Below are 57,671 nucleotides of genomic sequence, written 5' to 3'. Positions count from 1 at the left end.
CTTTTTACAATCTAAAGATTACATTGATACCGCTATCATTCCATTAGTTGGGATAGATGTAAGCCATATCAAACAAACCGTGTCTTTAGGTGAGTTTACAATGCTTGTGGCAGAGGATCTTGAAAGACAACTGAAAGGCAGAGTGTTTCTTTTTCCTCCACATACATATTTAGAAGTAAATCATCGTAAGCAAGAAGACATACTTGCAGTAAAACAATCATTGCAAGAACATTTTCAGCATGTTGTGTTTATCACATCTGATAACAAATGGAAAGAACAGCTAGAAGTGATCGAATCGGCATTTATATTGCAGTCTGTTCCGCTTGAGCATTTAAAGGTCAATTTAAAGCAAAAAGTCATTCAAGACAGTGTAGAACAAATTTTGAACTTTTTGTTACAAAAATGGAACCCTTCATAAAAACCCTTACATTTGCATTGTACATAGCTTTTTAGGCTGTTGACCTTGTGAATAGATTGATATATTATGAGGGTGTCCTAGTTTTATGAAATTTTTTCTAATTCAGTTATAAAGTAGCTGACGACCTGAGGGGGGGAGAAAAAAATGAGCGAGAAGAGACATGGAGTGTCCAGGCGTCAATTTTTGAATTACACGTTGACCGGCGTGGGGGGATTTATGGCCGCTGGAATGCTCATGCCTATGGTTCGCTTTGCGCTTGACCCTGTGCTAAAAGGAACAGAGGATCAGGATATGGTTCAAGTTGTCAGTGTAGATGAACTGACAAAAGAACCGAAGCGCTTTGACTTTAAAATTGATCAAGTAGATGCATGGTATGAGTCAAAGGAATCTAGGTCTGCATGGGTGTACAAAGAAGGGGATGAAATTGTCGCTTTATCGCCAATCTGTAAACATTTGGGATGTACAGTGAACTGGAACAGTGATCCGAAAAATCCAAACAAATTTTTCTGCCCATGCCATTATGGGCTGTACGACAAGGATGGTACAAACGTACCCGGAACTCCACCGCTTGCACCGCTTGATCATTATAAGCAGCAAGTGAAGGACGGATACCTCTATCTTGGAAAAGCTGTGCCGAAAGGGGAAGGGTAACGATGCTTAACAAGATTTACGATTGGGTAGATGAGCGGCTGGACATCACACCGATATGGAGAGACATTGCGGATCATGAAGTGCCTGAGCACGTCAATCCAGCACATCATTTCTCTGCTTTTGTGTATTGTTTTGGCGGTTTAACGTTTTTTGTGACGGTCATTCAAGTCCTTTCGGGCATGTTTTTAACGATGTATTATGTACCGGATATTAAAAACGCATGGGAATCTGTCTATTATTTGCAAAATGAAGTGGCATTCGGACAGATTGTAAGAGGGATGCACCACTGGGGTGCGAGTCTAGTCATTGTTATGATGTTTTTACATACGCTGAGGGTCTTTTTCCAAGGGGCGTATAAAAAGCCTAGAGAGCTAAACTGGATTGTCGGTGTGCTCATTTTCTTTGTGATGCTTGGACTTGGTTTTACAGGATATCTTTTACCGTGGGATATGAAGGCGCTATTTGCGACGAAGGTTGGTCTTCAAATTGCAGAGGCGACACCTTTTATTGGGAAAGAGATTAAAACGCTGCTTGCAGGTCATCCTGACATTGTAGGTGCACAAACGCTGACGAGATTTTTCGCTATCCATGTCTTTTTCTTGCCAGCGGCATTATTTGGGCTGATGGCTGCCCACTTTATTATGATTCGTAAGCAAGGAATTTCTGGACCGCTGTAAAATTTTGCGTTTGATGAATGTTCAATGAGGAGGGGATGACTTTGCATAGGGGAAAAGGGATGAAGTTTGTCGGAGATTCCAGAATACCGGCAGAAAGAAAACCTAACATACCTAAAGACTATTCCGAATATCCGGGAAAAACCGAAGCCTTTTGGCCGAACTTTCTTTTAAAGGAATGGCTTGTAGGTGCTGTTTTTTTAATTGGATTTCTTGTCCTAACTGTTGTTCATGCACCTCCGCTTGAGCGGATGGCTGATCCGACAGATACGGGCTATATTCCGCTGCCAGACTGGTATTTCCTATTTTTGTACCAGTTGTTAAAATATGAGTTTGCTGCAGGGAGCTATACGGTAGTTGGCGCAATGATTATGCCTGGAATTGCGTTTGGTGCTCTTTTACTCGCACCATTTCTTGATTCTGGTCCTGAACGCAGGCCATATCGAAGACCAATTGCAGTTGGGATGATGATTCTTGCAGTTGGTGCAGCAACCTATTTAACATGGGAGTCTGTTGCTACTCATGACTGGGAAGCAGCTGCGAAGCAAGGTGAAATCAAGAAAGAAGCAGAGATTGATACCTCAGCTGAAGAGTATAAAATCTATCAAGAGCAGACATGTATCTCCTGTCACGGAGATAATATGCAAGGCGGGGCAGCTGGACCGTCACTTGTTGACAATGGTTTAGCACCAGAGGAAATTGCGAAAATCGCTGTAGAAGGAAAAGGCAACATGCCTAAGGGCATTTTTAAAGGCAGCGATGAAGAACTTGAAAAGCTCTCGAAATATTTATCTGAGGTCAAATCTAAATAATTCAGTTGTTTAAATGCAAGTACAAGGATATACTCAAAAGGAGAAAAAAGCTGGCGCTGTCAGCTTTTTTCTGATTTTAACAGATCGTGAGTGAAGAGAAATATGAGATGGATTCAATATCTGCTAGCTACACGCTACATGCTTGTGCTGGTGCTCATCGTCAACTTTCTTGGTACTGTGTACGGCTACTACTGGTATATCCCGCAGCTCGTTGAGACGCCGGCTGTATTTTTACCTTTTGTACCGGACAGTCCGACGGCAAGCTTTTTCTTTTTATTTGTATTACTAGCCTTTCTAATGAAACGCCATGCTCCTTATTTTGAAGCACTGGCCCTTGTCACCTTGATCAAATATGGATTATGGGCTGTAGGGATGAATCTTTTCGTGCTCGTTTCTGTTGATGATTTTCCTTGGGAAGGATATATGCTAATTGGTTCGCACTTTGCGATGGCGGTACAGGCTGTGTTATTTGCGCCGTATTATCGTTTTCACATGCGTCATTTGGTTGTAGCAGGCATATGGATTTTACATAATGATGTGATTGATTATGTATTTGGAATGATGCCGCGTTATTCTATGCTTTCTGCCTATTCAAATGAGATCGGCTACGTGACGTTTTGGTTAAGTATTGCCGTTCTTCTTGTTTCGTATTATCTTGTCCTCTCGAAAAAATCGGTCAAGCTTGAACTCCCTTAACAATGTTGGTCTAACCTTGTCCTTTTCTTCATACGCTGTATGGAGAAAGGCTAGGAGGGACTTGCATGAAACGAAAGTCAATCGCGATGATTCTATTATTATTTCTCGTCTTGCATCCAGCTGCTGTAAAAGGTGAGGAAACAACAGCTGCTAAAGCGCTGCAAGAATTAACGGAACTATCAGATTCAATCTTTCAATTAACGAGACAAGCTAAATATGATGAGGCATTACAAGTTGCATTGTATGCTGAAAAGACATTTAAAGCTGAGAATTGGCGTGGAACTCTGACGAATACGCAGGTTCGGCAAATTACACTTGGCTATCAAGATATCATTAAAGGACTCCCGCAGGAAGACTTAAATGAGCGCGAAAAACTTCGGTATGCCTCTCAGTTTAGAATGCTTCTCGATGCGATACAATCAAATTCAGAACCTCTTTGGGGATCTCTCGAGAAGCCGATTATGGGGTCTTTTCCGACATTAAAGAAAGAAGTAAAAGATCCAGAATCGACGACGTTCTATGAAACTTGGAATGAGCTGGTTTCATTGTATGATATGATTTATCCGAGCTTAACCATTGATATCTCGCCTGAAAAGCTGCAAACGATTAAGCAGCACATGGAAGTAATTGAACAAGGTGAATTTTTAAAGGCATCGAGTGGGACAAAGCTTGAGCGTCTCACGAAACTCGAAGAAGATTTATCAAGTGTGTTTGCGAACGTTGATCAAGATGAAGCGGATCCATCGCTTTTATGGGTCATTTTAACAACAGGAAGTATGATTTTACTCACTTTAACGTATGTTGGGTTTAGGAAATACCGTGCTGAAAAAGAAAAAAAGCAAAAGAGACAAGCCGATTATCCAAAGTCATAAAAAAAGAAGCACCGTTATCGGGCTTCTTTTTTAGTGGGGATTGAGCGGCTTTTTATGTTCATCTAATGTGAAGCCTTCACCAAGTACGTCATGCACGTCACTCACTGATACAAAGGCATGAGGATCGACGGAAGTTACGACGCTCTTGAGGTGGACAAGCTCATTTTTTGGAACGACGCAGTAAAGGACGTTGCGTTCCTGTTTCGTATAGGAGCCGACACCCTTTAAAATGGTCACTCCGCGCTCCATTTCCTCTGTGATTTTCTTTTGAATGATGTCATCCTTTTCAGAAATAATCATCGCTCCTTTGGCAGCGTATGCGCCTTCTTGCATGAAATCGATGACTTTTGCAGCAACAAATACGGCAACAAGTGTATACATGGCTTCCTTGTAATTTAAATAGGTAAGAGAGATGGTAATGACGCATGCGTCGAAGATAAACATCGTTCTTCCCATTGCGACTTGATAATGTTTGTTGATCAGTCTTGCAATTATGTCCACGCCGCCTGTTGTCCCGCCGAATTTAAAGATGATTCCGAGGCCTGTTCCGATAAACACACCTGCAAAAAGTGCGGCTAAGGCTAAATCATGCTGAAGGGGCATATGTATTTGAAAGCGCTGGAAGATGGCTAGAAAGACAGAAAGACTGACGGTTCCGACAATTGTATATGTAAACATGGTTCTGCCAAGCATTTTCCAGCCGATAAAAAAGATCGGAATGTTTAACACAAGGTTTGAAATAGATGGGTCAATGTGAAATAGAAAATATAAAAGCAGTGTGATACCTGTAAATCCGCCTTCCGCCAAGTTGTTCTGCATATTAAAATGAACAAGGCCGAAAGAAAAAATCGCAGATCCTATTAAAATAAATACGATATTTTTAAGACGAATTTCTTTTAGCAAAAGATCACTCCTTTTTTTGCTTAGACAGCGATAATATTATATGGTATGGAAGAGAAACAAGCAAACTGAGTTTTAAACATTTGTCAAATATTTATGATTTCGCTAACATGTAAGAGATGGATAGGAGGATGAGCTTCATGACGAATGAAAAAACGCTGCGTCACGTGCAGCAAGAAGTCGATGATTACATAGGACAATTTAAAGAAGGCTATTTCAGCCCGCTTGCCATGATGGCCCGTCTGACAGAAGAATTAGGTGAGCTGGCAAGAGAGGTTAACCATTACTATGGAGAAAAGCCGAAAAAAACAACGGAAACAGAGAAAAGCATGGAAGAAGAAATTGGTGATGTGCTGTTTGTGTTAACATGCCTTGCCAATTCACTCAATATATCACTTGAAGAAGCCCATGATCGTGTGATGCATAAATTCAATACAAGAGACAAAGACCGCTGGACGAAAAAAGAAGGGAAGTAGAGAAGATGACGAATCAAACCATCAAAGTTGTAATCGCTGGAGCAAGAGGAAGAATGGGGATAGAGGCTGTCAAGCTGGCAGAAGAAACAAGCCACTTCGAACTAGTAGCAGCACTTGATCACACACATGAGGGGAAAAAGCTATCTGATGTGCTTCATACAACATCTGATGCGCCCATTTATACGGATATTGACGTGTGTCTTTCAGAAACAGCACCGGATGTATTAATTGATTTGACGACCCCAGAAATCGGGAAAGTACATACAAAAAAAGCCCTTGAACATGGCGTACGTCCAGTCGTAGGCACAACAGGTTTTTCAGAAGACGACCTAAAAGAACTTCAGCAATTAACAGAAGAAAAAGGGATAGGCTGTATTATTGCGCCTAACTTTGCTGTTGGTGCTGTTTTAATGATGAAGTTTGCCAAAATGGCAGCAAATTATTTTCCTGATGTTGAAATCATTGAGCTTCATCATGATAAAAAATTGGACGCTCCGAGTGGTACAGGACTAAAAACGGCTGAAATGATTGCTGAAGTAAGAGAAAGCAAAAAGCAGGGGCACCCTGAAGAAAAAGAACTAATCGAAGGTGCTCGAGGAGCAGATTATGATGGCATCCGCCTTCACAGCGTAAGGCTTCCAGGCATGATTGCACATCAAGAAGTGCTGTTTGGAATGGACGGGCAGACGCTCACGATCCGTCATGATTCTTATAACCGTGCATCCTTTATGTCAGGTGTGAAGCTTTCTGTTGAACAGGTGATGCATATTGATCAACTCGTTTATGGCTTAGAAAATATTATCGACTAATAAGGAGTGGACCCCTGATGAACATTGCTTTAATCGCTCACGATAAGAAAAAAAGTGACATGATTCAATTCGCCATTGCGTATCGAGATCTTTTGGCAGATCATACACTTTATGCAACAGGAACCACAGGTTTAAGAGTGAAAGAAGCGACTGGGCTTCCCGTTCATCGTTTCCAATCAGGACCACTTGGAGGGGATCAGCAGATTGGTGCTATGATTGCTGATAATGCAATGGATCTTGTGCTCTTTTTTAGAGACCCTCTCACTGCACAACCGCATGAACCGGATGTATCTGCACTCATCCGGCTTTGCGATGTGTATGCCATTCCATTAGCGACCAATATGGGGACTGCCGAAATTTTAGTCAGGAATTTAAATAAAGGTACGTTTGATTTTCGAGATGTAGCAAAAAACGGAGGAACACATGAAACCACTTGATATCCTTGCATTCGGTGCCCATAGCGATGATGTAGAGATCGGTATGGGTGGAACGATTGCAAAATACGTAAAAAAAGGGGCACGTGTTGGGATTTGTGACTTGACTCAGGCTGAATTATCTTCAAATGGAACGGTTGAAAGCCGAAAAGAAGAGGCCAGAGCAGCCGCTGCTATTTTAGGCGTCACGACTCGAATCCAGCTCACGCTGCCAGATAGAGGACTTTATCTCAATGACGAAGCGATGAAAGAAATTGCAGGTGTCATCCGAACATACAAACCAAGACTTATTTTTGCCCCGCACTACCAAGATCGACATCCTGATCATGGTCATGCGGGTTCACTTGTAGAAGAGGCCGCTTTTTCTGCAGGTATACATAAATTTGAAGATTCATACAAGCAGCCAGCGCATAAAATAAGCCAGATGTATTATTACATGATTAACGGCCACCATCGTCCAGATTTTGTGATCGATATCTCAGACGAGATGAACCAAAAAATTGATAGCTTACATGCGTATAAAAGCCAATTTGTCAAAACAGAGAGTTCAGTGGAGACACCGCTTGTAAATGGTTATATTGATTTTGTCAAAATGAGAGAGTCGATGTATGGAAGGGAAGTCAATAAACCTTTTGCAGAAGGGTTTCTGACAAAGAAGCCACTTTTGATGGATGATGACTTACTTGGGGGGTAATTATGAAAAAATTGAAGATCGGAATCACTTGTTATCCAAGTGTTGGCGGATCGGGCATTATTGCCACAGAGCTTGGAAAACGTTTAGCTGAAAAAGGGCACGATGTTCATTTCATTACCTCGAGTATTCCGTTTAGACTCAATAAAGTGTATCCGAATATTTATTTTCACGAGGTGGATGTCAATCAATATGCTGTGTTTCAATATCCGCCTTATGACCTTGCACTGGCAAGTAAACTTGCAGAAGTGGCAAAACGAGAGAAGCTTGATATTATTCATGCGCATTATGCGGTCCCTCACGCCGTCTGTGCGTTCTTAGCTAAGCAAATGACTGGACAGTCTGTCAAAGTCGTCACCACGCTTCACGGGACGGATATTACGGTTTTAGGCTATGACCCATCTTTAAAGGAAGTCATCCGGTTTGCGATCGAATCATCTGACCGCGTAACGGCTGTATCACATTCATTAGCTGCGCAGACATACGATCTGATTAAACCGAATAAAAAAATTGATACGATCCATAATTTCGTCGATGAGCGCGTATATTTGCGTGAAGATCACGAAGTGCTGAAGACGCATTATGGTCTTCTGCAGGATGAGAAGGTCGTCATCCATGTATCAAATTTCCGTAAAGTGAAGCGGGTGCATGACGTGATCCATGTGTTTAAACAGATTTCTGAACAGGTGAATGCAAAACTGCTACTGATTGGGGACGGCCCTGAAAAATCGGTTGTTTGCGAGCTTGTGAAAAAGCTTGGATTAACGGACCGCGTGTTATTTTTAGGAAAGCAAGAGAAGGTGGAGGAGCTCTATTCGATTAGTGATTTGAAGCTGCTGCTTTCTGAGAAAGAGAGTTTTGGTCTTGTACTACTTGAAGCAATGGCATGCGGAGTACCTTGTATAGGAACAGATGTTGGAGGAATTCCAGAGGTGATTGCACATGGAGAGACAGGATTCCTTGTTCCGCTTGGTGATGTAGATGGAGCAGCAAAACATGCCATCACTATTCTGAAAGACAATGCGCTCCATCAGCAAATATCGATGGCAGCCCAGTCTAGTGTGGAAGCCAATTTCTCTTCTGACAAAATTGTGAGAGAGTATGAAGAGCTTTACTTAGAATTGATCGAAGGTGATGTTGAAGATGAATGAACCATTCACACATGCGATCCCTATTTTACATACACTGCACGAACATGGGTATCAAGCTTATTTTGTCGGCGGTGCGGTGAGAGATGTCCTTTTAGGCAGGGAAGTTGGGGATATCGATATTGCGACAGATGCCACACCTGATGTGGTGGAGTCTTTATTTGATAAAACAGTAGATGTCGGCAAAGAGCATGGCACTGTTATTGTTTTACTTGACGGGGTCAGCTATGAGGTCACTACGTTTCGGACTGAATCAGAATATGAAGACTTTCGCCGCCCTAAAGAAGTGGCGTTTATTTCATCACTAAAAGAAGATCTTTTAAGAAGAGATTTAACGATCAATGCAGTAGCCATGGATATTCATGGTGACATCATTGACCATGTAGGCGGCAAGCGGGATATTAAGCGGAGACGAATTCAAACGGTTGGAGATCCTGCGTGCCGCTTTCAAGAAGACGCGCTTCGGATGATGAGAGCGGTGCGGTTTTTAAGCCAGCTCGGGTTTGAGCTTTCTAAAGAGACGGAAGAAGCAATGAAAAAAGATAAACATCTGCTTGCCAACATCTCTGTTGAACGCAAAAAAATCGAAATGGAAAAACTTTTAAAAGGCCGCTACTGTGAGCAAGCCATCAAGGTGCTCATCTCCACCAAATTGTATGAAGAATTGCCCGGCCTCAAAAAGGATCAGCTGAATGAAACGTTCCAAGCTTTCCCGTATTATTTATTGGATGGGTTAGATGAGGTGTGGGGAGCCTTTATCCATTTACTTGGTCTAGATGAGGCGGAGGCGGTGTCCTTTTTAAAAGAATGGAAGTTATCAACGAAACTTTTAAAAGAAGCCGTTGCTATTAGCAAATATGTTGATTGTGACTGGGATGCGGAAAAAATGTTTGAAGCTGGTGAACATGTCCTGCTTTCTAGTATGAAAATCACGCAGCTCAAACATGAGCGTCGCATTTTCTTTGATGAGCTGGAGGCGGCGAAACGTTCATATGATGCGCTGCCGATTAAACAGCTTCAAGACCTTGCAGTGTCAGGAAAAGATTTGATGGCCTTTCGGCAAAAGCCAGCTGGTAAATGGATTGCAGAAGAGCTTGCTTCTGTGAAAAAAGCCGTTTTGCAAAACCAGCTTGAAAACCGAAAAGAAGCCATAGAGGAGTGGCTCATAGCGTGCGATCAGCGATTAGAAAACGATTAATTGAACTATTTACAGCATCTGAGCAAGATTTTGTCTCAAGCCAGCAAATATGTGATGAGCTTGGCTGCTCCCGAACGGCAGTATGGAAGCATATAGAGGATTTGCGAAAAGAGGGATATGAGGTCGAAGCGGTCAGAAGAAAAGGATACCGGCTGCTTCGTAAACCGGACAAAATTAGTGAAGACGAAATTCTGTTTGGTTTGGAAACAAAGCTGTTTGGCAGGCATATTTATTTTCAAGAAGAAGTCGCCTCAACTCAGCTCATTGCCCATGACCTCGTCAATAAAGGAGCCCCGCACGGCTCGCTTGTTGTCAGTGATCATCAGACAAACGGAAAAGGACGCCTTCAAAGAACGTGGCACTCACCAAATGGGACAGGCATATGGATGAGTTTGATTCTCCGGCCAGAAATACCGCTGCACAAAGCGCCGCAAATGACGCTTTTAGCATCTGTCGCCATCGCTGAAGCCATAGCGCAGCAAACGTGTCTCAGTCCATCGATCAAATGGCCAAACGATATTTTGCTAAACGGAAAAAAGGTCGTTGGTATTTTGACTGAATTAAAAGCAGAAGCTGACCAAGTTCACGCAGTCATTATTGGCCCAGGCATTAACGTGAATCAGACGGCAAATGATTTTCCTGAAGAATTAAAGGATGTTGCGACGAGTTTGCAAATGGAGCTGGGTGAAAAGGTAGACAGAGCGGCACTGATTCAAACCATCATGTCCATCTTTGAAAAAAGGTATGATGAATATATGACATATGGTTTTGCTCCGATCAAACAATTATGGGAATCGTATGCGACGACCATTGGAAAGCGTATCATCGCACGCACCGTCAATGGACAATATGCTGGAACGGCGCTTGGGATTAATGATGAAGGGGTCCTCTTACTCGAAACGGAGGGCGGAATCCAAAACATCTACTCCGCTGACATTGAGATCAAGTCAACTTAAGTGGAACACCCGGCACATTTTTGATATACTTCGTGTGGGCAGTATCTGTAAAAGAACTGTACCTGTTAGGAAGAAAAATTCGATAAATTTCTGCCTTGATCCTAAGGGACTTGGACAGAGGGATGATTCGTCTGCACATGAGAGATAAAAGCGTGTGAGATCAGACAAGCCATCTCCTCTCCAGAATGAGGAGGAACAAATGAAGACAAAGTTAGATTTTTTCAAAATGAAAGAACAAAACGAACCTATTGTGATGCTGACAGCATACGACTATCCAGCTGCAAAGCAAGCTGAAAAAGCGGAAGTCGACATGATCTTAGTTGGTGACTCACTTGGGATGGTTGTCCTTGGACTTGATTCCACAGTGCAAGTGACGATGGATGATATGATTCATCACACAAAAGCAGTCAAAAGAGGCGCAAAAGACACATTTGTTGTGACGGATATGCCATTTATGTCTTATCATTATTCATTAGAAGAAACGATGAAAAATGCAGCACGCATTATGCAAGAAAGCGGTGCTGATGCCTTAAAGCTTGAAGGTGGAGACGGAGTATTTGAATCCATTCAAGCACTTACAAGAGGCGGTATTCCTGTTGTAAGCCATTTAGGGCTCACCCCTCAATCAGTCGGTGTCCTTGGCGGCTATAAAGTGCAAGGAAAAGACAAAGAGAGTGCACAGAAATTGATTGAAGATAGTCTGAAATGTGAAGAAGCAGGCGCCATCGCTCTTGTGTTAGAGTGTGTACCTGGTGAACTGACAAAACGGATTACTGACATGCTAAAGATTCCTGTGATCGGAATTGGGGCAGGGGCTGAAGCAGATGGACAAGTTCTTGTTTACCATGATGTGGTAGGGTACGGCGTGTCTAGAACACCTAAATTTGTGAAACAATACGCGCAAATCGATGCTGTATTAGAAGAAGCGCTCATACAATATACAAAAGAAGTAAAAGCACGCACATTCCCAGAGGATGCTCATACCTTTCATATGAAAGAAGAAGTCCTTGATGGTTTATATGGGGGGATTAAGGAATGAAGGTTGTCTCCCATATTCATGAATTAAAAGACATGATCAAGCAGCATCAAAAGAAGCAGCATTCCATTGGATTTGTCCCTACAATGGGTTTCCTTCATGAAGGACATCTTACGCTTGCAAAAGAAGCAAGAGATCAAAATGACATTGTGGTGATGAGCATCTTTGTTAATCCATTGCAATTTGGACCGAATGAAGACTTTGAATCCTATCCAAGAGATATGAAAAGAGACCAGCGTCTTGCCGAAGAAACGGGAGTAGATATATTATTTACACCTGATGTGAAGGAAATGTACAAAGATGAGCCATCGATTACGATGACTGTTCAAAAGCGTACAGACGTCTTATGCGGAAAGAAACGCCCAGGACACTTCGACGGCGTTGTCACGGTGCTGACAAAGCTGTTTCACCTTGTCGCACCAACCAATGTATACTTTGGTCTAAAGGATGCACAGCAAGTCGCTGTTATCGATGCGATGATCAAGGATTTCTTTTTTGATCTTCACCTTGTGTCTGTTCCTACTGTTCGAGAAGAAGACGGTTTAGCGAAAAGCTCAAGAAACGTGTATTTGTCTGAAACAGAAAGGCAAGAAGCACCTGCTTTATACCGGGCATTAAAAAAAGGACAGACAGCTGTAGAAAATGGTGAACATGATGTAAATCGTATTTATCAATTAGTGGAAGAGGAGATTCTTCAAACGAGTGGAGAAATCGATTATATTGACATTTACTCCTACCCAGAGCTTGAACCTCTTCAGCACTTAACGGGCCAAGTGATCATTGCCACTGCTGTGAAGTTCTCCCGGGCAAGACTGATAGATAATGTGATTTTCCATGTTCCTGAAAGCGGTGAAAAACATGTATAGAACTTTTATGACCTCGAAACTTCATAAAGCGACAGTGACTGAAGCAAACTTACACTATGTAGGCAGTATTACTATCGACGAAGATTTGCTTGATGCGGCAGGCATGATGGCAAATGAGAAAGTGCAAATTGTCAATAATCACAATGGTGCTAGACTTGAAACATATATCATCCCTGGAGAAAGAAAGAGCGGTGTCATTTGTTTAAATGGTGCGGCAGCAAGATTGGTTCAGCCAGGAGATGAAGTCATTATTATCGCTTATGGGATGTTGTCAGAGGAAGAAGCGAAATCGCACACACCTAAAGTTGTCGTGTTAAATAAACAAAATCAAATTGAACAAATGATTGGGCAAGAGCCTGCGAGAACGATTTTATAACGCACGCTCACATGGAAACAGAACAGTTTTATCATAAGGAAGCTGTTCTGTTTCAGCTATATTGCCCAGAGTGTGTTTCACTATGAGTGGAACGAGGAATTGAGGTGTCCATTTTATGACCGATCAAAGGTTTGTTGTCGTTGATATTGAAACCACCGGGAATTCACCAAAAAAAGGTGATAAAATCATTCAAATTGCTGCGGTGGTCATTGAAAATGGACAAATTGTCGAACGGTATTCAAAATATGTGAACCCAGGGAAAACGATTCCTGGATTTATTGAACAGCTGACAGGTATTAAGCAGCACATGGTTGATGACGCGGTGTTTTTTGAGGACATTGCCCAAGAGGTGTATGATCTCATACAGGGCGCTTATTTTGTTGCGCACAATGTTCATTTTGATTTGAACTTTTTAAACGATGAACTAAAAGCATGCGGGAAAAATGAGCTGGATGTGCTAGCGATTGATACGGTTGAAATTTCTAGAATTCTTTATCCTGAGCTTGAAGGTTATAAGTTAACTGAATTAAGCGAAGAGCTCATGCTTCCACATGACCACCCGCACAGGGCGGATAGTGATGCGGAAGTTACTGCCATGTTATTTTTAACCTTATTAGATCAATTAAGGAATACACCGCCAAATGTGTTAAAACAGCTTCGCAGGTTATCCTCTTATCTTCTAAGTGATATAGGACTTTTAATTAAGCAGCTTGAAACCAATCACACGAGTCAGGATGATTCGCTTGTAGAAGTAGGATCTTTTGCTGTGAAAGATGTGACCAATCCGATCACTGAATCGACATATGCAGTAGGCGCTGACGACGAGCAGCTGTTTGAGGAGATAAAAGAGAAACTCCCTCAAACATTAGAAGGCTATGAAGTAAGAGAAGGCCAGCTCACGATGATGAACAAAGTAAGAGATGCGTTCCATGAAAGAGCTTATGCGTTAATTGAAGCGGCGCCAGGAATCGGGAAAACACTCGCTTATCTTATACCAGCTGCTTTAGAAGCAAAGAAATCAGGAAAACCTGTCATTATCAGTACATATTCTATTTTACTACAGCAGCAAATGCTTCAGCGCGATGTTCCGCTACTCAAGCAATTGCTCCCATTTGAGCCAGCCGCCTGTGTGTTTAAAGGGCGGGCACATTATATTTGTTTAGATAAGTTTGAGCATGTGCTGCATGAGGAAGATGATAACTATGATGTTGTCTTAACAAAAGCGCAAATTTTAATGTGGCTCCTTGTCACTGAAACAGGTGATTTGTCTGAACTGAATTTACCGTCAGGAGCTGCAAATATAAAAGACCGTATCTCTTGTGTACACATGCCATTTACATCGAAAAAACGCCGTTTTAAAGAACATTGTTTTTATGAACGGGCTAAACGAAAGGCTCAAACCGCTGACTTAATTTTGACGAATCACCGTCTGCTTTTATCCCAAACGGAAGGAGCCTCTATCTTTCAGGATGCAGACGTCTATGTGATTGATGAGGCCCACCAATTTGAAAAAACAGCCAATGAAACGCTAGGTGACAGTGCGTCTTATATCCAGCTTCATGCGAAATTAACGCAGCTTGGCTCTTTGCATGGCGGGCTGCTTAAGAAATTGAAAAAGAGATTTCATGGGGCAGGTTTATCAACTGACACCTTTATTGAAATGGACGAGTATCTTCAGCAGCTGCAGATGGAAAGTGACGCATTTTTTAGTACCGTACATTCTTTTGTCAAAAGGACAAAACCAAAAGCGGACATCAATCGTCTCATTCATAGAGTCCGTCATCATTCAAAACATGCTCAGTGGGTCCGAATTAAAGAATCAGCGAGTAAGCTTTGTTCATTATTGATTGCTTGTGAGAAACTGTATGAGCAGCAAAAAAATGAGTTGCTTCACAAAAGTGATCAGTTCATAGAGCAGTTTGCATTTGAAGCAGAAGAATACGATCAAGTGATGTCATTTATGCAGACATTCTGCAGTACGCTGTACCGGTTTATCTTTGAACCAAACAATGATGAAACCGTTTGGATTGAGATTGATGCAAAGGGTGCCAAGAATGCTGTCTTTATGCACGCGCAACCGCTAGATACAGGGGAGTTGCTAGCTGATCGGTTCTTCATGAACAAAAAAAGCGTCGTCCTCACATCAGGGACGCTTACCATCAATCAACGCTTTGATTATTGCTTGGAACGATTTGGCCTGCAAGATTTTTACCCGCACCTTGTCCAAATTGATTCACCTTTTGAACTTGAAAAACAGCTTAAGGTCGTTGTACCGGCTGACATGCCGCCGATCACAAACCGTGATGAACGCGAATATGTGAAGCAAGCTGCAACATATATTAAGATCATGGAAAAGCAGGATCAAGCGAAAATATTGGTGTTATTTAATTCACATGAGATGTTAAAAGCAGTGTATGAAGAGCTGAAATCAGAAGGTATGCAATCGGCATTGTTTGCTCAAGGTTTGACAGGCGGGAGCCCTGTAAAATTGACAAAAATGTTCAAATTGGCGAAGCAAGCCATCTTGCTAGGAACAGGGAGTTTCTGGGAAGGTGTGGATTTTCCTGGCTCAGAGCTAACGACCGTCATTATGGCAAGGCTTCCTTTCCGACCGCCTGATTCACCGCTCATTGAAGCAAAATGCGAAGCGGCAAAAAAACAGGGGAAGAATCCGTTTAAAGCCGTCGCTCTCCCGGAAGCTGTGTTAACTTTTAAGCAAGGAGCCGGCCGCTTGCTGCGCTCGGAAAAAGACATCGGAACATTGCTGATTTTAGACCGCCGAGTGAAAACCGCTTCGTATGGAAAACTATTTTTAGAATCACTTCATCATGCGCCAGTTCACGAGATGTCCAAAGAGTCGCTTGAGGCGTATATAGAAAAGCTTAACAACGAAAAGCCGCTGTCATAAGCGGCCTTTCACTGGTGTGGGTTTGGAGTTAATTTATCGTAACGGCTTTTTATGTTCCGTTGTAAAAATAGTATCGGTTCTCACATTGAAAAGTATGACTAACAATATTTACGTACTGAGGAGGAATTAGAAGTGGAAAGTAAAATAGAGGTACTTTCAACTGTTCAAATTAAGCATTCAGAAGACCTATACAAAATCGTCGATTTGCTGAACAGAACGCTTAAAAGGGAAGATCTTATGTTTGGATTAGCATTAGATCAAGAAGATCAAAATCAAGCGATATTTACCATATATCGCACATAGGGGAAGCTTGACATGAAAAAAATAGTTTGGATTATTTCATCCGTTGCTGCGCTCGTTTTACTCATTGGCATCATTAGCTTTTCGTGGATTTATCAAATGGCCATGGGACAAAAAGAAGAAGGTCATGAGTCAGCGATTGAACGAGCAAAAAAGCAAGCATCATTAGCACAAGTAGAGCAAGTGGATACCTTTGTTGGGAAAGAAAAGCAATTTATTGTGGAAGGTAAAAACAAACAAAACGAAGCGATCTATGTGTGGGTACCTGCCAGCAAAAAAGAAAAAGTCATTGCTAAAAAAGCAAAAGAAGGCATTACTTCAAACCAAGCAGTACAAGCCGTTCAAAAGGAGAACACCATTTCTAAGCTAAAAAATGTTCAATTAGCACGAGAAGGTGACGTCCTCCTTTGGGAAGTAACGTACTTAAATGAGAACAACCAATATAGTTTCAGCTATGTTGATTTTACGACAGGACGAGTGGAAAAAAATTTAACACCATAGTTTCTTCTGTCTTGCGTTGACCATGCTGATTTAGAACGGTTATAATAAAATGTATGAAAAAAGAATCACACCTATCTAACAAGGTGAGTTTCTTTCTGGCTTTGGAGGGAAATATGTTGAAAACAACTATTAATCAAGTGTTTAAACACGTCGATGAAGAAGTAACAATCGGCGCATGGATTGCCAATAAACGTTCAAGCGGGAAAATTGCATTCTTGCAGCTTCGCGATGGGACAGGCTTTATTCAAGGAGTCGTTGTAAAAGCAGAGGTGGAAGAGGAAGTCTTTAAACTTGCGAAATCAGTGACACAAGAGACATCGGTCTATGTCACAGGACAAGTAACAAAAGACGAACGTTCACCACTTGGTTTTGAATTACAAGTGAAATCCATTGAAGTGATTCACGAAGCAACAGATTACCCAATTACACCAAAAGAACATGGAACAGAATTCTTAATGGATCACCGTCATTTATGGCTGCGTTCTAAAAAACAGCATGCCATTATGAAAATCCGTAATGAAATTATTCGTGCTACATATGAGTTTTTCCATCAAGAAGGTTTCGTGAAAGTGGATCCGCCAATCTTAACAGGAAGTGCTCCAGAAGGAACAACAGAGCTGTTTGCTACTAAATATTTTGATGAAGATGCATATCTTTCTCAAAGTGGACAGCTTTACATGGAAGCTGCTGCGATGGCACTCGGAAAAGTATTCTCATTTGGTCCAACATTTAGAGCAGAAAAATCGAAAACGAAACGTCATTTAATCGAGTTCTGGATGATCGAGCCTGAGATGGCATTTGTTGAATTCAATGAGAACCTTGAGTACCAAGAAAATTATGTGTCTCACGTTGTTCAAAGTGTACTTGAAAACTGTAAAGTAGAACTGCACACACTTGGCCGTGATACAGCAAAATTAGAAAACATCAAAGCACCATTCCCGCGCATCACATATGATGAAGCGATTAAATTCTTGCAGGACAAAGGATTTGATGACATTGAATGGGGAGATGACTTCGGTGCGCCGCACGAAACAGCGATCGCCGAAAGCTATGATAAACCAGTCTTTATCACTCATTACCCAACCTCATTAAAACCATTTTATATGCAACCTGCACCAGACCGTGATGATGTCGTCCTTTGTGCAGATTTAATTGCACCAGAAGGCTATGGAGAGATTATCGGCGGTTCTGAACGTGTTCATGATTTAGATCTGCTTGAAGCAAGACTAAAAGAACATGGGCTAGATCAAGAAACGTACAAATGGTACACAGAATTAAGACAGTATGGTTCTGTACCACATTCAGGTTTTGGTCTTGGACTTGAACGAACAGTTGCTTGGATTAGCGGAGCGCCGCATGTGCGTGAAACAATTCCATTCCCAAGATTATTAAACCGTTTATATCCTTAAGACGTGAAAGCCTCCAATATATGGAGGCTTTTTCAAACGTCTTAAGGACAGCACGTATGAGAAAACGTGATATACTGAAAGTGAAGAGGTGTATCCGATGAAAAGGCAGCAATTTATAGATATGCAGAAAATGGGTTCGACCAGTTTGCCTAATTTGCTGATTGCCCATTATGAGCAATTAGGACTGAATGAATCACAAATGATGGTCATGTTAAAGATTAAAATGAATGAAGAACAAGGCGTCTTTTTTCAGACATTTGAAGAGCTTTCACATGGTATGACCATTTCGGCCGAAGAATGTGCTTATATGGTGCAGTATTTGATTCAAAAAGGGTTTATTTCGATCCAGCCGTTTGAAGACAGGTCTGGTATTCAGCATGACCGGTACTCGGTAGAACCCTTATGGGGTGTGCTGTATGACTTTTTAGAAGCAAAACAGGCGAAAGACGTACAAAAGAATCATGTGCAGGCTGAAAAGTCTTTATATGCGCTATTTGAAGATGAGTTTGGTAGACCACTTTCTCCTCTTGAAGGGGAAACACTCTCGATCTGGATGGATCAAGACCATCATGATGCTGAGATGATTCGTCTTGCTCTAAGAGAAGCCGTTTTATCCGGAAAATTAAATTTTCGCTATATCGATCGAATTTTATTTGAGTGGAAAAAGAAAGGGCTGAAAACAGCGGAAGAAGCGAAAGAGCATAGCCAGCATTTCCGTTCGCAGCAAAAAGCCCCACCTTCAAAAGAAGAAACATCTTCATATAAACGACAAGTTCCTTTTTATAATTGGCTGGAACAATAACCAATAAAGGAGAAGGCATGTTATCAAAAAAACAAATCAATGAATGTTTAGATATTATAGGGGATATGTTTCCAGAGGCTGAGTGTGAGCTTGTTCATTCCAATCCATTTGAACTAGTGATTGCTGTCGCACTTTCAGCGCAATGTACAGATGTTCTAGTGAACAAAGTGACCAAACATCTATTTCAAAAATATAAAACACCAGAAGACTATTTAAGTGTGCCGCTTGAAGAGTTGCAGCAGGATATTCGTTCGATCGGTCTTTATCGTAATAAGGCAAATAACATTCAAAAATTAAGCCAAATGCTGATTGAAGATTATGGCGGTGAAGTGCCAAGAGATCGAGATGAGCTAATCAAGCTCCCAGGAGTTGGGCGGAAAACAGCAAATGTCGTTGTGTCTGTCGCTTTTGGAATTCCCGCCATTGCAGTAGATACACATGTCGAGCGCGTCAGCAAACGACTTGGGATTTGCCGCTGGAAGGATTCTGTTCTTGAGGTAGAGCAAACCTTAATGAAGAAGGTGCCAAAAGAGGATTGGTCCGTAACCCATCATCGTCTCATCTTTTTCGGTAGATATCACTGTAAGGCGCAGCGGCCACAGTGTGAATCTTGTCCACTTCTTGATATGTGTAGAGAAGGGCAGAAGAGGCTGAAAAAAGGGCTGGTGAAGCTGGCATGAGCGGGGCAGCTGTTTTCACCTCATATGTCGAAAAGCTAAAAGAGAAAAAGATAGAGGTAAGCGGCGAAAAGAAGGATATATTAAGAAACAATCCACTCGCATTTGATCTATCTTCAGAACCTTTACTAGATGAGCAACCGTGGCAGAAAACGGAAGAATTTGTTCCTTTGATGTTTGATCTGTGGAATGAATTAAAAGACAACATGCTTCCTCGCTTTCAAACGAGAAAATCTCGGTGTGAAGAGGATGATATGCTGCAAGGCATTGTCAGTATGATTGCAATGTTTTACTGGATCAAAGGAGAGAAGCTTCAAACCATTGATTGGGAGGAAATCAAACATCAGACGTTTCCAGTAGCCCCCATTAACTGGACAGAACGATTAGAGTTTATTTTGCTTAAACCTACCCAATATCATTGCTTTATTCAATTGGACGAGTTATACACAGAGCTCAAAAAGCAGTATGGAAAATACGAAGCACTCAGAAAGCTTAAACAAAATCGTTAAAAAAGCACTTGCCACATAGGGCAAGTGCTTTTTTGTTATTCGTCTTCTTTGCGAGAAGTAGAATTTGACTGAGTATTTGAGCTTTGAGAATTGGCTTTCTCGTCGTCTTTCTTTTTATCTTTATTGGCATCGCTCTGTGAGTTGCTGTTTCCATTTGTACTGTCTGAGCCATCACTTGAACCACCATTGCCGTTTTCGGTATTTCCGCCTTGATCTTTTTTATCATCAGGCTTCTGTTCATCAGTGCCACCTTGGTTTTGATTATCATCAGTTTGATCTGTCTGCTCATCATCAGGTTGCTGTGGCTCTTCTTCTTCTTTGTTCTCATCATCTGCTTTTTCTTCCTCTTCTTCGTCATCTTTAATGGTGAGGAAGGTAGAAGCCGCTTTACTTGTGACATCGTCTACAGTCGCTGTCACTTGGAATTTATAGGTGGATCCTGGCTTCACATCAGAGATGACGGCTTCTTTAGAAGAGCTGTTTTGAATGTCTTTATAGCCGCCATCATCGACCGCTTGCTTTACATTAAATGTTGCATCTGCATCGTCATCATAACCCCAAGTGAGTGTAATCGATTTTTTCTCTTCATCATACACCGCTTTTAAGTCAGATGGTTTGTCAGCTTCTTTCTTTTCATATGTGTCAGAAACTTTTGTTGGGACAGTTCCTTTGACGAAGTATTCCGTTGTCTTCTTATCACTTGGTGTGTTTGGTCCAGCTAACTTCGCTGGATCTGATCCTTTTTCAACCGTTGCTTCAACGACACTATCTGGTTTTTCAAATGAGCCGCTTCCATCATCAATTTGAGAAATTAATTTCTGGAAGACAACTTTGGCAACACGTTGTTCATAATCCGTAAGCCACATTTTGCCGTCCGCATCTTTTGAGTTGCCGATTCCAGTCCACACAGCTGCTGTGTATTGCGGCGTGTAACCGACAAACCATGAATCTTTCGCACCGCCAGAAGGGATGTTGTATTTATTAATATCATCTTGTGTAAAGTTGGTTGTACCTGTTTTACCAGCTACTTGAACATTCGGTACTTGTGCGAGTGTACCTGTTCCAGATTGTACAGCAGTTTTCAGCATATCTGTAATCATAAATGCAGTGTAATCACTCATGGCTGCTTTTGAGTCTGGCGTTAAGTCAAGCTTCGTTCCGTCATTAAATTCAACAGACGTTACAGCATGCGGTTCATTATAGTATCCGTTGTTACCGAATGCACTAAATGCACCAGCCATTTTAAGAGAAGAGACACCTTCGTCAAATCCGCCGATTGAGTAAGACTCAGGGATGTCAGAAGGTAAGTCCAAACCTAAGTTATTGGCGAATTGAACAGCATTATCTGTACCAGCTTCTTGGAAAGCTTTTAAAGCAGGGATGTTTCGTGATTGTGCCAAAGCACTTCTCATCGACATTTTCCCTAAGTGTCTTCTGTCAAAGTTGTTAATTGGTGTACCGTTAGAGTACGTATAAGGCGCATCATCAATTTGCTGATATGTTGACCATTTTTTGTTTTCAATTACAGGACCGTAATCTAAAATTGGTTTGATTGTAGATCCCGGCTGGCGTTTTGCATCAGTGGCATAGTTAAAGCCGCCGGCTGGTACATCACGACCACCGCCAATGGCACGAATTTCACCATTTTTTGTATCTAGCAGGGTGACTCCAGCTTGCATACCTTTCGTAAATCCGGCTGAATCCCCATTGATGATGTCATCCAGATGATCCTGTGCTTTTCGATCAAGAGAAGTATAGATTTTTAATCCATCTGTTGATACATCTACTTTGGCTTTTTTCTGTACTTCTTCCATGACTTCTTCAATATAAGCAGAGTACTTACTTGAGTTTTGACTCTTATATTTATCAGCTGAAACAACTGTTTTGCTGACAGGTGTTGCTTTTGCTTCCTCATAATCTTTTTCTGAAATATAGCCTTGTTTTTTCATTAGGCCTAAAACGATATTACGACGTTTTTCCGCTGCCTCTGGATGTTTCACTGGGTTATAGGCAGAAGGACTTTGCGGCATACCTGCAAGTGTGGCAGCCTGTGCAACAGTTAGTTTATTTAAATCTGTCACTCCGAAAAATTGTTCAGCCGCTTTCCCAACACCATAAGCATAAGGAGAGAAGAAAATACGGTTTAAATACATTTCTAAAATTTCATCTTTAGAGTATTTTTGCTCAAGCTGAATCGAGAGCCACACTTCCTGTACTTTACGTTTTAACGTCTTTTGATTGTTAAGCAGGGAGTTCTTCACAACCTGCTGTGTAATCGTACTTCCACCTTCTGCTCCAAAACCGTCCTCGACGTTTGCGACAAGAGCACCGCCAATACGGATAGGATCAATCCCGTGGTGTTTATAAAAACGTGCATCTTCAGTTGCAATAAACGCATCTTTTACCACGTCGGGTATATCTTTAATCGAGACATACGTTCTTTTTTCCGCCCCGACTTCTGCAAAGACTTTTTTGTCTTTATCGTAAAGTTTTGAAGAATACGGCGTTTTTAGCTTGCTATCATCAATAGAAGGAGCGCTTGATGCAAAAACGGCAAAAGTTGTGATTCCGGCTACTAAACAAAGAAGACCGATCACGAGTAAAGATAAAAATATTTTTTTAAATAGACCTGCTTTCTTTTTGCCTTTTTTGTTCTTTTGCTTCTTATTGTTTTCTTGACTTGCTTTACGTCGCTGTTCACGACTTGTAAATTGATCAGACATCACATCTCAACCTTTCGTGTTAAACCTTTTTCGAACGTAAATGATGCTTGCTTTCATCCGAAAAATGAAGTGTCTCCACTACTTTAATATAATCAATTCTTGGCGAATATCCAAGTGTCATGAGGTGACCTGCTTCCATTAATTCATCTTTGCTAATGGATTTACGGCCGTTTTGCTGCTGCCGCTCCCAAAAGAAGAAGAGGTCAGTAGCGGACAAATAATAAACGGAACCAAATGCGGATATAATAACAAAACAAATACCGCCTTGCTTTTCAACCTGTTTCATATGCTCAATTTGATGGTCGTGGAAATTTTTGAGCGGAAACGAGGTGGTGCTTTTGGTTTCCTTTGCTTCAAAATCGATATAGCGCCCTTTGTATACCCCGTTGTAGTCTGTTGTGGAGGATTGTTTAAAATAGGCTTCTTTAATGACAGCAGCGCTTCTTTTTGGATAATCCACATTGACAATTTGAACAGGGGTAGGCTTTTTATGAATGACTGCAATCCCGTTGACCAAATAGTACTGGTTCGTTTCATTTAAGTCAGCTTCAAGCGTCATCCCGCGGTTACTATAAGATGATTCGCCGCTGATTCTTTTTTTTGTCCCAATTTGTTGAATGGGCTGATACGATTTTCCGTTAGGATACCGAATCATCAAGTTTCAGCCTCCTTTTAATGCATTTTGTATTGGAGAGATCACCATGTTGTCACAACAAGAGCACATGATTACCCAGCATATTTTACATGAAACGAAAGCGAAAAATAAGGACAACCTGACAAGGACAAATGCGTACAAGCGCTTTTATGACCGTCATCCAGAGATGAAATGGTCTCTGCTTGCTTCTTTTGTCTCGAGAAATGCTGGATGGTCGATGACAGATTTAAAAGGCGAGCTCTTCCATCCGGGTTTAACGGATCAGCAAGGGCATCTGTTCTTTACAGCGTATGAAAGAGCGAATTGGCTGATCTTTTCAGATGCTTACCCGCAGCTTCTCTTGTATGAATGGTCAAAAAGGTGCCGCAAGCCTTTATTTCATCTGCTGCCCCATTTCGGTGTGTCTCGTTTTATGAGCGCTGAGTGGGAACGATTTTGGCAAAAGCGTGACAGAGAGCGATTGCTGCATGCACTCATCATAAATGAACAATATACTATACAATCTCCTATTATACAAAATCCTCTCCTGAAAAAGAATGTTTTTCACTCGATTCAATATCTTTTCAGCGAGTGGGCACATTTTCAAACCGTCGTTTTTCCGACAGTAGACGGGCATTTGTACGGCTTAACCATACGAAAGTTTTCCCAAGTAAAAGAGCGCATTACGTTAGGGAAAAAACTAGCAAAACTATTGTTTCGAGCCGATTTGTTTTCGGATTTTTATCATTTTTTGCATACCGTGCCGCATACGGGATCTCGATTTGATTTTGAACCGTTTTTAGGGATTGCGCGAAGGTCAAGCCCTTTCCTCAGAACGGTGTATCCAGTCATGACACATTCATTAGACGATCAAAGGGAAGATTGGTTTCAAAAGAAATTGAGTCCATCCTTGTTTGAAGCAGAGCGTTTACCAAAACAAATTGAGCTGACCGACTGGTATTTTCATAAAAAAAGGCAGCTTCGTTTTCTTTTCTCATTAGAACACTATTTTTTGCATAAATAAAAAGCAGGGGGTACCTGCTTTTTTTACGTGGATGGACGGTTAGGGCCGCCGAGCTTTTTATCAAGCTGATCTGTACTGTTTTCTTTCCCTTTTGTTTTTTGCTCTTTTGGTGCTTGCTGCTTTTTCATGATATCTACCTCCTTTGTCCTTAGAATTTACACAATCGGACGCGATCATACAAAGAAGGACAAGCACGTGTCGAAATGGAAGAAATTGCGCTTATCTTCACTTAGATTGGCGATTTAGTTCTAGTTTTGTCATGTATGAAGGAGGGAGTAAAAGATAAGAGAATGTAACGAGAGATGATAAAGGAGGAATCTGATGATGAGCGAATTTGTATCAAAAGAATCCATTATGCAGTTGTTAGAGGAAATTGAGCGAAAGATTGATGCGGTGGAAGAAGAACTGTCTTTAGCTGTCAAAAAAACAAAAAACGCTGCCGTAGAGGAGCAAGAACAAATCATTGACCGTCTTGAATCTGAAGTGAAGGAATGTGAATTGAAAATTCATGCAGCAGAGTATAAGCTGGCGGCAAGACCTGCATATCACGCCGGATAGCTTTTCTATTTGAGCAATAAGTAAACGTTTGATAGGATGGTTCATAGAGGTGAACACTTTGGATAATCAAACATTACTTAAACATACACAAGAGTTGATCACATGGATCGAAGAAGCATACGAGCAGTACCTAAAGGGAAAGGCAGAAGAGGAATACCCAGTTTATGATTTTTACAACGATATTCAACCGGCCGTTGTCAAATTTGATCAGCAAATGGAAGAGTGGCTTACTGCTGCTACCTCATTTATTCATCAGGCCAAACCTAGATACTTACATCAAGAACAGCTTGAAGCCGTCCAAGAAAATGGAAAAGAGGTTGTGCTGCAATCTTATTTTGGCAAACAGCATGCACCTCGTGTGAAAAATTTAGTTGAATCAGTGATTTATACACTGAACCTTTTAATAGAAGAAATCAACAAACGCAGCTGATGAAACAGCCTGCGTTTTTCTTATGGCTGCTGTAGGCACATCTTCTGCTACCTGAACATAATATATCATTGACTTCAATATGTTTTCAGAGCGAGAGGAGCGAGATACGTGTTCCCTTATTCAAACCAGCCATCTTATGAAATGAATCAATTTCAGCAACGGCCTTTTCCGTATCCAGATATGCAGCAGCCTCCGCAGCCTCCAGAATATTTCATGCCCCCATATCAAGGTGAAATGAACCAGCCGCCGTCTGCAGGCTATCAGCCGCCTTTTGGATATCAGGAAAACTTCCAGCCTTATCAGCCGCAGCCTGAAGCAATGAATCAGCCGCAAATGCAGCCGCCGGGCATGATGCCTATGCCGCAGCCTATGAATCCTTATCCTTTGCCAAGGCCGCAAAAACAGCAATCATCTCAATTTAAAAGTGTGCTGTCACAATTTAAAAAAACGAATGGGCAATACGATTTTAATAAAATGTTTGATACTGCTGGACAAATGATGAGTACAATGAATCAAGTGGGCTCATTGGCGAAAGGATTTACTAGTATTTTTAAAGCGTAGCAAAACCCAATAGATATACATCTATTGGGTTGTTTGTTTTGGCGCAGTCACACGAAGTGATTGATCTTTCCAAACGCTCTTCATATTGGTTTCATCTATTTTTGCAGGCATTAAAATGGTTTTGGTAAAGCTCGAATAGGAGGAAGTCGTGTCTGTTTTGATTTTTTCCTGTACCGATAAGTGTAAATATTGCGCTTTCACTTCTAGTGCGATATCACCTTCGACAAAATGGTCTGGAAATCGAATCTCAATATATACATATTGATCATCTTCTGTCACATCGGTTGTAATGGATGCAAGTGAATGGCTCGTGGTCATCAGCGCCTCTGCACTATTTAAAATGTCGTGAAACGGCGATGATGCAAAAAATTGTTCAATCGCTTCATATAGAATGTCTTCATTTGCTAACAACTCGTGTTTCTTTTCACTTTCATGTTTCATTTGAATCACCTCTCATCTACAGCCTATGCAAAAGGGGCTCAGGCGGTTATCAATTGATGAGAGGAAAAAATTATGATTAAATAGTGTTGAATGAAGCAAGGTGTATGGGCGTGAAGGTTTATACGCTGAATAGATCTAGAAGCAAAGCTTGAAGGGAGCAAATGAACATTGCTGAAAAAATTATTCGGTTTCGGAAAAAACCAAGATGATGTAAAGGAAGAAGTCATTTATTCTCCAGTCGATGGAGAGTTAATGGATATGACCGATGTACCAGATCCCGTTTTTTCTCAAAAGATGATGGGAGACGGCGTAGCTGTAAAACCAAAAAACGGCACCATTGTGTCGCCAGTAGATGGTGAAATTATTCAACTCTTCCATACAAAACATGCAATTGGGATTCGAACACTCTCGGGGCTTGAGCTTCTGATTCATATCGGACTTGAAACGGTTGGATTAAATGGTGAAGGCTTTGAAGCACACATAAAAGAAGGGGATAAAGTGAAAGCAGGTGATCCTCTCATTACGTGTGATTTAGCGCTGATTGAAGAAAAAGCGGCAAGCACAGTGACACCAATTGTCATCATGAATGGTGATTTAGTAGAACATCTTGACAAAGAACCTAAGGGCTCTGTAGAAAAGCAGACGTCCAAGCTTTTTACAGTAAAAATGAAATAATCCAAAAAAAACTACCCTGAGTTGATAGGGTAGTTTTTTGATTGAGGACATTAATCCTCCATTGGAACCCAGCCTTTACTTGCTTCCATGACAGTCCATAAACCCTCTGGAATCATGTACTTGTCTTTTTGACTGCGTTTAATGACGGTTTCAATCTCGTTTTCTCTGCCTTCTTTAATCTTTACTGCCCAATCGGGATCAACAATGACTTCTCTTGCAACAGCAATGAGTGGAATCCCTTGATTGTATGCATTCAGTGCATCCTCAGCTGTAATGACGCTGCCGACGCCGATGAGTGGAAGCGTGTCACCACAGCGCTCTTTTAATAACTCCATCCGCGTCTTACTTGTATCAGCACCACGTCTTGCTTTAGCGTCAATCTCCATTAAAGAAATATGCAAGTAATCAAGGTTTTTTGTCTTAAGTACGTCCACTAAAGTAAATGTTTCTGTCATGGTTAAACCAGGTGTTTCTGGTTCTTCAGGTGATAATCGGTATCCAAAGATAAATGGTTTTGTTACATGCTCTTTGATTGCTTCTTTCACTGCATCTACTACTGCAATTGGAAATGCGAGACGCTTTTCTTCGCTTCCGCCCCATTGATCTGTACGCTGATTACTATGCGGGGAGTAGAATTGCTGTAATAAATATCCGTTCGCTCCATGGATTTCGATCCCATCAAATCCTGCTTGAATTGCGCGTCTTGCTGCTTCTTTAAATGAGTCGATGATGTGAGGAATTTCTTCTTCTGTCAAAGCTCTCGCAATTTGTTTTCCATCTTTAAATACATCACTTGGCGCAACGACATCACCGTTTGGGACTAAATGAGGGAGAGCCTGAGAGCCGCCATGATGAATTTGCATAATGGCTTTTGTTCCTTTCGCTTGAATCGCAGAAGCAAGCTTTTGTAGGCCAGGTATATCTTCATCTCTTGCAATAGAAGGCTGTCCTTCAAACGCCTTACCATCTGGCGTCACGTTTGCACATGCGGTGATGACCATGCCCATTTCGCTTGATCTAGCGGTGATAAAATCAATTTCTTCCTTTGAGATCGTGCCATCCTCATGAGAACCGAAGTGTGTCATTGGTGCAACGACTAAACGGCCATCAATAGAGGCACCCCCTGGGAATGTAAAAGGTTCAAATAAAGGCTTAAATTCGTTTTTCAATCTGATCATCTTCTTCCTTGATAAAATCATTTCACTATAGAAGTGTAATAGATATTGTTACAACACATCAAAATATTTGCTCACAAGCGGTGCATCAAAAAATTGCCGCCTAGTCATGCAAACAAATATTCGGTACACTAGAATGAGAGGTGGATACCAGATGAAGAAGAAAACAATGAACGAACTCATAGAAGATTTAAAAAAAGACGAACAGGTCGAGCATTGGCATGAAATTGAAGCGAAGCCTGCACTGACTTCTCCAATTCCTGAAAGAGTAAATGACAGGCTCAAAGTGGCGCTTGAAAAAAGAGGTGTGAGCGAACTATACATTCATCAAAAGGAAGCCTTTGAACGTGTGATGGATGGTGAGAATGTGGTGACTGTGACACCTACAGCTTCAGGTAAAACGCTTTGCTACAATCTGCCAGTTCTTCAGTCGATCGCAGAAGATCAGACAAGCCGCTCCCTCTATTTATTTCCAACTAAAGCACTCGCGCAAGATCAAAAAAGTGAATTAAACGAAATCATTCATGAGATGGATGTTCCAATTCACAGTGAAACCTATGACGGGGACACCTCCCCAGCGATTCGCCAGCGCGTCAGACAGGCAGGTCATATTGTCATCACAAATCCAGATATGCTGCACTCAGCGATTTTGCCTCACCATACGAAATGGGTCAGTTTATTTGAGAACTTAAAGTATATTGTCATTGATGAGCTTCATACATATCGAGGCGTGTTTGGCAGTCATGTCGCCAATGTCATTCGCAGACTAAAGCGAATTTGTGCGTTTTACGGAAGTGACCCGACTTTTATTTGTACTTCAGCGACCATTGCGAATCCGAAAGAGCTTGCAGAGCAGCTGACCGGAAGCAAGGTGCATCTCATTGAACGAAACGGAGCACCTAGCGGTAAAAAGAATTTTGTCTTTTACAACCCGCCAGTCGTCAATAAGCCATTAAACATTAGACAAAGTGCGGCCACTGTTGTGAATCAGCTCGCTAAAACATTTTTAAAAGAAAAAATTCAAACGATTGTTTTTGCTAGAAGTAGGGTAAGAGTTGAAGTTATCCTAAGTCATATTCAAGAACTAGTGAAAAAAGAAATTGGTCCTAAATCGATCCGTGGTTATCGTGGGGGCTATTTGCCGAAAGAGCGGCGCATGATTGAAAAAGGCTTAAGGGAAGGAGACATTCTCGGTGTTGTCAGCACAAACGCACTAGAATTAGGAGTAGATATTGGACAGCTAAAAGTCTGTATCATGACCGGATATCCTGGCAGTGTAGCGAGTACGTGGCAGCAGGCTGGACGAGCTGGAAGGCGTCATGAGGAAGCACTCATTATCATGGTCGCAAGCTCATCGCCACTTGACCAATATATTGTCAGACACCCTGAATACTTCTTTAACAGACCACCTGAATCGGCAAGAATCAATCCCGAGAACCTTATCATCCTAGTCGATCATCTAAAATGTGCGTCCTACGAGCTACCGTTTCGAGAAGATGAACAGTTTGGCAGTATGGAAGTAGAAGAAATCTTGCAATACTTACATGAAGAAGGGGTTCTTCATTTCAGCGGGAACCGTTATTATTGGTCAGATCAATCGTTCCCGGCTCATGGCATCAGTCTGAGATCTGCAAGTCAGGAAAATGTCGTCATTGTCGATCAATCCGATGTAGCGAACGTTCGAACTATTGGGGAGATGGATCGATTCAGTGCGATGACCTTACTTCATGATGAAGCGATTTATTTACATGAAGGGGTTCAGTATCAAGTGGAAAAGCTAGATTATGAGCATCTTAAGGCTTATGTGAAACAAGTCGATGTAGAATACTATACAGATGCAAATTTAGCGGTTCAGCTCAAGGTGCTTGAAATTGATCAAACAACAGAGAAGGAAGCGGTATCTGTTCACTACGGTGATGTGACCGTCAATGCAATGCCGACCATTTTCAAAAAAATTCGATTATCAACCGGGGAAAATATCGGTTCCGGCCCGATTCACTTACCTGAAGAAGAGATTCATACGAGTGCTGCTTGGTTTGAATTACATGAAGCAGAGCGGACATTTGAAGAAAAAACACTTGAACAGCTCTTGCTCGGTATTGCCAATGTTCTTCAGCATATTGTTCCGGCGTTTGTTATGTGTGACCGTTCAGACATTCATGTCATTTCTCAAATAAAGGCAGCCCATACGGGGAAACCGACCGTATTTTTATATGATCATTACCCAGGTGGAATCGGTTTAAGTAAAGAGGTCCAGGCTCGCTTTGATGAAATTGCCCGTGCAGCCACTCAGCTGATTGAGCGATGCAGCTGCGAAAACGGCTGTCCATCTTGTATTGGCATGGAAATGAAAGAGATCAATGGAAAAAGCAGTATCATTCAATTGATGGCAGGATTTTAAGGAAAGGGGGAATAGACGTACTCATGTCATTAAAAGGAAAATTAAACAGAATGAAAAAACACCTGTCGCACAATCAGTCAGATGAAAAGCATGTGGCAGTAAAAGAGGGACAAACGCACACTGTGACGGCTGAAACCATTCCATTTCTAAAAGAGTGGGGGGGATTAAGTGCAGCTCCTTACTACTTTGAAGACTCTTTCTGCCTCATTCGGGAAGTGACCTATCCACTTGACCATCAGCATGGGCGATATTCATTTGCAGAACTGCCGGAGATGGTGAGTGCATGGAACAAAAGTGAGATTCAGCATTCTCTTTCTGCAAAAGGCTACAAGCCTCACGAGCTATTTTTCTTCGATACAGAAACAACAGGACTGTCTGGCGGAACGGGAAATATGATTTTTCTGCTTGGGCATGCGAGAGTTTATTCAGATAAAGTAGTGGTAAAACAACATCTGCTCACGAATCCAGGAAATGAAGCGGCACTTTACAAAAGCTTTCTTAGTGAGGTGGATGTCGAATCACTTGTGACATATAATGGAAAATCATTTGACTGGCCTCAAGTCAAAACGAGGCATACATTATTACGCGATCAAATACCTGCTCTACCTGAATTTGGTCATTTTGACCTTCTGCATGGGTCAAGGAGATTGTGGAAACATAAATATGAGCGTATGGCTCTTTCGGTTGTAGAAAAAGAGGAACTGCACGTCAATCGAGAGGGAGATACACCGGGGTTCCTCGCACCAATGATCTATTTTCACTTTTTAAAGGAACAAAACCCAAAACTGATTGAAGGAATTTTGACTCACAATGAACTTGATGTCTTATCGTTAATCAGTCTCTACATTCATTTGTCTAAAAAAATCTTATCCAAAGATGCGGTGAAGGAAGACGATGAGAAATATGCATTAGCTAAATGGCATCTTGCTCACCGTGATGTGCAGGAAGCAACAAAGCACCTGCAAGAATTAACGGGAGCAGCGTTTGAGCATGCGGATCAAGCAGCTTATGATCTATCATTACAGTACAAGCGATTAAAACAATGGGATGAAGCGGCATGTATATGGAGGCGTCTATTTGAATCAAGTGATGTTCATTTAAGATTAAAAGCGGGTGTAGAGCTAGCAAAGTATGAAGAACACCGTCAAAAAGATCCAAAAGCAGCCCTTTCCATTACCCAAACATTGTTATCACAATCGTCTTTAAGTGAACGAGACATTGTGGAACTTGACAAGCGAGAAAACCGGCTCTTAAGAAAAGCTGGGCGATGAAATTATTGCCTGGGAAAGCGCAAAAAATGACAACGTTCGGCTCTCGGCCGAAAATAAAAATTGTTTAGCACTTTTATTGTAGAAAAGTCACGAATCCTGTAAAATAACGTTAGATATTGAATGAGGAGCGTAGAGCATGTATAAGGGTCTTTTCTACTTGTTTTTTCTTGTTGTCATATTGGTCGCGTTTGTGTTTTCAAACTATAAAGATGTTTTTCTTGCAAACTTTTAAAATAGGTTAATGCATTAGTACATGTACACCTCTTGATTCATACATTGTTAATGTAAGAAAATCAAGGAGAGGGGAATGCTACATGTACCATCATCATCATTGCAATCCAAATGTTACACAGCCAATTGTACATCCAACGAATCACTGCTGTACGCACAGTGAGTCAACTACAATTGTGCCGCACATCCACCCGCAGCATGTAACAAATGTTCATCACCAAAATTTCCAACATGTTCACTACTTCCCGCATACGTTTTCTCAGGTGGACCCGGCAACACATCAACACTTTAACTGCGGTGGACCTTGCTGTAACAGATAAAGTGAAATGGGACTTTTATAAGTCCCTTTTTTTAAAAGCAGGTGAAAAAATGAAAATTATTGCTGTCACAGGGTACAAGCCATTTGAGCTTGGGATCTTCAAACAAGACGAGCCTGCACTTCAATACATAAAAGCGGAACTTCGGAAAAGGCTGACGGCACTCATTGAAGACGGGCTGGAATGGGTGCTCATTTCAGGTCAGTTAGGGGCAGAAATATGGACAGCTGAAGTGGTCTTTGAGCTTCAAGAGGAATTTCCAGATTTAAAACTTGCTGTCATTACACCATTTTATGAACAGGAAGAGCGCTGGAATGAACAAAATAAAGAGCTGTATGAAGGCGTTCTTGCACAAGCTGATTTTGTAGAAAGTGTCACGCATAAACCTTATGAAAGTCCGGCACAATTCAAACAAAAGAACCGCTTTTTTATTGAAAAAACGGACGGCCTTCTCGTCTTATATGATCCTGAGCACGAAGGCTCGCCAAAATATATGATCAAAGAAGCTGAAACCTATACCGACTACCCAATTATGTATATCACAATGGATGATTTAAGGGCACAGGTTGAGGCGGAAGATCCGTTTTTTGACTAAAAGCAAGAGAAAATTTGACAACGTCACGTATTTCTGAAAAAATATACTATGAATTCACGATATGAGGTGAAAAAGATGCTTGCTGATAAAGTAAAGCTTTCTGCGAAAGAAATTTTAGAAAAAGAATTTAAAACAGGTGTCCGAGGGTATAAACAAGAAGAAGTCGATAAATTTCTAGATATGGTCATTAAAGACTATGAGACATTCCATCAAGAAATTGAAAAACTCCAACAAGAAAACCTTCACTTGTCAAAACAGCTTGAAGAAGCGGTTGAGCAAGGGAAAAGACAGCCTGCACAGTCCAATACAACAAACTTTGATATTTTAAAAAGACTATCTAATCTTGAGAAACACGTTTTCGGCAGCAAACTTTATGATTGAGTAATACCAAAAAAGCTTGTGTCAGATGACATTGTCGTTTATAATAACGCATGTTGATTAACGTTCGGGTAATCGCTGTAATGCTTTGACATTGCAGAGGAAAGTCCATGCTCGCACGGTGCTGAGATGCCCGTAGTGTTCGTGCCTGGCGAAAAAATAAGCCAGGGCAGCCTGGGAAAGGCTGACGGCAGGAAAAATGCCTACGTCCTTTTAGGATATGGCAAAGTATCCTTGAAAGTGCCACAGTGACGAAGTCTTACTAGAAATGGTGAGAGTGGAACGCGGTAAACCCCTCGAGCGAGAAACCCAAACTTGGTAGGGGAACTTTCTCAAAGGAACCAAACGGAGAGAAGGACAGAGAATTCTGTAGATAGATGATTACCACCTGAGTACGAGGCTTTTGCCGTTTGCAGTACGATGGAACAAAACATGGCTTACAGAACGTTATATCCGTTATCATAAACATGATGAAATCAAAGCTCTCCTATTTCTACATATGGAGAGCTTTTATCTTGATTAAGAAAAGAACGAGAAAACAGGTGATAAACAAATGAAAACCTATACACTCATCGCAACAGCGCCAATGGGAATTGAAGCGATTGTTGCAAAAGAAGTAAGAGACCTCGGGTATGAGTGCACCGTAGATAACGGAAAAGTTATTTTTCAAGGAGATGCGCTTGCCATCTGCCGTGCGAATCTATGGCTGCGTACAGCAGACCGAATCAAGGTCCAAGTTGCTGAATTTTCGGCTAGAACATTTGACGAGCTTTTTGAGCAGACAAAAGCCATTGACTGGGCTGCTTTTTTACCGAAAAACAGCACATTCCCTGTCATTGGTAAATCTGTTAAATCTCAGCTTGCCAGTGTGCCGGATTGTCAGCGCATCGTCAAAAAGGCTATCGCACAAAAACTTAGATCATCTTACAACATACAGTCTGAATGGCTAGAAGAGACAGGCCCTGAATACAAAATCGAGGTAGCACTTTTAAAAGATAAAGTATTGCTGACGCTCGATACGTCAGGTGTGGGTCTTCATAAACGTGGATACCGTGCAGATCAAGGGGGCGCTCCGATTAAAGAAACCCTTGCAGCGGCGCTTGTCTTATTAACGAACTGGACACCTGACCGTCCGTTTGTCGATCCTTTTTGCGGATCAGGCACAATTGCTATTGAAGCAGCGATGATTGGACAAAACATTGCCCCTGGATTTAACCGTGAGTTCGCATCTGAATCATGGGAATGGATTGGTGAGGACGTTTGGAACAAAGCACGCCTTGAAGTAGAAGAAAAGGCGAACTATGATCAGCCGCTTCACATTATCGCGAGCGATATCGATCATCGTATGGTAGAGATTGCGAAACTGAACGCAGAAGAAGCTGGACTTAGTGAACTGATTCAATTTAAGCAAATGCAAGTGAAGGACTTTCAAACAAAAGAAGAGTATGGTGTAATTGTCGGAAATCCGCCTTACGGTGAACGTCTCAGCGATAAGCCAGCTGTGGAAAAAATGTATCAAGGCATGGGCGAAGCATTGAAAAACCTAGATACGTGGTCCATTTACATTTTAACGTCACATGAAAAATTCGAAGAGTGTTTCGGAAGAAAAGCGACGAAAAAGAGAAAACTGTTTAATGGATTTATTAAAACAGATTATTATCAATACTGGGGAAAACGCCGACCTAGAAGAGAAACAACTGAATCATAACAAATGTCCACACCACGAGACGGTGTGGATTTTTTATGCTAAAAAGGTATAAGTCGTCACGGGACGGAATAAACTGAACTTGATTTTAAAAAAAGAGGTGTCTTCATGATTCATTATGATCAATTTCAGTTAATTCAAAAAGCACTCGCTTCAACAGCCCGAGAAATAGAAGGGATTGAAACAGGACAATCTGCTAAACTTACGGCAGCCATCGAGAACTTAGCAATGGCTCAAAACTACATAGACCATTCAGAGCACGCATTTTTAATGAAGGAAAGCTACCAACATCGCCTGCGCTCTTAAAAAAAGATTGTCATACCCCAGCATAAATGGTACTATTGAATGTCTGAATGATTCAAAAGTTGGGGGTTGAAGCAGGTGACAGCGTCTCGTTTGCCTTTTTCATTAACAAAAGAACATAATTTTTACGAAGAACTGGGCAACTGGATTGGTGATGTGTTTTATGACATCTTGCCAGAAAAGGGCTTTGATCTTCGAGATGAACAAATATTCATGGCTTTTCAGTTAGAAAGAGCCTTTAAAGAAAAAAGTGTGATGTTTGCCGAAGCTGGGGTAGGCACAGGCAAAACAATCGTTTACCTTTTATTTGCGGTCACATATGCAAGATATACAGGGAAACCTGCGATCATTGCATGTGCAGACGAAACGTTAATTGAACAGCTCGTCAAACAAGAAGGTGATATCTATAAAATTGCCAATCACCTTGATATTCAAATAGATGCGAGATTAAGTAAATCGCATGATCAATATTTGTGCTTAAAGAAACTAGAGAAAACGATGCAACGTGAAGATGATGAGAAGTGGCTCGACATTTATGAATCGCTTCCTTCATTTGTTCATGAATCTCATGGGATGCAGACATTTTATCCGTACGGTGATCGAAAAGAGTATCCAGAATTAACAAATGATGAGTGGTCAAGAATTGGTTATGACTCTTTTCAGGACTGCTTAACGTGCGACATGCGGCACCGCTGTGGCTTGAATTTATCAAGAGACCATTACCGAAAAGCCACAGACCTCATCATTTGCTCTCATGACTTTTACATGGAGCATGTATGGACAAAGGAGTCACGTAAACGTGAAGGACAGCTGCCGCTCCTTCCTGAGCATAGCTCTGTTGTATTTGACGAAGGACATCTTCTTGAATTTGCAGCACAAAAAGCGCTAACATACCGAGTGAAGCAATCAACACTAGAGACGTTTTTGGAACGTCTTTTGCAAAATGATATTCGTGAAGAGTTTGCAGAACTTGTTGAAGATGCACTTGCAACAAACGATCAGTTCTTTTACCTCTTAAAAACGAATGCCAAAGAAATCAAAGGATCACACCGTCTTGAAATTGGTCGTGTAGATGAGGTGAAGCGTTCAGCAAGTGAATTATGTGATTTGCTTGAGAAGATTGGAGAAGCGCTCGTATTTGAATCAGAGATGTACACAATTGATCAATATGAATTGTCTGTTGTGGAAGAGTACATTGAACAGATGGCGTATTCTCTGTCGCTTTATCAGAAAAATGCCATTAGCTGGCTGGAGAAGCAGGAATTAGATACAACCTTTGTCGTCATGCCAAAAACGGTAGCAGAAGTGCTCGGTGAAAAGGTATTTTCGCAAAAAATCCCTTATATTTTCTCGTCTGCAACATTGTCTGAAAACCAATCATTTGATTATTTAGCTGAAAGCCTTGGGATCAAAGATTACTTATCTATGAGTGTGGCTTCGCCGTATGATTATGAGGAGCAAATGCAAATGTATTTCCACGGAATTCAGCAGCCAATGACAGAGTCAGATGTAAAAGGTCAGCACGTGCTGGCTCAGGTAAAAGAAAATGGCGGTCGATCTCTTATTTTATTCCCTTCATTTGATGAACTGCATGTATTTAGAAAGCAGCTCGATGCATCAAATGAATCACTGCCTTTCCATGTGTATTTTGAAGGAGACGAGGAGATCAGTACCATTGTTCAAAAGTTCCAAGCGGATGAAACATCTGTGTTATGTTCCGTTCACCTTTGGGAAGGGCTGGATATTCCAGGACAGTCTCTAACAAATGTGGTTATTTGGGGACTTCCATATCCACCGCATGACCCAGTATTTGAAGCAAAACGGAATGAAGCGAAAGATGCATTTACTGAAGTGGACCTTCCATACATGCTGCTTCGTCTAAGGCAGGGCATTGGGAGACTGATTCGGACAAGCCAAGATGCTGGCAGCATTCATATTTACTTTGGCAGTCAGAAAGATATTGAGCTACAAAGTAAAATTGAATCCGTTCTTCCAGTGAAGCCAGTGATCTCTTAATGATAGAAAACCATTCAATAAGAGGAGGATACGATCAGCGTATCCTCCTTTTTCATTGACAAAAGAACATTTATTGAAGTAGCCTTGAAACGTACATACATATTTTATTGATTGGGGGAACGAACGCATGAGTCTTGAATCAAAAGAGAAAGCGTTTTATCAATTACTAGGAAAAATCGCCCATTATACAGAGGCGCTTCATTTACTTTATTGGGACTCTCGAACACAAGCGCCTAAAAAAAGCGCTGATTTCAGAGCAGAAACCATCGGTCAATTATCCAGCGATATCTTTAATATGAAGACTTCTGATGAAATGAGAGATCTTCTTGATGCATTAAATAAAGAGAAAGAAAAGCTGTCAAAAGACACGCAGAAGGCACTCGAATTATCGCAAAAAGAATATGATGAAAACAGCAAAATTCCAAAAGAAGAATTTAAAGAATACTCCATTCTACAATCAAAAGCAGAACATGTTTGGGTAGAAGCAAGGGAGAAATCAGATTTTTCACTCTTTGCACCCTATTTAAAACAGCTGATTGATTTTAACAAGCGTTTCATCCAGTACTGGGGCGTGAAAAAAACACCATATGATGTGCTGCTCAATAATTATGAGCCGGATATGACGGTTGAACAACTCGATCAAAAATTCGGTGCACTTCGAGACGCCATCGTTCCTCTCGTGAAAAAAATTGAAGCTTCGCCAAATAAACCGGATACTTCGTTTTTATCGAAAAGCTTCCCGATCGACAAACAAAAAGAGCTGAGTCTCTTTTTCTTAAAAGAGTTAGGGTATGACTTTGACGCAGGACGACTTGATACAACGGTTCATCCATTTGCTGTGACATTAAGCAGAGGGGATGTACGTGTGACGACGCGTTATGATGAGTACGATTTTCGCATGGCGATCTTTGGCACCATTCATGAATGCGGCCATGCCATTTATGAACAAAATATTGATGAGGCACTGAGCGGAACGCTCTTATGTGACGGCACATCAATGGGTATTCATGAATCACAGTCTCTTTTCTTTGAGAACTTTATCGGCAGACATGAAGATTTCTGGAAAACGTATTATCAAAAGCTGCAAGAGGCATCTCCTGAACAATTTAAAGATGTCACTTTAGAAGAATTTGTGCATGCGGTGAATGAATCAAAGCCGACTTACATTCGAATTGAAGCAGATGAACTCACGTATCCACTTCACATTATTATTCGCTATGAAATTGAAAAAGCCATTTTCAATGAAGAAGTAGCCGTTGAAGATCTGCCGGCGTTATGGAATGAAAAATATAAAGCATATCTGGGCATTACGCCGCCTAACGATGCGCTTGGTATTTTACAGGATGTTCACTGGTCAGATGGTAGTTTTGGTTATTTCCCTTCATATGCACTTGGTTATATGTATGCGGCGCAATTAAAGCAGCAAATGATCAAAGATTTACCGAATTTTGATGAACTGATTCAAAATGGGTCTTTTGCACCGATAAAAGAATGGCTAACTGAACATGTCCACAAGCATGGAAAACGGAAAAAGCCATCTGAAATCATTCAAGACGCAACTGGTGAAGAATTAAATGTTAAATACTTAATTGATTATTTAACAGATAAGTACACGAAACTATATTTATCATAAATGAAAGGCACCCTTTGATCAGAAGGGTGCTTCAGCGTGTAGACAAACCCTCGCATTCGTTGTCAGTCCTGCGTGCTGGTACTCACGAATGTTAAATTCGCTCTGCTCCGGTGCTCGTCCTTCCTAGACTGCAAAGGTTTTCTATCACGCTGAAAAGAAGACAAAGGGCTAAAATAAAGTTCATTTTAGCCCTTTGTCAACAATCTGAGACACCCTTTAATCAAAAGGGTGCTTTTTTGCTGGTTGAATATTCTAAAAACGAACGTTTAAAGCTTAATGATTATTTAAGTTCGGTATTTTTCTAGAAAAGTGCTTTCCAAGCGTCTGAAATCTTGTTATAATTTGAACACTATGAAACACTCATATAATTGCGTGATGAAGGCACGCAAGTTTCTACCGGACACCGATACTGTCCGACTATGAGTGAGCAAAATGAAACAGCTTTTGTATGAGCTGAAGATCCCGTGGATCGTTTTCGCATTGCTTGCTCCTTAATGGACAGCAATGCTTTTTTTATGCAAAAAAATGAAAGTTGCTAATATGCTGGGAGGAAGAATGATGGAATTGTTACGTCAAAAGATCGAGAACGAAGGAATCGTTCTGTCAAATCAAGTGCTAAAGGTAGATGCTTTTTTAAATCATCAAATTGACCCTGTGTTAATGCATGAGATCGGTCAAGAGTTTGCTAGATTATTTAAGCATGATGGAATTACTAAAATTATCACAATCGAATCTTCTGGTATTGCACCTGCTGTCATGGCTGGACTTGCCCTTCATGTGCCAGTTGTTTTTGCCCGAAAGCGGCAATCACTGACTTTAACGGATAACCTTTTGACAGCAAGTGTGTATTCTTTTACCAAAAAAGTAGAAAGTACGATTGCTGTCTCTAACACGCACCTTAGTGAGGATGATTGTGTGTTAATTATCGACGACTTTTTAGCAAATGGAGAAGCCGCTAAGGGACTAGCTGCAATCGCAAAGCAAGCGAAAGCAAAAGTAGCTGGTTTTGGAATTGTTATCGAGAAATCATTCCAGCCTGGAAGGAAAGAACTTGTGCAAATGGGCTATAGAGTCGAGTCACTCGCACGTATCGAATCGCTCGAGGAAGGAAAAGTCACGTTTGTACGCGAGGTACAATCATGAGTGCCGCTAAAAAAGCCAAAACCCTTTCGCTAGGGATACAGCATGTACTGGCGATGTATGCAGGTGCGGTTCTTGTTCCGCTCATTGTTGGAGATGCGCTTGGGCTCACGCCAGCCCAGCTGACGTACTTAATTTCGGCAGATATTTTCATGTGCGGTGCTGCCACACTGCTTCAAGTATGGAAAAACCGCTTTTTTGGCATCGGTTTGCCTGTTGTACTAGGCTGTACATTTACTGCGGTATCTCCTATGATTGCGATTGGCTCTAAATATGGAATTTCGTCTATATATGGAAGTATTATCGCCGCAGGGTGTATTGTCATTGCTCTTTCATTTTTCTTTGGGAAGCTTGTGAAATTTTTCCCGCCCGTTGTCACAGGTTCCGTCGTCACGATCATTGGAATTACCTTAATTCCGGTCGCCATGAACAATATGGCAGGTGGTGAAGGAAGTGCAGACTATGGTTCTTTTGAGAATCTTGGACTTGCTTTTCTTGTATTGTTTATCATTGTCCTTCTTTATCGATTTACAAAGGGATTCATGAAAGCCATTGCCATCTTAATCGGCATTCTACTTGGGACAGCAGTTGCTGCTTTCTTAGGGAAGGTGGAGACGGCAGAAGTGGCGAATGCACAAGTTTTCCGCATCATTGAGCCTTTTTACTTTGGGTTGCCTACTTTTGAATTTGCACCAATCATGACGATGACATTAGTTGCCATTGTGTCATTAGTCGAATCAACGGGTGTATACTTTGCGCTCGGAGATTTAACGAATCGTTCATTAAAAGAGAAGGATTTAGCAAAGGGATATCGTGCAGAGGGAATTGCCGTCTTATTAGGCGGTATCTTCAACGCTTTTCCATACACAGCCTACTCCCAAAACGTTGGATTGATCCAATTAACAGGTGTGAAGAAAAATCAGGTCATTGTGGTGACAGGTGTATTATTAATGGTATTTGGCCTTTTTCCTAAAATCGCGGCATTTACAACGATTATTCCAAAATCCGTTCTAGGCGGTGCAATGGTCGCCATGTTTGGCATGGTCATTGCGTACGGGATTAAAATGCTCTCACGCGTCGATTTTGCCAAACAGGAAAACTTACTCATTGTCGCATGCTCAGTTGGCATCGGGCTCGGAGTAACGGTTGTGCCGCAAATGTTTGAGCATTTGCCAGAATCGATTAAATTGTTAACAAGTAACGGAATTGTCGCCGGAAGCTTTACCGCTATTTTGCTTCATATTATTTATCACATGATTCCTTTTAAAAAAGAAACAGAGCAGGAGCTAATGGAAGAACCTAAGCAATCTGTTATGTAATCACTTCTCTTTGGAGAGCTGAAAGCCCGCATCCTTTGGATACGGGCTTGTTGTGATTAGTGCTATTAATGTTGTACTGGAGGCATTGTTTCGTTAATGACTGCAAATGTATAGCCCCTTGCTTTTAGTTGTGTAATCAGGCTATCTAAATAGTTCGTGGTAGAGGGTTGATCATGCATTAAAATCACTTTTGGTTCCCATGGTTTATTTTTCTCAAACATTTGCAGTTGATTCAATACCTCTTGAACATATTGTGAGTTTTTATATCTCCAGTCAAGGCTATCAATCGTCCAATCCCAGTAAATGAAGCCATATTGGTTTAAGCGTACTTTTTGATCATATGTTAAATTTGGAACACTGCCATAAGGTGTTCTCACAAGACGGGTGTAAACGCCTGTAACAGAAGCAAGAATGAGCTGAGCTTCTCTCATTTCATTTGCGGGAGACTCACTGTTTTGATAAAAGCGGTTTATATCATGCGTCATGCCATGAAGCCCTAATTGATGTCCTTCTTGATAAAGTCTTTTCACAGCTGCTTGGTGAGCTTGGATTTGCGGTCCAAGCATGAAGAATGTCGCCTTCACTTGATGTGCTTTTAAGACATTTAACAGCTGATTTGATGTAGCAGAAGGACCATCATCAAATGTTAAAAAGACCATTTTATTCGTTGTCTGTTGGTTTGGATTGGTCCTAAATTGTTGATCCAATGTTCTTGTAGAATGATCTTTTGCTTTCAGACTGATACTTGTGTCTCGGAAGTCACTGCTAGCAACAATTTTTGCTTGCCCATTTGTCGCCTGCAAATGGGTTTTAGACATATCCCAGATAAAAACGAGAAACAGTGTAAGAAGCACTAAACCAATTATCTTCGAGAGAAATATCGTGTTGTAGGGTGTTTGTTTTTTGGACACCTTTTTCATGACAATCACTCCAGTCAATTAAATTTTGTGCCGAATCATGTAGTAGATTCTATCTTTTTTCACTGTTTTTCATGGTGTTCATATTGATTAAGTATACAGGAAAAAACCCCCTTTTCATATATAATCATCAAATAAATTAGCATTTTATGGTTATTTATTTGTGTTGATCAGAAAAAAAGGTGATCCATTCATGTTTAAATGAAAGGTGGGGTTTGTCTACGGTCTGCACTATTCATTTGAGAGGTGTTTTTTTGCATAAAGCTATGTTAACTAACTCTATTAAAATTGCATAAAAAAGCAGGTTCGCTTGGCTTGGAACGAACCTGTGAAGGAGGAAAACTACATCATGTTTTCACCTATATTATCCAATATTTATCAATTGTCGTCAAGACAAAAAGTTAGACGGAGGAAAATATTTTGACTGAATTGTGTCGTTTTGGCATGTATATCCTTTTTTTGATTGGGGATATTAACCGAAAAAAGAGGTGAAGCCGATGGCATACATTCTTTCAGTTGGAACAAGTCTGCCAAAACATCATGTGGATCAGCAAGCAGCTGCTCAATTTGCAAGGTCTCAATTTAAACGATCGTTTAAAGATATTGATCGGCTATTAAAAGCTTTTAATAATGGCGAAATAGAGAGCAGGCAGTTTGTCCAGCCTATTGATTGGTATCAAGAACATCACTCTTTTGAAGAGAAAAATAATCTCTATGTCGAAAAAGCATTGGCACATGCGAAAGAAGCCGTTTTTCACTGTCTGCATGAAACAGCATTTCTTACAAAGCCAGTTCCTTTTGATGAGATTGATGCTTTGTTTTTCATCTCCAGTACAGGGTTATCAACGCCAAGTCTTGATGCAAAGCTGATGAATGTTCTTCCATTTTCTCCTTATACGAAACGAGTGCCAATTTGGGGGTTAGGATGCGGGGGCGGGGCGGCAGGCTTATCCCGAGCTTATGAATACATCAGGGCGTATCCAGAAGCGAAAGTGCTCGTTGTTGCCTGCGAGCTTTGCAGCCTCACTTTTCAGCCGCAAGATCAATCAAAAAGCAATTTAATTGGAACCTCGCTGTTCGGTGACGGGACGGCGGCCGTTCTTTTAACTGGAGAAAAGGCTGCCTCTAAGTATACGCGGTTAAAAACAGTACCTAAAGTGCTTGGCACGCAGTCAGTGACCATGAAAGATTCTGAAGATGTGATGGGATGGGATTTTACCGCCGACGGATTTCGGGTCATCTTCTCACGTGACATTCCGTCCATCATTTCTGGGTGGTTAAAAGAGCAAGTGGATCAATTTTTACATCAGCTAGGGTTTTCTACAGAGGATGTATCCGTTTTTCTTGCTCACCCTGGAGGAAAAAAAGTGATTGATGCCTATCTTGAAAGCCTATCTTTACAAGAACATCAGCTATTTTCTTCAAAAGAGGTTCTGAAACAGCATGGAAACATGTCTTCTGCCACCGTTTTATATGTCATGAAGCATTTTCTTGAACATCAGTCACTAGATGCAGGACAGGTGGGGCTTTGCGGAGCACTTGGTCCAGGCTTTTCGTCAGAATTATTGTTCATGAAATGGGAGGGGCTCTCGTGATGATTTTCTGGATAGTGATTGGCATTTTCATTTGTCAGCGCCTCATTGAAATGCTTGTGGCGAAAAGAAATGAAAAGAAGGTGAAGGCGATCGGAGCGATCGAATTTGGTGCAAGCCATTATCCTTATATGGTCGCTATGCATGCAGCATTTTTCCTCTCGCTTATTGCAGAGACATGGCTGCTGCATCGTCAACCGTCTCGTTTTTTCCTATTACTGCTTGTGTTCCTGCTTGCGACCCAGGTGATTCGGTACTGGGCACTATGTTCACTTGGGACGTATTGGAATACAAAAATCTTAGTCGTTCCCAATGCGATGATTGTGAAAAAGGGGCCGTATCGCTGGTTAAAGCATCCTAACTATGTGGTGGTGGCGATTGAATTGATGTTCATTCCGCTGCTATTTAACGCATTTATTACTGCCATTTTGTTTACGTGTTTAAATGGATGGATGATGATGGTCAGAATTCAAACAGAGGAAAAAGCACTGAATCAGTATTTATTAAATTAATATTGAAAATCATTATCAATTGTGCTACACTTTCATTAATGATAAACATTCTCAATCATGAAGGATGGACGGTGATCACATGACAATGATTTTCTTACTCGGTACGGTCTGTGTATACAGCTTATTGATTGGCTTCGTATTAAAAAGTGTTTCAAAAAAATCTGCTTCCTGATTGCAGTCCATTGCGACTGATCGGGCAGCAGATTTTTTTATTTCCTCAGATCAGAAGAAAAATCTCTTTATTTTGTGTAAAATGGTACACATACATAACTGACTTTTCTAAAAACAAAGGGGTTTATCGTCATGAAAGACTTGTCTATTCGAGATTCGCTCGTTCAAACTACAGGTGCTTTATATCAAAGCCTTCTGAAAAGGGATGATCACGAGCGCGCAGCCAAACTTGCATCTATTATGAAAAAGGAAGCTGAAGAAGAAGTATATATCGCATTTACCGGCCACTATTCTGCTGGTAAGTCATCACTAGTGAATCATCTTCTTCATGATCACATCCTGCCCACAAGCCCAATTCCAACGAGTGCAAACTTGGTTGTTGTCAGGAAAGGGGTCAGTGAAGTTCAGCTCCATACGTCTGATGGACGTTTTGCAAAAATGAGCGGTTCTTATGATAAAGAAGCGGTGCAGCGTTTTTGTAAAGATGGGGAACAAATTGAGATGGTGGAAATTAGCGGTGATTATAGTGGACTTGAAGAAAAAGTGGCACTCATTGATACGCCGGGAATTGATTCAACGGATCATGCGCACTTTTTATCCGCTGCTTCTATTCTTCATCAAGCGGATGCTCTTTTTTATGTCGTTCATTATAACCATGTCCATTCTGAAGAAAACATTCGCTTCATTCGCTCGATTAAAGAGAAAGTGCCTAATCTTTATTTCATCGTCAATCAAGTGGATCGGCACGATGAACAAGAGACAACTTTTGAAAACTACAAAAAACAAATCGTTGAGATGCTATTAAAAGAAGGCATTGAAGAAGAACATCTATATTTTACTTCTGTGACGGATGAGGCACACCCAAAAAACGAAATGATCCGTTTAGTGAAGAAGCTACAAGAATTACAAACCATGCCTAAAGCATCACTTCGAGCCTATACAGAGCAGAAAATCGAACATGTTTTAAAAGAACATATAGACTCGTTAAAAGAAGAACTGCATGAAGAGGACCTTGATAAGCACCTTCAAGAAAAAAGGAATGAAGTGAAAGTACTAGAAGAGAAACGCCGATTTATTGAAAATGGTGCAAAGCAGGTAGAAGATGAAGTGTCTTCTGAAGTAGAGAACATCTTAAAAAATGCAAACCTTACGCCATTTAAGATGCGAGAGCTTGCAAGTGACTATATCAAATCGAAAGCACCTGGCTTTAAAGTGGGTTTACTTTTTGCCAAAAATAAAACCGAGCAGGAAAAGGAAAAAAGGGCAAATGATTTCTTAGCAGATGTAAAAAAGAGAATGAAAGCGGAAGTTGACTGGCACATTGCCGAGCTCCTCAAAAAAGAAATAAAACAGCATCAGCTTGGGGAAGCGTTATTAGACAAAGCCATGGCATTTGAGACACCTGTTGAAGAATCCCTGCTTGAAAAGGTCATTCACCAAGGGGCAACTTTTTCTAACGAATACGTTCTTCAATATGCGAAAGATGCTGGTGAAGCATTGAAAAGACAGGCGAAACAGCAAGCGCTTCAATTGATTGAACAGATGATTGAAACCTTGAAAGACCAGCTCAAGAATGAACAAGAGAAGCAAGAGGAAAAATGGAAACAAGCGAAACAAGAGCTTCAGAGGCTTGAGGGGTACAACGAAAAAAATGAAAAAATAAGACTAGATATTCAGCATTTATGGGATATTTGGCAAAGCGGAACGGATGAGCCTATCCCAGGTGACTGGTTTTATGCGAAAAAGCAATGGATGCAGCACGACCAGCTGGAGAAGAATCACGCATCAATTCATGTTAAAGAGAGCGATCAACCTGCTGAACGGACAGAGCGCGATCAATACCGTCAATCGCAGCATTTAACAACAGCACAATCGATTGCACAATTTAAAGAGCTTTCCCGTATTTTATCGCCTTTAGATATTCTAAAGTCTCAAAGAGATTCCTTTGAAAAACGAACAGAGCGGCTGCAGGCAAAAGAATTTACACTCGCTTTATTTGGCGCTTTTAGTTCTGGAAAATCTTCTTTTGCCAATGCGCTTGTTGGACGGAAGGTGTTACCATCATCACCTACGCCAACAACTGCGACAATTAACAAACTGACACGACCTACGGAAGATCATCCTCATGAAAGTGTCAAAGTGGTGTTTAAAACCAAGCAGGACATGCTAGAGGAACTCGATCAGATTCTTGGATTTTTGATCACAACAGAAAAAGGAGATTCGTTTCAGGCAAAGCTGGAAAGAGTGCTGAAAAAACGCCAGCTCGAACAGGATCACCGAATCATTGTAGAACATTTTCTACAAGCCTATGCCAAGTTTCATGATGACATTGACAACCAAACCAATTTACATGTCACACTTCAAGAATTAAAGCCTTATGTAGCGGAAGAATCTGTTTCTTGTGTGGTGAAGGAAGTGACGGTGTATTTAAGCACACCTCTGACAGATAAAGGGCTGACGATTGTCGATACACCAGGTGCAAGCAGTATGAATAAGCGTCATACAGAGATCGCCTTCCAGTATATGAAAGATGCAGACGCCCTTCTTTATTTAACGTATTATCAGCACTCTTTCTCAAAAGCTGATCGCTCATTTTTACGGAAGCTTGGACTCGTAAAAGATTCCTTTAGCATGGATAAAATGTTCTTTATCATCAATGCAGCTGATTTGGCTAAGGATCAAGCAGAGCTTGAAACCGTATTTGACTATGTACGAAGCGAACTCACAAAAGAAGGCATCCGCAATCCAAACCTGCATCATGTGTCTAGTAAGGAAGAGATCGAAGGGAAAGAGCCGACATCTTATAATCAATATGCAACACTGAGAAAACAGCTCGACTATTTTATCGAGGAAGAATTAACGAAAGATGCCATTGAACTTTTGCATTTTGAGGCTAGTACATTATGTACAACGGTCGATAGACTACGTGCGACCTTGCATCAATCAGAAGATGAGAAAGAAGCTGAAAAGAAAAACATCAAGACATCCTATGAAGCCATTCTCGAAAAAATGCAAGACGTGAAACGGTCTAAGCTTGTGACCGAAAGCGTAAAAAAAGACGTGCATGAACAGCTCTATCATATTGTACAGCGGCTTTCATTATTTGCGAATGATCTATTAAAGTCGGCTTTTTATCCTGGCATATCTCAAGGGAATTTTGGTCAGCAGTTAAAAAAGGCACTTGAGAAAGCGTTAAAGGAGTATGAATTTGAATTTGTGCAGGAGCTCAAGGCACTTGATATCCGAATGGAATCGTTTATCCACCATTATTTCCAGGAGGAGTGGGAAAAAGGGATGCAGGCTGCATGTGCGGAAGATCCTTACTTTTCTCTCAGCCTGTCAGCCCCTGAGGAGAAAAATGCTGAGCTAAAACAAATTGAAGTCGAAGCAGAGATTACACCATTTGAGCCGCTTTTAAAGAAACAAAAATCAGCGAAAGCCTTCTTTGAACAAAATGAAAAGGCTACGTTTATTGAAGCCATTCGAGATGTTCTACATCAAATGACAACACGTTGGGCAGATAACGAAAAAGAAGAGTTGCTGAGCAGATATGAAAAGCTAGTGAAGACCTATACGGAAAGGTACGAACAAGATGCTCTCCAACAGCTCAATGAGCAAAAACAGACATTTATGACGAGCCTTACAACAGATGCTGAAAAACAGGCGATCATTGAACAAGTTTATGAACAAACAAATGAATGGAAGAACCAGTTGAAAACGATATGATTCATGATAGACTATATAAAAAAGAAAGCAGCTGATAGACGATGACGAGCGTACACGAAGAAATTTCTGCACATTCACAGAAACAACATGCCCACATCCAATCTTTTCTTGCACTTGAACAAAAAAGAGAGCAGGCGATTGAATCGGCTGTGAAAAAATGTGAACACAATGAACCATTTTCAACAGATGAGATCAACGCAATTACGTCTAAAATGAATGAGCTTGCCCGAGGCGGAATTGTTCCGCTTCGTAAACATGTCACGATTGAGATGGTGGAAGAATACACCCAGCGTAAACAGAAGTAAAGAGTAACTTTCTCATTTTTGGTCATCTTAACAAATGAACCAGAAAGGGGAATGATCATGGCAAAAAAGCAAAACGTAAAGCAGCAGGAGGAGCGCATGCCAAAGGAAAAAGACATGCCATCCTACGCAGAAGCGGAAACGAAAAAAATGCAATATGGTAAAAAGTAATCGGGCTGCCTCTTCTTTATCAAAAGAAGAAGGCGCCTTTTTTATGTTCGTTTCAATGTTCTATGATAGAATAGGAGTATTGTTTATAAAAAGGGAGTTTAGATGAATGAATAAACACGTCTTACTTGTAGATGGAATGGCACTTCTTTTTAGGTCGTTTTATGCGACGGCTGTCCATCGCAATTTTATGATAAATGATCATGGTGTGCCGACAAATGGAGTGAATGGTTATTTGAAGCATTTGTTAACAGCTGTCCAAACATTTGAGCCGACTCATATCGTTTGCTGCTGGGATATGGGAAGCCAGACATACCGGAACGAATTATTTCAAGATTATAAAGCCAATCGAGGTGAGGCGCCTGTTGAGCTTATCCCGCAGTTTGATTTAGCAAAAGAGGCGACAGCAGAACTGGGGATCATGAACATTGGTGTGAAAGGTTTTGAAGCAGATGATTGTATTGGAACGCTTGCATCAATCTATCAAAACGAAGCACATGTGACCGTCTTAACAGGAGATAAAGATTTGCTGCAGATCTTGAATGAACAAGTGACCGTGGCTTTAATGCAAAAAGGCATCGGGAATTATAAGCATTATACAAAAGCCCTTTTTGAAGAGGAAATGGGCATATCTCCAAAGGCGCTGATTGATATGAAAGCGCTGATGGGTGATACTAGCGATAATTACCCTGGTGTAAAAGGAATTGGCGAAAAAACAGCATTGAAATTTATTCAAACGTATGAAACGATTGATCGACTGTTAGAAAATGTTCATGCATTAACGGTAGCTCAGCAAAAGAAAATGCAAGCAGGTTTAGAAGATCTGAAGCTTTCTCGTATACTGGCAGAAATTAAATGTGATGTACCACTCAGCTGTCCGATTGACGAAACAAAAATAAAAATGGACCCAGAGCGGGCAGCGGCAATGCTTCGCTTGCATCAAATTAAAGGGATCGAACCAATGGTTAACCGCTTAAGTCAATTAGGAATCAGTTAAGGTTGTTCTTACGCAGAAAAGAAACAAAGGGCTACATGTATTAGCCCTTTGTGTTGCTTTTTTTCGCCTTATTTTCTAATTGCGATATTGGCTGTTTATCTTTTGTTTGCGCATCACCTTGAGGAGTCGTTCCGTTTGTGACACGGCCTCTGTTCTCTTTATCCAATTCGTATCACCTCACACATTAGCATAACCAAAAGAAAAGCGATTCATCCTTTTGAAAGGTGAATCGCTTTTCTAGCGAGCTGATCAGCCACTTGATTTTCCTTGCTCGGAATCCACTTAATGAAAAATAAATCAAATTCGCTTTGAAGCTGCAGCATTTCTTCGATGAAATGACGAAAAGATGGATTTTTAGCAAATCCTGCATTGGCTGCACGATCGACTACTTGTGAATCAGTGCGGAATGAAACGGTCCGTAATCCTTTTTCTATGCAAATTTTCATGCCTTCAATGAGCGCGGAAAACTCTGCTTCATGATTGCTCATGATGCCAAGAGGAATGGAGAAAGACTCAGCTTTTCCGTCATATTTCAAGAAAATGCCGATGCCAGATGGACCTGGGTTTCCGGCACTAGCACCGTCAATATATATTTCAGCTGGCAATTTATTTCACCCTTTCATCAATCGGAACCATTTTTTTCGCCGCATAGGCATAAGGTGTGCCAATGGCAGCGACGATAAATTTAATCACATAAGTCGTGATGAAAATTTCGATCCATATATGGAATGGGTAGGTCCCAAGAAAGGCAATGGTTGTGAAAACGAGTGTATCAAGCAGTTGGCTAATCATTGTACTCCCCGCATTTCGCAGCCAGAGCGCACCATCTGAAGGAAATATCCGGCGAATAAACGAATATACATAAACATCTAACATTTGACTGATGATATAAGCAGCAAGGCTACCAAGAGCGACCCTTGGCATAAAGCCAAATATCGTTTCTAATGATGATTGGGAAATGTCAGATGGAGCGGGATGGAAAAGCAAAGCCTCCTGCATGACAACAGTTAATGTTAAAAGGGTGGCAAAGCCAATCCAGACAGCTTTTTTCGCTTCGGTTTGTCCATATTTTTCATTGAGGACGTCCGTTGCAAAGAACACACTGCCGTATAAAATGTTGCCAAGTGTTGCCGTTAAGCCAAATAATTCAACGGTTTTGACCACTTGTAAATTGGCAGCAACTGTTGCAAAACCAATCCAGACGAAAAGCCCCATCTTGCCAAATCCTTTATAAAATAGAAGAACAATGATAAAATTAATGATCGCAAATAAGATCCAAATACCTTCATTAAACAAGTGACATGAACTTCCTTTCTAAATGTAAAATGTAACTTTTTGATTATAGCATAACGAACGTTTACCTTAAAAGTACGGGAAGGCGATGTGATCAATGAAACTAAGAGCGCACTATACAATGAAAGTGAAATCGATTGGGTCCATTGCTTTTTTCCAAGAAGATTGGATGGAGCTCAAAGAGGCCTTGCTTTTAGCAAAACATATAGACAAAAAAGAACCGCAGTCACTTCTATCATTTGAAGATGAAAAGGGTGCGATGTGGTCGACGAAAGAACTTGAAAAGCTAAACGAAGAACTTAGGCTTGAGCCCGATCAGCTTCAGGTCTATTTTGATGCGAGTTTTCGCAAAGAAACAGGTGATGCTGGGCTTGGAATTGTCGTGTATTATCAGCTCGGACAGGATGCATACCGGCTAAGGAAGAATCAGCCTTTTCAGAGCACCACGAACAATGAGGCAGAGTATGCGGCTTTATTTGAAGCGGTAAAAGCTTTAAAAGAACTGGGAGCCAGCAGAAACTCTGTAACGATTAGAGGAGATTCTCTTGTTGTGATGAATCAGCTCAAAGGGGAATGGCCTTGTTATGATGATATACATAACAAATGGCTCGACCGAATTGAGGCTGCGATCAAAGAGCTGAAGCTCACGCCAACATATGAAGTCATCGATCGTAAACAAAATGCAGAAGCAGATCAGCTTGCCAGACAGATACTTGCAGACGTCCCTATCGAAAGTAAGTTGAAATTAGAAGTAGACGGAGCTGAATAAAGTGGATAAAAAAACAGCAGTAAAAGAATTAACAGATCTTCAAGACACGTATTGTTCAGATTGCTTGATTAAGAAGCACTTTCGTAAAGAATTTGGCAAAAAATACGCCCACTCCTTTTGTATACAGCAATGCACGGTAGGAGAGAAGATCAAACAATACGGGAATGAATTACTCAAAAAATAAACGTACACTCCGGTTTTCCCCTAGATGTATCACACGTTCACGAAAAAAAACGAATAGAATGTGTAAAAAAAGAACATATTCTGAAAAATGAGCCGATATAACTATAGAAAGTTTTGGTTGAGTTACTTTTTGACTAAGTGACGGATAATAGAGGAAAAGGGGAAGGCCGGCATGGATAATAAGGATTTTGAAACGGTATTACATCGGACATTTCAAGAGGTGTACAGTGATCTAGAGCAACTGGTAGATGTAGCAAAGAAGGGAAGACCTTTTCTCGAAAAAGATATCTCTGAAATTGAACAAAGATTAAAGCAAAATATTTTAGCGATTGAAATTCAGCTGAAAATCAAATAAGAGAGGCATACGCCTCTCTTTATTTTGTCGTTTCATCATTGATTGAGTTGATTAGATTTTTGTTACGTTTGCAGCTTGAGGTCCACGATTACCTTCAACGATTTCAAAAGAAACTTCTTGTCCTTCTTCTAGAGATTTGTAACCGTCACCTTCGATAGCTGTGAAGTGAACGAATACGTCGTCTCCGCCTTCAACTTCAATGAAGCCGAAACCTTTTTCATTATTGAACCATTTTACTTTACCGTTTTGCATATTGCTTTTTCCTCCTAGTACTGTAGCACACCTTTTGGCATACTAAAAAAAATTTTTCATCACCTAACGACTTAAGAAGTTGTTAAATGATGGTTCCACTATACACCATCAAAAGTAAAGCGTCAAGCAGGCAAGCCAAATTTTGAGCAGAATGTTTGATTTTTTTGTTTTTTTAGTGAATGACATTTATCTATAAAACGTCCTAATCTCATGAAACCTAACGTATAACTTGTCCGTATATAGTAAAAATACAGAAAGAGGTGCGTCATGAATCGTTACACAATTGAGGAGTTTGTTCAGAATACGCAGCAAGAAGACAAAGGGGAAGGGGTCTTTGAACTTGAAACACCAAGATTGTTAGAAATTAATTTAACGGATACCATTTGGGCAAAAACAGGCTCCATGGTTTCATATCGCGGGAAAATAAAGTTTGAACGTGAAGGTGTGTTTGAACACGGTGTGTCAAAGATGTTCAAAAAAATGTTATCAGGAGAAGGAACTTCTTTGATGAAGGCCACAGGTGATGGAAAATTATATGTAGCAGACCAAGGGAAAAAAATCTCGATTCTTCGATTGGCTCAAGGGGAGTCTATTTTCGTTAATGGAAACGACTTGCTCGCATTTGAACCGTCTGTTCGGTGGGATATTAAATTAATGAAAAAGGTGTCTGGCATGCTTGCAGGCGGATTATTTAATGTCAAACTTGAAGGACCAGGTCTTGTGGCAATCACAAGTCATTACGAACCGCTGACGCTGATTGTTCAGCCAGGTGATTCTGTTTATACAGATCCGAATGCGACGGTCGCATGGTCAGGAGATTTGCAGACTGAATTTGTGACAGATGTATCGTTCAAAACGTTTATTGGCAGGGGAAGCGGAGAGTCCATTCAAATGAAGTTTAGCGGAAGTGGCTTTGTTGTTGTTCAGCCGTTTGAAGAAGTATATACAACGAATGGAAATCAAGGTTAAAAGAAAAAAGGTGTCCGTCAATGACGGACACCTTTTTATGATAATGCTTGAGCATACGATTTGTTGCTCATGATCAGATCTGATTGTTCGACGATATCTTCTAAAATGGTTTGAGAAGATTGTTTTAAGTGTAATTTTTTGATGTTTTGTTTCATGGATTCTAATTTTTCTTCGTCTTGCAGCAAGTTGGTGACAGATTCTAAAATGTCTTCGTGTCTGTTGATGACAATGGCAGCGCCGTAATCTTCAAAGAAAAGAGCATTTTCTTTTTCTTGTCCTGGAACAGGTTTGTAAAGAATAACTGGGACACCAATTGCTGTTGCTTCTGTTAATGTAATCCCGCCCGGTTTTGTAATCATACAGTCCGTTACTCTGAACAATTCATCAATTTGTTCCACATATCCAAGCGCCTTCAATTGATTTGGGTGTGCTTGTTCAAGTTCGCTAAGCGATTGCTTCAGCGCTGCATTCTTACCGCACACAACAACAATTTGTACTTCACTGTCAAGAAGTAGTGCTTCACACAGTTCCTTCACATTTTTTAGTACACCATGGGCACCCGCCATAATGAGAAGGACTTTTTTGTCTGATGATAATCCATATTTTTTATAGATGATCGATTTAGGCACGTCTACTTCAAATTGTGGTCTAATCGGAATGCCTGTTACCTTGACATCGCTTGGATGTGTGCCGATTTCTACTAGCTTTTGTTTCACATAATCGGTTGCAACATAGTATCGGTCAATGTTTTCATGTACCCAAATTTTATGAAGACAAAAGTCTGTCATCACATTAAATGTTGGAATGACTTTACCTGTTTTGTTTCGGTATTCAGGTACAACAATCATCGGGAATGTAATGATGATGATATCCGGATTGTGTAATTGAATTAATTCATCAAGACGCTTATTTCCCATCTTTAAATAAATGTTAAATTTGCGTTTATTGTAAATTTTATCTACACCGTAATAAAACAAGCGATAAAATTGTTTCCCAATGGAGAAGCTCTTTAAATATAAATATTGAGTCACTTCAGACACAATGGGATTTGATTCTTGATACAAATTAGAAACTATCACATGTTCAAACCCTTGGGATTTGCATTCATCATACAGTGTTTTTGCAACCTGCATATGTCCATTTCCATAATTTGCGGTCAAGATTAATATTTTTTTATTGGTATTCAAGAATATTCACCTCAAATGTAATCAACAACAACAAAACTTCGTACGAAAACTATAAATCTCTTAGGTCTACATATACATAAAGATAACATATAAACAGCGAGAGCATATCATTCGTTACGAAAGAATTAAACTAATTTTAAAAAACAAACAGACTAAATTGATAATGGAAGACAGAGCCATTTGTATTTTAACACATTTTAAGCATTTATCATCAGACTACAGTCTATTTTATTCCCACACATATGGTGTTTCTTGATAAACATAGTAATTAAGCCAATTCATAAACAGCAAAGTAGCATGGGCTTTCCAGCGGTTCACTGGAACTAATGTGTCTCCATCTTCTATGAAATAGTGGACGGGTTTTTTGACTGTATCATGTTTCAACAAATCTCTTTCATATTCCTGCTTCAATGTATCTGTATCGTATTCAGGATGTCCAGTTAAAAATACTTGTCTATCATCATCTGAAACAATTAAACAAACACCAGCTTCCTCAGACGTGCTCAATATTTTTAGATTCGGCGTGTTTTTTAATTGTTCTGTATTAATATCTGTATGCCTAGAATGTGGGACATAGTATACTTCATCGAAACCTCTTACTAATCTTTCTTTTTTCTCTTTGACAAGATGCTCAAAAACACCGAATTTTTTCTCTGGAAGCTTGATTTTTTCAATGCCATAATGATGATACAGACCAGCCTGTGCCCCCCAGCATATATGGAGAGTAGACGTCACATTCGTTTTACTCCAGTCCAAAATGTCCTGCAGTTCTTTCCAATAGGAAACTTCATCGAAAGCTAAATGCTCAATTGGTGCACCTGTAATGATCATGCCATCAAATTTTTTATGGCGAATCGAGTCAAAGGTCGTATAAAATTCATCTAGATGCTCTCTCGATGTATTCTTCGGTGTATGTGTACTTGGAATCAAAAATGTAAAATACACTTGCAAAGGAGAATTTCCGAGCATTCTCAACAGCTGCGTTTCAGTTTGTATTTTTTTTGGCATTAAGTTTAAGATCACGATATTCAAAGGACGGATATCTTGTTTGAATGCCCTTGTCTCATCCATGACGAAAATGTTTTCGCTCTCTAGTATTTGTTTTGCCGGCAGATGAACTGGTATGTTAATAGGCAACTCGCCACCCCCTGAACCAAAGCTAATTTCACTTCATTATAGGAACTTTCTGGCGATATTTCAATGTTTCAATTATGTTACAATGAAAAATAGAGCAAAAAAGAAAGCTGTTTCTGTCAAAAAAGGAGGCCATTAATCATGATCACAAAGCATTTATCAGATATTGACATTGCCCAAAAGGCAAAGCTGAGACCGATTCAAGACATCGCAGCAAAATTACAAATACATGACGAAGAATTAGAATGCTATGGTTTCACAAAAGCGAAAATATCTTTGACTATTTTTGACCGTTTAAAGGAACAAAAAGAAGGAAATGTGATTCTTGTGACTTCGATCAACCCAACGCCAGCAGGTGAGGGGAAGTCCACCGTAACAGTTGGCCTAGGTCAAGCCTTCGAGAAAATTGGGAAAAAAGCGATCATTGCCATGCGTGAACCTTCACTAGGTCCCACAATGGGTATTAAAGGCGGTGCGGCTGGCGGCGGATATTCACAGGTGTTGCCTATGGAAGAAATCAATCTTCATTTCACAGGGGATTTTCATGCGATTACATCTGCACATAACGCTTTAGCTGCTTTTATTGATAATCATATCCATCACGGAAATGAGCTTGGGATCGACTCACGCCGAATTGTATGGAAACGAGTGTTAGATTTAAACGACCGTGCTCTAAGACAAGTGGTCGTTGGACTTGGAGGTCAATTAAATGGGTACCCTAGAGAAGATGGGTTTGATATTACGGTTGCATCCGAAATGATGGCCATCCTCTGTTTAGCAGACGACTTAAACGATCTAAAAAAACGTCTTTCTTCTATTGTTGTTGCCTACAATCAAGAAGGTGAACCGGTCACAGTTGGAAATCTAGGGTATGAAGGCGTATTAACCTTGCTATTAAAAGATGCGCTGAAACCAAACCTTGTTCAAACGATTGAAGGAACTCCAGCCCTTGTTCATGGTGGTCCTTTTGCCAATATTGCACATGGATGCAATAGTTTAATTGCCACAAAAATGGCGGCAAAACTAGCAGATTACGTCGTAACAGAAGCGGGATTTGGTGCAGACCTCGGTGCGGAAAAATTTCTTCACATCAAAACAAGAGCCGGTGATTTTAAACCAGGCGCTGTTGTCATTGTAGCAACTGTCAGGGCGCTAAAAATGCATGGCGGAATGCAGAAAACAGAGCTCAAGGAAGCAAATGCACAGGCTGTATTAGAAGGTATACATAATTTAGAGAAGCATATTGAAACAGTGCAAGCCTTCGGTCTACCATACATCGTTGCAGTGAACCGTTTTATTACCGATACAAAAGAAGAAATTCAAGCAATAGAAAACTGGTGCGAAACGAATGGACATCCAGTCAAAGCCGTCAATGTATGGGAAGAAGGAGGAGCTGGCGGCGTAGCACTTGCCGAAGAGCTCACGACACTCATTGAAAAGAATGAAAACAGCTTTTCTTATTTATATGAGGAGCAAGATTCCATTGAAGAAAAGT

General features: G+C 40.8%; 62 protein-coding genes, 1 other RNA gene and 1 riboswitch (2 of these 64 running past the window's edge). Of the genes, 50 read left to right on the top strand and 13 right to left on the bottom strand.

Annotation, left to right across the window (positions count from 1 at the left end):
* The 6 genes from FXF70_RS05810 to ypjB all read left to right on the top strand — a co-directional run.
* Positions 1-418, top strand: partial view of a YpiF family protein gene (locus FXF70_RS05810; RefSeq protein ID WP_148779984.1) — the 3' portion only. The gene continues 29 nt to the left of window position 1, outside the view; 418 of the gene's 447 nt are visible here — the last part of the coding sequence; the start codon falls outside the window, past its left edge; it ends in the stop codon at positions 416-418.
* A gap of 144 nt (positions 419-562) precedes the next feature.
* A complete protein-coding gene (locus tag FXF70_RS05805) occupies positions 563-1,069 on the top strand; it encodes a ubiquinol-cytochrome c reductase iron-sulfur subunit (RefSeq protein WP_007500911.1) in 507 nt (168 codons plus the stop codon).
* Positions 1,070-1,071: 2 nt separating this feature from the next.
* The gene (qcrB, locus tag FXF70_RS05800; protein WP_003215804.1) at positions 1,072-1,746 is read left to right on the top strand and encodes a menaquinol-cytochrome c reductase cytochrome b subunit; all 675 of its coding nucleotides are present in this window, start codon (positions 1,072-1,074) and stop codon (positions 1,744-1,746) included.
* Positions 1,747-1,787: 41 nt separating this feature from the next.
* Positions 1,788-2,555 carry a menaquinol-cytochrome c reductase cytochrome b/c subunit gene (locus tag FXF70_RS05795; RefSeq protein ID WP_008344567.1) on the top strand — a complete coding sequence of 256 codons (768 nt, stop codon included), beginning with the start codon at positions 1,788-1,790 and terminating at the stop codon, positions 2,553-2,555.
* 102 nt (positions 2,556-2,657) lie between these two features.
* Positions 2,658-3,251, top strand: a complete 594-nt coding sequence (gene lhaT / locus FXF70_RS05790) for a lipoprotein heptaprenylglyceryl N-acetyltransferase LhaT (RefSeq protein WP_148779983.1) — start codon at positions 2,658-2,660, stop codon at positions 3,249-3,251.
* A gap of 65 nt (positions 3,252-3,316) precedes the next feature.
* Positions 3,317-4,123 (top strand): sporulation protein YpjB, encoded by an 807-nt coding sequence (gene ypjB, locus FXF70_RS05785; protein ID WP_148779982.1) that lies wholly within the window; start codon positions 3,317-3,319, stop codon positions 4,121-4,123.
* Between the two features lie 30 nt (positions 4,124-4,153).
* Here the strand turns inward: ypjB and FXF70_RS05780 are convergent, their stop codons facing one another.
* Positions 4,154-5,026: a YitT family protein gene (locus FXF70_RS05780; RefSeq protein ID WP_003215598.1), complete on the bottom strand. Its 873-nt coding sequence runs from the start codon at positions 5,024-5,026 to the stop codon at positions 4,154-4,156.
* A 137-nt stretch (positions 5,027-5,163) separates the two neighbouring features.
* On the opposite strand from FXF70_RS05780, the gene FXF70_RS05775 reads away from it, so the two are divergent.
* The 17 genes from FXF70_RS05775 to FXF70_RS05695 all read left to right on the top strand — a co-directional run bounded on the left by FXF70_RS05775 (position 5,164) and on the right by FXF70_RS05695 (position 20,119).
* Positions 5,164-5,499 carry a nucleotide pyrophosphohydrolase gene (locus tag FXF70_RS05775; protein ID WP_008344575.1) on the top strand — a complete coding sequence of 112 codons (336 nt, stop codon included), beginning with the start codon at positions 5,164-5,166 and terminating at the stop codon, positions 5,497-5,499.
* Between the two features lie 5 nt (positions 5,500-5,504).
* Positions 5,505-6,308 (top strand): 4-hydroxy-tetrahydrodipicolinate reductase, encoded by an 804-nt coding sequence (gene dapB, locus FXF70_RS05770; RefSeq protein ID WP_017359745.1) that lies wholly within the window; start codon positions 5,505-5,507, stop codon positions 6,306-6,308.
* A 17-nt stretch (positions 6,309-6,325) separates the two neighbouring features.
* Positions 6,326-6,745, top strand: a complete 420-nt coding sequence (mgsA, locus tag FXF70_RS05765) for a methylglyoxal synthase (RefSeq protein WP_008344580.1) — start codon at positions 6,326-6,328, stop codon at positions 6,743-6,745.
* Positions 6,732-7,436, top strand: coding sequence for a bacillithiol biosynthesis deacetylase BshB1 (bshB1, locus tag FXF70_RS05760; protein WP_148779981.1), 705 nt, complete (start codon positions 6,732-6,734; stop codon positions 7,434-7,436). The genes mgsA and bshB1 overlap by 14 nt, the downstream gene beginning before the upstream one ends.
* Positions 7,437-7,438: 2 nt before the next feature.
* Positions 7,439-8,584 carry an N-acetyl-alpha-D-glucosaminyl L-malate synthase BshA gene (gene bshA / locus FXF70_RS05755; protein WP_046527071.1) on the top strand — a complete coding sequence of 382 codons (1,146 nt, stop codon included), beginning with the start codon at positions 7,439-7,441 and terminating at the stop codon, positions 8,582-8,584.
* On the top strand, positions 8,577-9,779 hold the full coding sequence (locus FXF70_RS05750; protein ID WP_017367495.1) for a CCA tRNA nucleotidyltransferase: 1,203 nt from the start codon (positions 8,577-8,579) through the stop codon (positions 9,777-9,779). Before bshA ends, FXF70_RS05750 begins: the two co-directional genes overlap by 8 nt.
* The gene (locus FXF70_RS05745; protein ID WP_148779980.1) at positions 9,752-10,735 is read left to right on the top strand and encodes a biotin--[acetyl-CoA-carboxylase] ligase; all 984 of its coding nucleotides are present in this window, start codon (positions 9,752-9,754) and stop codon (positions 10,733-10,735) included. Before FXF70_RS05750 ends, FXF70_RS05745 begins: the two co-directional genes overlap by 28 nt.
* A gap of 199 nt (positions 10,736-10,934) precedes the next feature.
* Positions 10,935-11,774, top strand: coding sequence for a 3-methyl-2-oxobutanoate hydroxymethyltransferase (panB, locus tag FXF70_RS05740; protein WP_008344587.1), 840 nt, complete (start codon positions 10,935-10,937; stop codon positions 11,772-11,774).
* Positions 11,771-12,637: a pantoate--beta-alanine ligase gene (panC, locus tag FXF70_RS05735; RefSeq protein ID WP_148779979.1), complete on the top strand. Its 867-nt coding sequence runs from the start codon at positions 11,771-11,773 to the stop codon at positions 12,635-12,637. Before panB ends, panC begins: the two co-directional genes overlap by 4 nt.
* Positions 12,630-13,013 carry an aspartate 1-decarboxylase gene (gene panD / locus FXF70_RS05730; RefSeq protein ID WP_017359738.1) on the top strand — a complete coding sequence of 128 codons (384 nt, stop codon included), beginning with the start codon at positions 12,630-12,632 and terminating at the stop codon, positions 13,011-13,013. The genes panC and panD overlap by 8 nt, the downstream gene beginning before the upstream one ends.
* 115 nt (positions 13,014-13,128) lie before the next feature.
* Positions 13,129-15,921, top strand: a complete 2,793-nt coding sequence (dinG, locus tag FXF70_RS05725) for an ATP-dependent DNA helicase DinG (RefSeq protein ID WP_148779978.1) — start codon at positions 13,129-13,131, stop codon at positions 15,919-15,921.
* A 132-nt stretch (positions 15,922-16,053) separates the two neighbouring features.
* Positions 16,054-16,224, top strand: a complete 171-nt coding sequence (locus FXF70_RS05720; protein WP_008344594.1) for a YpmA family protein — start codon at positions 16,054-16,056, stop codon at positions 16,222-16,224.
* Between the two features lie 12 nt (positions 16,225-16,236).
* Positions 16,237-16,722, top strand: a complete 486-nt coding sequence (gene tseB / locus FXF70_RS05715; protein ID WP_008344597.1) for a cell wall elongation/penicillin-binding protein regulator TseB — start codon at positions 16,237-16,239, stop codon at positions 16,720-16,722.
* Between the two features lie 116 nt (positions 16,723-16,838).
* Entirely contained in the window at positions 16,839-18,131 is a 1,293-nt protein-coding gene (gene asnS / locus FXF70_RS05710; RefSeq protein WP_024718525.1) for an asparagine--tRNA ligase, read from the top strand.
* Positions 18,132-18,228: 97 nt separating this feature from the next.
* A complete protein-coding gene (locus tag FXF70_RS05705; RefSeq protein ID WP_008344601.1) occupies positions 18,229-18,933 on the top strand; it encodes a DnaD domain-containing protein in 705 nt (234 codons plus the stop codon).
* Between the two features lie 17 nt (positions 18,934-18,950).
* Entirely contained in the window at positions 18,951-19,613 is a 663-nt protein-coding gene (gene nth / locus FXF70_RS05700; protein ID WP_148779977.1) for an endonuclease III, read from the top strand.
* Positions 19,610-20,119, top strand: a complete 510-nt coding sequence (locus tag FXF70_RS05695) for a YpoC family protein (RefSeq protein WP_148779976.1) — start codon at positions 19,610-19,612, stop codon at positions 20,117-20,119. The genes nth and FXF70_RS05695 overlap by 4 nt, the downstream gene beginning before the upstream one ends.
* Before the next feature lie 35 nt (positions 20,120-20,154).
* Here the strand turns inward: FXF70_RS05695 and FXF70_RS05690 are convergent, their stop codons facing one another.
* Both FXF70_RS05690 and recU read right to left on the bottom strand, forming a co-directional pair.
* Entirely contained in the window at positions 20,155-22,842 is a 2,688-nt protein-coding gene (locus FXF70_RS05690) for a PBP1A family penicillin-binding protein (protein ID WP_148779975.1), read from the bottom strand.
* 19 nt (positions 22,843-22,861) lie between these two features.
* Entirely contained in the window at positions 22,862-23,497 is a 636-nt protein-coding gene (gene recU, locus FXF70_RS05685; protein ID WP_050827323.1) for a Holliday junction resolvase RecU, read from the bottom strand.
* Between the two features lie 46 nt (positions 23,498-23,543).
* Here recU and FXF70_RS05680 point away from each other — a divergent pair, with 46 nt between their 5' ends.
* Positions 23,544-24,500, top strand: coding sequence for a DUF2515 domain-containing protein (locus FXF70_RS05680; RefSeq protein WP_050827322.1), 957 nt, complete (start codon positions 23,544-23,546; stop codon positions 24,498-24,500).
* 23 nt (positions 24,501-24,523) lie between these two features.
* Here the strand turns inward: FXF70_RS05680 and sspM are convergent, their stop codons facing one another.
* Positions 24,524-24,628, bottom strand: a complete 105-nt coding sequence (gene sspM / locus FXF70_RS05675) for an acid-soluble spore protein SspM (RefSeq protein ID WP_017359731.1) — start codon at positions 24,626-24,628, stop codon at positions 24,524-24,526.
* A gap of 196 nt (positions 24,629-24,824) precedes the next feature.
* Between sspM and FXF70_RS05670 the strand changes: the two genes are divergently transcribed.
* The 3 genes from FXF70_RS05670 to FXF70_RS05660 all read left to right on the top strand — a co-directional run bounded on the left by FXF70_RS05670 (position 24,825) and on the right by FXF70_RS05660 (position 26,049).
* Positions 24,825-25,058, top strand: a complete 234-nt coding sequence (locus tag FXF70_RS05670; protein WP_231131595.1) for a DUF5446 family protein — start codon at positions 24,825-24,827, stop codon at positions 25,056-25,058.
* A 49-nt stretch (positions 25,059-25,107) separates the two neighbouring features.
* Positions 25,108-25,488, top strand: coding sequence for a YppE family protein (locus FXF70_RS05665; protein WP_225310452.1), 381 nt, complete (start codon positions 25,108-25,110; stop codon positions 25,486-25,488).
* Positions 25,489-25,596: 108 nt separating this feature from the next.
* Positions 25,597-26,049 carry a YppG family protein gene (locus tag FXF70_RS05660; RefSeq protein WP_148779974.1) on the top strand — a complete coding sequence of 151 codons (453 nt, stop codon included), beginning with the start codon at positions 25,597-25,599 and terminating at the stop codon, positions 26,047-26,049.
* Between the two features lie 21 nt (positions 26,050-26,070).
* Here the strand turns inward: FXF70_RS05660 and FXF70_RS05655 are convergent, their stop codons facing one another.
* Positions 26,071-26,490 carry an Hsp20/alpha crystallin family protein gene (locus tag FXF70_RS05655; RefSeq protein WP_007500867.1) on the bottom strand — a complete coding sequence of 140 codons (420 nt, stop codon included), beginning with the start codon at positions 26,488-26,490 and terminating at the stop codon, positions 26,071-26,073.
* A gap of 168 nt (positions 26,491-26,658) precedes the next feature.
* Between FXF70_RS05655 and FXF70_RS05650 the strand changes: the two genes are divergently transcribed.
* The gene (locus tag FXF70_RS05650; RefSeq protein WP_008344623.1) at positions 26,659-27,165 is read left to right on the top strand and encodes a PTS sugar transporter subunit IIA; all 507 of its coding nucleotides are present in this window, start codon (positions 26,659-26,661) and stop codon (positions 27,163-27,165) included.
* Between the two features lie 50 nt (positions 27,166-27,215).
* Here FXF70_RS05650 and FXF70_RS05645 read toward each other — a convergent pair whose 3' ends face one another.
* The gene (locus FXF70_RS05645) at positions 27,216-28,334 is read right to left on the bottom strand and encodes an NADH-dependent flavin oxidoreductase (RefSeq protein WP_024718533.1); all 1,119 of its coding nucleotides are present in this window, start codon (positions 28,332-28,334) and stop codon (positions 27,216-27,218) included.
* A 160-nt stretch (positions 28,335-28,494) separates the two neighbouring features.
* Between FXF70_RS05645 and FXF70_RS05640 the strand changes: the two genes are divergently transcribed.
* From FXF70_RS05640 to pbuX, 12 genes are all read left to right on the top strand, one after another.
* The gene (locus tag FXF70_RS05640; protein WP_148779973.1) at positions 28,495-30,741 is read left to right on the top strand and encodes a DEAD/DEAH box helicase; all 2,247 of its coding nucleotides are present in this window, start codon (positions 28,495-28,497) and stop codon (positions 30,739-30,741) included.
* Positions 30,742-30,764: 23 nt separating this feature from the next.
* Positions 30,765-32,012: a ribonuclease H-like domain-containing protein gene (locus FXF70_RS05635; RefSeq protein ID WP_148780157.1), complete on the top strand. Its 1,248-nt coding sequence runs from the start codon at positions 30,765-30,767 to the stop codon at positions 32,010-32,012.
* Between the two features lie 314 nt (positions 32,013-32,326).
* Positions 32,327-32,563 carry a spore coat protein CotD gene (gene cotD / locus FXF70_RS05630; protein ID WP_072368252.1) on the top strand — a complete coding sequence of 79 codons (237 nt, stop codon included), beginning with the start codon at positions 32,327-32,329 and terminating at the stop codon, positions 32,561-32,563.
* 49 nt (positions 32,564-32,612) lie between these two features.
* Positions 32,613-33,155 carry an SLOG family protein gene (locus FXF70_RS05625; RefSeq protein WP_316246474.1) on the top strand — a complete coding sequence of 181 codons (543 nt, stop codon included), beginning with the start codon at positions 32,613-32,615 and terminating at the stop codon, positions 33,153-33,155.
* A gap of 75 nt (positions 33,156-33,230) precedes the next feature.
* Positions 33,231-33,536, top strand: coding sequence for a cell division regulator GpsB (gene gpsB, locus FXF70_RS05620; protein WP_008344631.1), 306 nt, complete (start codon positions 33,231-33,233; stop codon positions 33,534-33,536).
* A 60-nt stretch (positions 33,537-33,596) separates the two neighbouring features.
* Positions 33,597-33,978: RNase P RNA component class B (rnpB, locus tag FXF70_RS05615), an RNA gene on the top strand.
* A gap of 108 nt (positions 33,979-34,086) precedes the next feature.
* Positions 34,087-35,241 (top strand): THUMP domain-containing class I SAM-dependent RNA methyltransferase, encoded by a 1,155-nt coding sequence (locus tag FXF70_RS05610; RefSeq protein ID WP_017359722.1) that lies wholly within the window; start codon positions 34,087-34,089, stop codon positions 35,239-35,241.
* A 105-nt stretch (positions 35,242-35,346) separates the two neighbouring features.
* A complete protein-coding gene (locus tag FXF70_RS05605; RefSeq protein WP_017359721.1) occupies positions 35,347-35,544 on the top strand; it encodes a hypothetical protein in 198 nt (65 codons plus the stop codon).
* 75 nt (positions 35,545-35,619) lie between these two features.
* Positions 35,620-37,557 carry an ATP-dependent DNA helicase gene (locus FXF70_RS05600; protein ID WP_017367482.1) on the top strand — a complete coding sequence of 646 codons (1,938 nt, stop codon included), beginning with the start codon at positions 35,620-35,622 and terminating at the stop codon, positions 37,555-37,557.
* Positions 37,558-37,684: 127 nt separating this feature from the next.
* Positions 37,685-39,190: a carboxypeptidase M32 gene (locus FXF70_RS05595; protein WP_146271227.1), complete on the top strand. Its 1,506-nt coding sequence runs from the start codon at positions 37,685-37,687 to the stop codon at positions 39,188-39,190.
* A 340-nt stretch (positions 39,191-39,530) separates the two neighbouring features.
* A riboswitch (purine riboswitch) is annotated at positions 39,531-39,630 on the top strand.
* A 118-nt stretch (positions 39,631-39,748) separates the two neighbouring features.
* Entirely contained in the window at positions 39,749-40,333 is a 585-nt protein-coding gene (gene xpt / locus FXF70_RS05590; protein WP_008346333.1) for a xanthine phosphoribosyltransferase, read from the top strand.
* Positions 40,330-41,649 carry a xanthine permease PbuX gene (gene pbuX / locus FXF70_RS05585; protein ID WP_007500846.1) on the top strand — a complete coding sequence of 440 codons (1,320 nt, stop codon included), beginning with the start codon at positions 40,330-40,332 and terminating at the stop codon, positions 41,647-41,649. Before xpt ends, pbuX begins: the two co-directional genes overlap by 4 nt.
* A gap of 65 nt (positions 41,650-41,714) precedes the next feature.
* Here the strand turns inward: pbuX and FXF70_RS05580 are convergent, their stop codons facing one another.
* The gene (locus FXF70_RS05580) at positions 41,715-42,569 is read right to left on the bottom strand and encodes a polysaccharide deacetylase family protein (RefSeq protein WP_148779972.1); all 855 of its coding nucleotides are present in this window, start codon (positions 42,567-42,569) and stop codon (positions 41,715-41,717) included.
* A 494-nt stretch (positions 42,570-43,063) separates the two neighbouring features.
* Between FXF70_RS05580 and FXF70_RS05575 the strand changes: the two genes are divergently transcribed.
* The 5 genes from FXF70_RS05575 (at position 43,064) to FXF70_RS05550 (ending at position 50,034) form a co-directional block, all read left to right on the top strand.
* Positions 43,064-44,161, top strand: a complete 1,098-nt coding sequence (locus FXF70_RS05575; protein ID WP_148779971.1) for a type III polyketide synthase — start codon at positions 43,064-43,066, stop codon at positions 44,159-44,161.
* On the top strand, positions 44,161-44,670 hold the full coding sequence (locus FXF70_RS05570) for an isoprenylcysteine carboxyl methyltransferase family protein (protein WP_148779970.1): 510 nt from the start codon (positions 44,161-44,163) through the stop codon (positions 44,668-44,670). The genes FXF70_RS05575 and FXF70_RS05570 overlap by 1 nt, the downstream gene beginning before the upstream one ends.
* Before the next feature lie 303 nt (positions 44,671-44,973).
* Positions 44,974-48,567, top strand: coding sequence for a dynamin GTPase (gene dynA / locus FXF70_RS05560; RefSeq protein ID WP_148779968.1), 3,594 nt, complete (start codon positions 44,974-44,976; stop codon positions 48,565-48,567).
* 41 nt (positions 48,568-48,608) lie between these two features.
* Positions 48,609-48,872, top strand: a complete 264-nt coding sequence (locus FXF70_RS05555) for a YpbS family protein (RefSeq protein ID WP_008346351.1) — start codon at positions 48,609-48,611, stop codon at positions 48,870-48,872.
* Between the two features lie 274 nt (positions 48,873-49,146).
* A complete protein-coding gene (locus FXF70_RS05550; protein WP_148779967.1) occupies positions 49,147-50,034 on the top strand; it encodes a 5'-3' exonuclease in 888 nt (295 codons plus the stop codon).
* Positions 50,035-50,074: 40 nt separating this feature from the next.
* Here FXF70_RS05550 and FXF70_RS05545 read toward each other — a convergent pair whose 3' ends face one another.
* From FXF70_RS05545 to FXF70_RS05535, 3 genes are read right to left on the bottom strand one after another with little or no spacing between them, the layout of a single operon-like run.
* The gene (locus FXF70_RS05545) at positions 50,075-50,200 is read right to left on the bottom strand and encodes a hypothetical protein (protein ID WP_008346357.1); all 126 of its coding nucleotides are present in this window, start codon (positions 50,198-50,200) and stop codon (positions 50,075-50,077) included.
* A 43-nt stretch (positions 50,201-50,243) separates the two neighbouring features.
* Positions 50,244-50,639, bottom strand: coding sequence for a reverse transcriptase-like protein (locus tag FXF70_RS05540; protein ID WP_148779966.1), 396 nt, complete (start codon positions 50,637-50,639; stop codon positions 50,244-50,246).
* A 1-nt stretch (position 50,640) separates the two neighbouring features.
* The gene (locus FXF70_RS05535) at positions 50,641-51,330 is read right to left on the bottom strand and encodes a queuosine precursor transporter (protein WP_148779965.1); all 690 of its coding nucleotides are present in this window, start codon (positions 51,328-51,330) and stop codon (positions 50,641-50,643) included.
* A gap of 94 nt (positions 51,331-51,424) precedes the next feature.
* Between FXF70_RS05535 and FXF70_RS05530 the strand changes: the two genes are divergently transcribed.
* The 3 genes from FXF70_RS05530 (at position 51,425) to FXF70_RS05520 (ending at position 52,634) form a co-directional block, all read left to right on the top strand.
* Positions 51,425-52,096, top strand: coding sequence for a ribonuclease H family protein (locus FXF70_RS05530; RefSeq protein WP_019743258.1), 672 nt, complete (start codon positions 51,425-51,427; stop codon positions 52,094-52,096).
* Position 52,097: 1 nt separating this feature from the next.
* Entirely contained in the window at positions 52,098-52,280 is a 183-nt protein-coding gene (locus tag FXF70_RS05525; protein WP_008346366.1) for a zinc-finger domain-containing protein, read from the top strand.
* Positions 52,281-52,451: 171 nt separating this feature from the next.
* On the top strand, positions 52,452-52,634 hold the full coding sequence (locus FXF70_RS05520) for a hypothetical protein (protein WP_008346368.1): 183 nt from the start codon (positions 52,452-52,454) through the stop codon (positions 52,632-52,634).
* 51 nt (positions 52,635-52,685) lie between these two features.
* On the opposite strand, the gene cspD is transcribed toward FXF70_RS05520, so the two are convergent.
* Positions 52,686-52,886: a cold-shock protein CspD gene (cspD, locus tag FXF70_RS05515; protein ID WP_003215784.1), complete on the bottom strand. Its 201-nt coding sequence runs from the start codon at positions 52,884-52,886 to the stop codon at positions 52,686-52,688.
* A 267-nt stretch (positions 52,887-53,153) separates the two neighbouring features.
* Between cspD and FXF70_RS05510 the strand changes: the two genes are divergently transcribed.
* Positions 53,154-53,855 (top strand): AIM24 family protein, encoded by a 702-nt coding sequence (locus tag FXF70_RS05510; RefSeq protein WP_007500832.1) that lies wholly within the window; start codon positions 53,154-53,156, stop codon positions 53,853-53,855.
* Positions 53,856-53,890: 35 nt separating this feature from the next.
* Here the strand turns inward: FXF70_RS05510 and FXF70_RS05505 are convergent, their stop codons facing one another.
* Entirely contained in the window at positions 53,891-55,042 is a 1,152-nt protein-coding gene (locus tag FXF70_RS05505) for a diglucosyl diacylglycerol synthase (protein ID WP_007500831.1), read from the bottom strand.
* Between the two features lie 228 nt (positions 55,043-55,270).
* Positions 55,271-56,179, bottom strand: a complete 909-nt coding sequence (gene metA, locus FXF70_RS05500; protein ID WP_148779964.1) for a homoserine O-acetyltransferase MetA — start codon at positions 56,177-56,179, stop codon at positions 55,271-55,273.
* Between the two features lie 138 nt (positions 56,180-56,317).
* Between metA and FXF70_RS05495 the strand changes: the two genes are divergently transcribed.
* Positions 56,318-57,671: the 5' portion of a formate--tetrahydrofolate ligase gene (locus FXF70_RS05495; RefSeq protein WP_148779963.1), read on the top strand. It continues 329 nt past the right edge of the window; 1,354 of the gene's 1,683 nt are visible here — the first part of the coding sequence; the start codon lies at positions 56,318-56,320; the stop codon falls past the right edge of the window.

The sequence above is a fragment of the Bacillus sp. Y3 genome (genome assembly GCF_008123875.1).
In the GTDB taxonomy this organism is placed as follows: domain Bacteria; phylum Bacillota; class Bacilli; order Bacillales; family Bacillaceae; genus Bacillus; species Bacillus altitudinis.
The sequence above is the reverse complement of the archived record's forward strand: the minus strand, read 5'-3'. Positions and strand labels throughout refer to the sequence as shown.

Excerpts from the sequence above, each read along its gene's own strand:
- FXF70_RS05805 (WP_007500911.1), top strand. The coding sequence starts at position 563 with ATGAGCGAGAAGAGACATGGAGTGTCCAGGCGTCAATTTTTGAATTAC.
- qcrB (WP_003215804.1), top strand. The coding sequence starts at position 1,072 with ATGCTTAACAAGATTTACGATTGGGTAGATGAGCGGCTGGACATCACA.
- lhaT (WP_148779983.1), top strand. The coding sequence starts at position 2,658 with ATGAGATGGATTCAATATCTGCTAGCTACACGCTACATGCTTGTGCTG.
- ypjB (WP_148779982.1), top strand. The coding sequence starts at position 3,317 with ATGAAACGAAAGTCAATCGCGATGATTCTATTATTATTTCTCGTCTTG.
- FXF70_RS05775 (WP_008344575.1), top strand. The coding sequence starts at position 5,164 with ATGACGAATGAAAAAACGCTGCGTCACGTGCAGCAAGAAGTCGATGAT.
- dapB (WP_017359745.1), top strand. The coding sequence starts at position 5,505 with ATGACGAATCAAACCATCAAAGTTGTAATCGCTGGAGCAAGAGGAAGA.
- mgsA (WP_008344580.1), top strand. The coding sequence starts at position 6,326 with ATGAACATTGCTTTAATCGCTCACGATAAGAAAAAAAGTGACATGATT.
- bshB1 (WP_148779981.1), top strand. The coding sequence starts at position 6,732 with ATGAAACCACTTGATATCCTTGCATTCGGTGCCCATAGCGATGATGTA.
- bshA (WP_046527071.1), top strand. The coding sequence starts at position 7,439 with ATGAAAAAATTGAAGATCGGAATCACTTGTTATCCAAGTGTTGGCGGA.
- FXF70_RS05750 (WP_017367495.1), top strand. The coding sequence starts at position 8,577 with ATGAATGAACCATTCACACATGCGATCCCTATTTTACATACACTGCAC.
- panB (WP_008344587.1), top strand. The coding sequence starts at position 10,935 with ATGAAGACAAAGTTAGATTTTTTCAAAATGAAAGAACAAAACGAACCT.
- panC (WP_148779979.1), top strand. The coding sequence starts at position 11,771 with ATGAAGGTTGTCTCCCATATTCATGAATTAAAAGACATGATCAAGCAG.
- panD (WP_017359738.1), top strand. The coding sequence starts at position 12,630 with ATGTATAGAACTTTTATGACCTCGAAACTTCATAAAGCGACAGTGACT.
- dinG (WP_148779978.1), top strand. The coding sequence starts at position 13,129 with ATGACCGATCAAAGGTTTGTTGTCGTTGATATTGAAACCACCGGGAAT.
- tseB (WP_008344597.1), top strand. The coding sequence starts at position 16,237 with ATGAAAAAAATAGTTTGGATTATTTCATCCGTTGCTGCGCTCGTTTTA.
- FXF70_RS05705 (WP_008344601.1), top strand. The coding sequence starts at position 18,229 with ATGAAAAGGCAGCAATTTATAGATATGCAGAAAATGGGTTCGACCAGT.
- nth (WP_148779977.1), top strand. The coding sequence starts at position 18,951 with ATGTTATCAAAAAAACAAATCAATGAATGTTTAGATATTATAGGGGAT.
- FXF70_RS05695 (WP_148779976.1), top strand. The coding sequence starts at position 19,610 with ATGAGCGGGGCAGCTGTTTTCACCTCATATGTCGAAAAGCTAAAAGAG.
- FXF70_RS05690 (WP_148779975.1), bottom strand. The coding sequence starts at position 22,842 with ATGTCTGATCAATTTACAAGTCGTGAACAGCGACGTAAAGCAAGTCAA.
- recU (WP_050827323.1), bottom strand. The coding sequence starts at position 23,497 with ATGATTCGGTATCCTAACGGAAAATCGTATCAGCCCATTCAACAAATT.
- FXF70_RS05680 (WP_050827322.1), top strand. The coding sequence starts at position 23,544 with ATGTTGTCACAACAAGAGCACATGATTACCCAGCATATTTTACATGAA.
- sspM (WP_017359731.1), bottom strand. The coding sequence starts at position 24,628 with ATGAAAAAGCAGCAAGCACCAAAAGAGCAAAAAACAAAAGGGAAAGAA.
- FXF70_RS05670 (WP_231131595.1), top strand. The coding sequence starts at position 24,825 with ATGAGCGAATTTGTATCAAAAGAATCCATTATGCAGTTGTTAGAGGAA.
- FXF70_RS05655 (WP_007500867.1), bottom strand. The coding sequence starts at position 26,490 with ATGAAACATGAAAGTGAAAAGAAACACGAGTTGTTAGCAAATGAAGAC.
- FXF70_RS05640 (WP_148779973.1), top strand. The coding sequence starts at position 28,495 with ATGAAGAAGAAAACAATGAACGAACTCATAGAAGATTTAAAAAAAGAC.
- FXF70_RS05635 (WP_148780157.1), top strand. The coding sequence starts at position 30,765 with ATGTCATTAAAAGGAAAATTAAACAGAATGAAAAAACACCTGTCGCAC.
- cotD (WP_072368252.1), top strand. The coding sequence starts at position 32,327 with ATGTACCATCATCATCATTGCAATCCAAATGTTACACAGCCAATTGTA.
- FXF70_RS05625 (WP_316246474.1), top strand. The coding sequence starts at position 32,613 with ATGAAAATTATTGCTGTCACAGGGTACAAGCCATTTGAGCTTGGGATC.
- gpsB (WP_008344631.1), top strand. The coding sequence starts at position 33,231 with ATGCTTGCTGATAAAGTAAAGCTTTCTGCGAAAGAAATTTTAGAAAAA.
- FXF70_RS05610 (WP_017359722.1), top strand. The coding sequence starts at position 34,087 with ATGAAAACCTATACACTCATCGCAACAGCGCCAATGGGAATTGAAGCG.
- FXF70_RS05605 (WP_017359721.1), top strand. The coding sequence starts at position 35,347 with ATGATTCATTATGATCAATTTCAGTTAATTCAAAAAGCACTCGCTTCA.
- FXF70_RS05595 (WP_146271227.1), top strand. The coding sequence starts at position 37,685 with ATGAGTCTTGAATCAAAAGAGAAAGCGTTTTATCAATTACTAGGAAAA.
- xpt (WP_008346333.1), top strand. The coding sequence starts at position 39,749 with ATGGAATTGTTACGTCAAAAGATCGAGAACGAAGGAATCGTTCTGTCA.
- pbuX (WP_007500846.1), top strand. The coding sequence starts at position 40,330 with ATGAGTGCCGCTAAAAAAGCCAAAACCCTTTCGCTAGGGATACAGCAT.
- FXF70_RS05580 (WP_148779972.1), bottom strand. The coding sequence starts at position 42,569 with ATGAAAAAGGTGTCCAAAAAACAAACACCCTACAACACGATATTTCTC.
- FXF70_RS05575 (WP_148779971.1), top strand. The coding sequence starts at position 43,064 with ATGGCATACATTCTTTCAGTTGGAACAAGTCTGCCAAAACATCATGTG.
- FXF70_RS05570 (WP_148779970.1), top strand. The coding sequence starts at position 44,161 with ATGATTTTCTGGATAGTGATTGGCATTTTCATTTGTCAGCGCCTCATT.
- dynA (WP_148779968.1), top strand. The coding sequence starts at position 44,974 with ATGAAAGACTTGTCTATTCGAGATTCGCTCGTTCAAACTACAGGTGCT.
- FXF70_RS05555 (WP_008346351.1), top strand. The coding sequence starts at position 48,609 with ATGACGAGCGTACACGAAGAAATTTCTGCACATTCACAGAAACAACAT.
- FXF70_RS05550 (WP_148779967.1), top strand. The coding sequence starts at position 49,147 with ATGAATAAACACGTCTTACTTGTAGATGGAATGGCACTTCTTTTTAGG.
- FXF70_RS05530 (WP_019743258.1), top strand. The coding sequence starts at position 51,425 with ATGAAACTAAGAGCGCACTATACAATGAAAGTGAAATCGATTGGGTCC.
- FXF70_RS05520 (WP_008346368.1), top strand. The coding sequence starts at position 52,452 with ATGGATAATAAGGATTTTGAAACGGTATTACATCGGACATTTCAAGAG.
- cspD (WP_003215784.1), bottom strand. The coding sequence starts at position 52,886 with ATGCAAAACGGTAAAGTAAAATGGTTCAATAATGAAAAAGGTTTCGGC.
- FXF70_RS05510 (WP_007500832.1), top strand. The coding sequence starts at position 53,154 with ATGAATCGTTACACAATTGAGGAGTTTGTTCAGAATACGCAGCAAGAA.